Source organism: Nocardia sp. NBC_00508, from assembly GCF_036346875.1.
Taxonomy (GTDB): domain Bacteria; phylum Actinomycetota; class Actinomycetes; order Mycobacteriales; family Mycobacteriaceae; genus Nocardia.
The window spans coordinates 6649601-6707271 of record NZ_CP107852.1 but is presented as its reverse complement, the minus strand read 5'-3'; the positions used below and the strand labels follow the sequence as shown (position 1 = coordinate 6707271).

The following is a 57671-nucleotide window of genomic DNA, read 5'->3' as shown; positions in this document are numbered from 1 at the left end:
GCCGACCGCACGGATATCGCCGCCCGGCTCACCCGGCGCGGGCTGCCGCCGCTCTACGAGCGCGACGCGGCCACGGCGCTGGATCACCTTGTTCGGCTGGACAGCACCACACCCGGCGTCTTCGATTTCGTGCCGCAGCGGTGGTACACGAACCCGCGCCGGCTCGTGACGGCCAGCACCACGACGGTCCCGGCGACCTCGGCAGCTATCGCGCGCGGGATTTCACGGCAGCCGACCACAGTGCCGCAATCAAGAGCATCGAACGATTCCGCCGCATGGGAGACGATCGTGCAGCGTGTCGCGATGCGTGTACTCGACCGCGGGAGCGAGCTCGATCCCGATCTGCCGCTGCATGACACGGGCGTCGACTCGCTCACCGGGATGGAGTTGCGTGCCGCACTGGCCGCCGAAATCGGGATGCCGCTGCCTGCCGGACTCGTCTTCGACTATCCGACCGTGCGCGACATCGCTCGGTTCTTGCAGCGCAAAGGTGCACCGGCGCCGACTACCGGCGCCGAGGCGACCGGGCCCGGCGGTGTACCCGCGGTCGAGTCTGCCGTGGGGGAATCGACGGTGTCGGGCGCGCTGAAACCGCCGAGGCCGGCCACGCCGGGGTCGCTGATCTCGGCCACGACGGAACCAGTGTCCGCTGCGGCCGAGGCACCGATTTCAGCTACGGCATCGCCAATGCCAGCGGCTGCGGAACCCCCCGTGTGGGCCACGCCGGAACCACCGATCTCGGCCGCGCCGGAACGAACAATGTCGGCCGCGCCGGAACGAACAATCTCGGCTGCGCCGGAGCCATCAGTGTCGTTCGGCGCGGAAAACCCTGCGTGGGCAAGGGCTTCGGAGCCGGAGGCGATTGCCCGCGCAGTACCCACCGAAGTCGCGTCCGACGATAGCGACGAGCTCGAGACCGACGACCCGATCGTGATCGTCGGCATGAGCTGCCGCTTCCCCGGCGGCGTCCGTACGCCGGAGGAATTCTGGGAGCTGCTGTGGCAGGGTCGCGACGCGATCACCGAGGTGCCGTCGCAGCGCTGGGACATCGACGCTTATTACGATCCGGACCCTGCTGCGCTCGGCACGATGTACACCCGCTGGGGTGGGTTCGTCGACGGCGCCGACGAATTCGATCCGGCGTTCTTCGGCATCGGGGCGGCGGAGGCGCGGGCGATGGACCCGCAGCAACGCATGCTGCTGGAAACCAGCTGGGAGGCGTTGGAACGCTCCGGACGCGCGCCGGGCGGTCTGGCGGGCAGCAGCACCGGCGTGTTCGTCGGCCTGTGCTTCAGCGAGTATCCGGGAACACCGGCGCAGGCCACGGACCCAGCCACGATCGGCGCGTACTCGGTGATCGGCTCGGCACCGAGCGTGGCGGCCGGGCGACTGGCCTACGCGCTCGGGCTGCAGGGTCCGGCGGTGACACTGGATACGGCGTGTTCCTCCTCGCTGGTGGCACTGCAATCGGCCGCGGACGGGTTGCGCGCGGGCCGTTGTGATCTCGCGCTGGTGGGCGGCGTCAATCTGCAGTTGGCGCCGGAGACCACCATCGGCTTCTGCCGCCTCGCTTCGCTGTCGCCCGATGGCCGGTCGCGGGCGTTCGACGCCGACGCCAACGGCTATGTCCGCGCCGACGGTTGTGGCGTACTGGTGCTGACCCGGCTGTCGGAGGCCCGCCGCAATGGCGACCAGGTGCTCGCGGTCGTCCGCGGGGTCGCGGTGAATCACGACGGACGATCCAACGGTCTCACCGCGCCGAACGGTCCGGCCCAGCAACGTGTCATCGCCGACGCGCTGGCCCGCGCAGGCGTGCGGCCGGACGCGGTGGACTACGTCGAGACGCACGGCACCGGCACGCCGCTCGGTGACCCGATCGAGGCGACCGCGTTGGCCGAGGTGTACGGCGCGGGTCGCATGCGGCCGCTGCTCATCGGGTCGGTCAAGACCAATATCGGGCACACCGAAGGGGCGGCGGGTGTCGCCGGAGTCATCAAGGCCGTGCTCATGTTGCAGCACGGTCGGATCCCGCCGAGCCTGCACTTCCACACGCCGAACCCGCTGATCGATTGGGCCGGCATGCCGCTCGAGGTGGTGCGCGAGGCGCGAGAGTGGCCGCGGACCGGGAACGAGCCGACGATCGGTGTCAGCTCGTTCGGCATGAGCGGCACCAATGCGCACGTCATCCTGGCGCAGGGCGATCCGACACTCGTGCGGCAACCCGACACGCCGACTGCGCAGGTACTCGTGCTCTCGGCCCGCAACGAGGCCGCACTGACCGCCGCAGCGCAGCATTGGGCAGACGAAACCTCCTCGGCACGCGGCGATTTCGGCGACCTGGCCTACACTTCCGCCACCGCGCGGACACATTTCGAAGAGCGGCTGGCGGTGGTCGCCGAGACCGGAGCCGTTGCGGCGCGGCGCCTTCGGGACAAGCCGATGATTCGTGGGCGAGTGGAGCGGGCCGCGACACCGAAGGTGGCGCTGCTGTTCACCGGTCAGGGGGCGCAGTACCGGGGTATGGCGCGGGAGCTGTTCGACACCGAACCGGTCTTCCACGACGCGCTGCGACGGTGCGACGCGGTGCTGGGACCGATCGAGGACGGCATCGGGCTCCTCGACGCTCTCTATGGCGACCACGACGACGCGGACCTGTTGCGCCGCACAGTGTTCACCCAGCCCACGCTGTTCGCCGTCGAGTGGGCACTGTGGGAGCTGTGGCGGGCGTGGGGGATCACCCCGTACGCGGTGCTCGGGCACAGTGTCGGGGAGTACGTCGCCGCCTGCGCGGCGGGCGCCATGACGATGGAGGACGCGCTGCGGCTGATCGCGGTGCGCGGCAGGCTGATGCAGCGCCTTCCGGACGGTGGCGGGATGCTCGCCGTCGACGCCTCCGCCGAGCAGGTCGCGCCGCTGATGGCACGGTGTGGACCAGCGGTATCGATCGCCGGATACAACGGGCCGGCCCAGGTTGTCGTCGCCGGGCCGCGATCCGCGCTCGATCTTCTCCGGGATGATTTGTCCACCAGCGGCATTCGCGCTACCGCTCTCACGGTTTCGCATGCATTCCATTCCGCGGCGATGGACCCGATCCTCGACGATCTCGCCGCGGCGGCGGCCCGCACGCCGATGACCGATCCGGTGATCCCGCTCGTCTCGAACCTCACCGGTGCGCCGCTGCACGCGGGCGAGCTGACCCCCGACTACTGGATTCGCCACGCACGCCGGCCGGTGCGGTTCGCCCAGAGCATGCATGCCATGGCCGAACTCGGGATGGACACGTTCCTCGAGCTCGGTCCGCAGCCGACCTTGTCCACGCTCGGTGGTCGCGTACTGGGCGACTCGGCGCGGTTCGCCGCCTCGCTGCGCCGCGGACGCGGTGACCGCGAAACGCTGATGACGGCGCTCGCGCAGCTGTATGTCAGGGGCGTGCCGGTGGACTGGGAGCAGGTCCACCGGCCCCACAGCCGCCGCAAAGTGCTCGCGCCGACGTATCCCTTCCAGCGGCAACGGTATTGGGTCGAGCCCCGGGCGGATGCTCCGGCAGTGAGCGCTTCCACGCGGCGGGGACTTCCGGTTCGGAACGACCGATCGGGCGGGGCGATCGAATTCGATCTGACGCTCGGTCCGGACCGCCCGCGGTACCTGGCCGATCATGTCGTCGACCGGGATGTCGTCGTGCCGGGCGCCTGGTTCGTCGCCACGATCGCGGCCGCCGCGCACGAGGTTGCCGCCGGTGCGGTCGTCGCGATCGACGACCTCGTGATCACCAGCGGCCTCACGCTGACCGGCCCCCAGCCGGTGCGGGTGCGCTTCGAACCGAGCACCGAGGGGTTCGCTGTGCTGGTGACAGCCGAGACCGACGAGGGGCCGCGCACTCACGCGCGCGCCCGCGTGCTCGCCGGACAGCACCGGCTGCCTGCCGGGCCCGACCGGGCCGACATCCTCGGACGCTGTCCGGATCACCTTGCCGGAGCGGACTTCTACGCGCTGCTGGCCACCGCGGGTCTGCCTTACGGCCCCGCGTTCCGCCGGGTTGTCGACGTTCGCGTGGGTGCGCGGGAAGCGCTGGTCAGGCTGTCGGATCCCGACACCGATGCCGGTCCGGGCATGGTGCACCCGGCCCTGCTGGATGCCGCGTTCCAGGCCACCTACGCGGCGATGTCGCCGCGGGCCGGGGATCACACCTGGGTGCCGTTCGCCGTGGACCGGGTGCTCGTCCCGGCCGGTGCGGGCACCGTTCGATTCGGCCATGTGCGCGTCGTCGAGCAGACGCCACAGCTGTGTGTCGCCGATGTTCGACTGCTCGATGAGGAGGGCCGTCCAGTGCTGGTCGCGGAGGGATTACGAGTGATGCGGACACCCACGCCGGACCCGACCCAGCGGCCGCCCGGTCACACTGCACAAGATCGGTTCGCCTCGGACGTCTATCGAATCGCTTGGCGGGACGCCGAATCGGCGTTGTCCGGCGCAGCGGCGGGTCGATGGCTGGTCTTCGGGGCGGGCGGCTTCGCCGACACGCTTGCCGAGGCGCTGCGGGCGCGCGGCGCGGACTGCGTACTGGCCCGGCCAGGGCGCGGCTTCGCGTTCCGCGCCGAGGACGAATTCGAGGTCGATCTCGGTGTGCCCGCGGCGGTGCGTGCGCTGCTCGGCGCAGTGAGTGACGGCCGCACACCGTTGCGCGGGATCGTCTCCACGGTCGCGCTGTCGCCGGATGACGCGCCCGCGCCCGTGCGTGCGGAGAGTCTGTTGGTAGGCGCCCTGCACCTCGTGCAGGCGGCCGCGCTCGCGGGGGAGCCCGCGGTGTGGGTGCTCACGCGTGCGGGTCAGCGGGTCGATCCGTCGGATCGGGTGGCGCCGGAGCAGTCCGCGCTGTGGGGTTTCGCTCGTAGCGCGCAGCTCGAGCACCGCGAAATGGGCTGTCGCGTCATCGATCTGGATCAGCAGGCTACCGCGGACGCGGTGGTCGACACCCTTGTCGCGCCCTCGGGGCCGAGGCAGCTGGCGCTGCGCGCGGGACGCCGGTGGGTGCCGCGGCTCGTTCCGCTGGGTGCGCTGGGCGGCGGGGCCGCGACGCTGTCGGGTGTGGGTGGGACGGTGCTGATCACCGGCGGTCTGGGCGGTGTCGGGCTGCTGCTGGCCCGCTGGTTGGTCGACCGGGGTTGGCCGGAGCTGGTGCTCGCGGGACGTTCGGCACCCGACGCCCAGGCGGAGTCGGTCATCGCCGAACTGCGCGGACGTGGAGCCCGGATCAGCGTGCGGTCGCTCGACGTCTCCGATCGTGACGCGGTGGCAGCCACACTGGAGTGGATCGACCGCGCCCTGCCGCCGCTGGCCGGGGTAGTGCATCTGGCCGGTGTGCTCGATGACGGGGTTGTCGCCGAGCAGACGGCGGCACGCGTCGGGCGGGTCCTCGCGCCGAAGACGTTCGGCGCCTGGCACTTGCACGAACTGACCGCGTCCCGATCGCTGCGGTTCTTCGTGCTGTTCTCCTCGGCCGCGGGCGTGGTCGGCTTGCCCGGCCAGTCGAGCTACGGCGCCGCGAACGCCTTCCTCGACGGACTGGCCGAGCTGCGACATGCGGCGGGAGCGCCCGCGCTGTCGATCGCGTGGGGACCATGGGCGGACACCGGGATGATGGGACGCCTCACCAGCGGCGCGGTGCGGCGGCTGGCCGAGCGCGGCTACGGCCTGTCCGACCATGAGCGGGACTTCGAAACACTGTCCCACCTGCTCGATTCCGCGATGGCGGGGGCGGTCACCGCGCTTGCGCTCCTGCTGCCCGCGGTGCAGGAGGCGGGTCCGGACGCGCCGGACGTGCTGTTGGACGTGGTCGCGCCCGTCCCGCCGTCCATCGAAAACCATTCGGCCACAGCCGATGTCACCGGCCTCGCCGCCGAGATGGAAGCGCTGGTACGGCGCTGCCTCGGCCTCGGGTCCGACACCGATCTCGATCGCCCGCTGCACGAACTGGGGCTGGACTCGGTCGCGGCACTCGAGATCCGCGACGAGCTCTCGCGCAAGAGCGGCCACCGGTTGCCTGCGACGCTGGCCTTCGAGTACCCGACGCCGCGGGCGGTCCTCGATCTGCTGGTGCAGTTGGGGACGACGCGGGCGCCCGCTCCGCCGTCGACCGAGGTGCATGGCGATTCGCCTCTCCGCGCGGCGGCGCGGACGCCCGCTCCCGCAACGAACGGCGCGCCCAACCATCGCCAACTCCGGAACGAGCCCGCGACGAACGGTGCGGCGGGTCACCGCCGACTCGGGAACGAAGCAAGCCAACAGCGAACGCCGGAGCCGCCGTCGAACCAGCGACCTGCGGCTACCGACCGAGCATCGGCCGACTCAGCGACGTTCCACGCGGCACCTGGTTCGGTCACTGGTTCGGGCTCCGGCCACCACGTCGAAGCGGTGGGGGATATCGCGATCGTCGGTGTCAGCGGCCGCTATCCCGGTGCGGACGGGCTCGACGAGTACTGGCGGGTGCTGCTCGAAGGACGCGACTGCATCACCGAGATCCCGCTGGAACGCTGGGATCATTCGCGGTACTTCGTCCCGGATCGGCACAACCCGTACACCTCCTACACGAAATGGGGCGGGTTCCTCGACGACGTCGATTGTTTCGATCCGCTGTTCTTCGCCATCTCGCCGCGTGAGGCGGAAGTGCTCGACCCGCAGGAACGACTGTTCCTGCAAACCGCATGGGCGGCACTGGAAGACGCGGGGCACACCCGAGCCGACCTGGCCCGTGGCGGTCTGCGACCCGAGGAAGCCGGCGTGTTCGTCGGCGTCATGTGGGGCACCTACCAGATGTTCGGTGCCGAGGAGTCCCGGCTCGGGCGTGGCACGCTGCCGGGGTCGACGTTCTGGAGCATTCCGAACCGGGTATCGCACGCGCTCGATTTCCAGGGGCCGAGCATCGCGGTGGACACCGCGTGTTCGTCCTCGCTCACCGCATTGCATCTGGCCTGCCAGAGCTTGCGCACCGGCGAATGCCGACTGGCTGTGGTCGGCGGGGTCAATCTGTCGCTGCACCCGTACAAGTTCGTCGCGCTGAGTCAGGGCCAATTCGCCTCCACCGATGGCCGTTGCCGTTCCTTCGGCGTGGGCGGGGACGGATACGTGGCCGGTGAGGGCGTCGGCGCGATGGTGTTGCGGCCGCTGGCCGACGCCGAAGCCGATGGCGACACCATCTACGGCGTCATCAAAGGCACCGCGGTGAACCACGGCGGCCGGGTCAACGGTTTCACGGTGCCGAACCCGGCCGTGCAGGCGGCGGTGATCCGCTCGGCGCTGCGCGCAGGCGGTGTCGACCCGGCTTCGGTGTCCTATATCGAGGCGCACGGCACCGGTACCGCCCTGGGCGACCCCATCGAAATCGCGGGCCTGGCCAAGGTTTTCGGCGATACCGGCGTGGCCCAGCTGCCGATCGGTTCGGTGAAGTCCAATGTCGGCCATCTCGAGGCCGCGGCCGGTGTCGCGGCGTTGACCAAGGTGCTGTTGCAACTGCGCCACGAGACCATCGTGCCGTCGCTGCACGCCACACCAGCCAATCCGAACATCGACTTCGCGGCCACACCGTTCCGGATCCCGACCAGCCCGCTGCCGTGGCCGTCCGGTGATCCGGCCCGGCCGCGGCGGGCGACGGTCAGCTCGTTCGGCGCGGGCGGCGCCAACGCCAATGTGGTGATCGAAGAGTATGTGGATCGGCGACCGCAGACCCGGTTCAGCGGCGGCCAGGTGGTTCCGGTGTCGGCGCGAGACTCCGATCGACTCGTGGATTACGTTGCCGCACTGGACCGTTTCCTCGCCGGTCAACAGCCGAACCTCGCCGATCTGGCCTACACCATGCAGGTCGGCCGCCAGCCGGGCCGTGCTCGCGCCGCGTTCGTCGCGCGTGACATCGACCAATTGCGCGCCGCGGTTCGCGCTTGGGTCGATGATGTGCCCGGCGCGCGGGGCTGCCGGGACGCGGCCGAGGATTCGCGGCTCGCGCGCTGGCTCGGCGGCGGCGACATCGACTGGGGCGCCGTGCGCGATCCCGGGACCCGCCGACGCATTCCCGCGCCGACTTACCCATTCGCCCGTGAGCGGTACTGGATTCCGGATGTAGCGCCCGTGCCGGAATCCACTCCGGCACAGCTCGTGCACGCCACGCCGACTACGTCAGTGCAGGCGCAGCCTGTGCAGTCCACACCAGTGCACCCGTCTGCACCCGCCACGGAGTCCGCACCCGTCCGGCAGCCTGCACGACCCGCATCAATGCACCAGCCCACGCCGATCCCACTGCCGACGCTGACCGCGCAGTCCGCTACGGTGCAGCAGCCACCCTCGGCGCAGCCTGCTTTCACGGCGCAGCCTGCTCCCACAGCGGGACCTGCTCCCACAACGCAGCCTGCGGCATTGCAGCAGCCTGCGCCCGCCGCGGGCCCCGGAACGGCGCGGCAGCTCGCCTGGACGGACCGGCGGCTACTGGTTCCGGTTTGGCGGGAACTCCCGCTGCCCGCCGGTGATCTGCGTTCTCGGCGCACCCTCGTTGTCTACGACGCGAGGACATCGCACGCGCTGGTCGAGGCGCTGACTGCCGCGACCGGTGATCCAGGCCGTCTGATCCGGGTCTCGGAGGCGCCGGTCGAGTTGCATCGCGACGACTTCGACGCGGGCGCCCGGCTCGGCCGGGGATCGATGGCGCGCTACCCCGATACCGACTGTGTGATCGATCTGTGCGATCTGGCTCCCGCCCCTGGCGGCCTATTGACCGGCGACCTCGGGCGGATGGGTTTCTACCAGGGCGTCATCGAAGCGCGAGCGGATTCCCTCGCGCTCATACACCTCACCGCGGGGCACCCCGGCGCGGACGGTCCGGAATCGGCGCCGCTGGGTGGCCTGGCCGCCGCGCTCGCCGAGGAGATCCGCGGCGTGCGGACACGCAGCGTCCATCTGGTCGCCGAGCACGACGCGGCGGGTGCGGACGCGGCTCGGTTGTTGGAGATCCTCGGCGCGGAATGCGCGGCCGACGACGGCGCACCTCGGGTGCGGTATCGCGGTGGGGTGCGCGAGGCCGTCGAATTCGAGGACGCGATCGCGCGCGACGGTCTCGTCATCGATCCCGCGCGCACCTATGTGGTGACCGGCGGCACGCGCGGTTTGGGTGCGGAGTTCGCGGCGGCGCTGGTCGAGCGCGGCGCGCGCCGCCTGGCCATCCTCGGCCGGGAACCGCTTCCGCCCGAGACGGAATGGGACCGGGTAGCCGCTGGGTCCGGCCCGGAGGCGGACAAGGTGCGGCGGCTGGTCACGCTGCGTGATCGCGGCGTCGCGATGCGGACCTACTTCGGCAGTCTCGCCGACGAGGCGGCCCTGACCGGATTCTTCGGCCAGGTGCGGCGCGAACTCGGTCCGATCGGCGGCGTACTGCACTGCGCGGGAAGCGTATCGACCGAGAGTCCGGCGTTCGTCCGGAAAACCGGCCCCGCCGTCGCGACGGTGCTCGCGCCCAAACTGGCGGGCACGGCGGTCCTTGCGGACGTGCTCGCCGCCGACCGTCCGGATTTCTTCGTGTTGTTCTCGTCGGTGTCGGCGGTGCTGCCCGGTCTCGCGGTCGGCCTGTCGGACTACGCGATGGCGAACGCGCACCTGGATCGGTTCGCCGAGGCCCAGCACGCCGCGGGACGGACCTGGTTCCGGTCGATCAACTGGCCGTCGTTCCGCGACACCGGGTTCGGTGAGGTGACGAGCGCGGCCTACCGGGCCACCGGCCTGCCGGCGCTGACCGCCGCGGAGGGATTCGACCTGCTCGACGCCGTGCTGGGACTGCCGGGGACTCCGGTCGTGCTGCCGTATCACGGTGCGGCGCTGCATCTTTCGACACGGGCGAGCCAGTCGGCCGTAGCGGTCCGGCCCGCGGCGCCGACACCTGCTGCCCACCCCGCCCCGAACGGCTCCGGGCAGGCGTATGAGGAACTGCTGCGGATCTTCTCCGACGAGTTGAAGCTGGCACCGGCGCGGTTCGAGGGTGACAAGCGGTTCGAGGAGTACGGCGCGGACTCGGTGCTCATCGCCTCGGCTGTGCGCCGGATCGAGCAGGTCGTGGGTCAGCCGTTCGACCCGGCGCTGGTGCTGGAATTCCCCACTCTGGACGCGCTGGCCGGTCTGTTGATCGAGCAGTTCCCGGAACGCTTCGCCGCTGCACCGCAACCGGATTCGCCGCACCGGCCGAACGCCGCGACCACGCGAAGGGACGATCCCGTCCCGCCGCGCGCGGCGGCAACCACCTGGTCCGCCGACGCCCGGCGGGGCCGGGCAGCCGAACCCGTCGCCGTAGTCGGGATCGGCTGTCGCCTGCCCGGCGGCGACGATCCGGACTCGTTCTGGCGCATGCTCGCCGCGGGCCGATCCGGGATCCGCGAGGTGGATCCGGCACGCTGGGATCCCGCCCGGTTCTATCGGCCGACCGGCGGGCCGGGCCTCGCCAACAGCAAGTGGGGCGGGTTCGTCGACGGTATCGATCTGTTCGACCCGGACTATTTCGGGGTCAGCGACGAACTCGCCTGGCAGATGGACCCGTTGCAGCGGCTACTGCTCGAGACGTCGGTGCTGGCCACCGCCGACGCCGGATACCGCCGCGAGGAGCTGGCGGGCAAACGGGTCGGCGTCTACGCGGGCAGCCGCGCGGCCAACTACTTCAACCGGATTCCGGTCGCCGACCGGCACACCATCATCGGCATCGGCCAGAACTTCATCGCCGCCCGGATCTCCGACTACTTCGACTGGCACGCGGGCAATGTCGTGCTCGACAGCGCGTGCTCGTCGTCGCTGCTGTCGGTGCATCTGGCCTGCCAGGCGCTGCGCGCGGGCGAGGTGGACGCCGCGCTGGCGGGCGGCGTGGAGGTGCTGCTCGACGAGATGCCGTTCGTGACGCTGTCGGCGGCGGGCGTGCTCTCGCCGAACGGCCGGTGCGCGACGTTCTCCGAGGACGCCGACGGTTTCGTGCCGGGTGAGGGTGCGGCGCTGCTGCTGCTCAAGCGGTTCGACGACGCGCTCGCCGACGGCGATCGAATCTATGCGGTGCTGCGCGGGTCGGCCATCGGCAACGACGGACACACCATGGGCATCACCACACCCAACATGCGGGCGCAGATCGAGGTGGTCACCGCCGCGCTGGAGGCGGCGGGGATGTCGCCGGACGCGCTGTCCTACCTCGAGGCGCACGGCACCGGCACCATGATCGGCGACCCCATCGAATTGAAGGGGCTGGCGACGGTGCTGGGTGACCGGTCGCGCGGCCAGGAGCCGTGCGCGGTCGGCAGCGTCAAAACCAACATCGGCCATCTGCTGTCCGCGGCGGGCATCGCCGGGGCCGTCAAGACGATCCTGGCCGTGCACCATGCGGCGCTGCCGCCGTCACTGCACTGCGACAACCTCAATCCGCGCTTCCAGTTCGCCGGTTCGCCGCTGCAGGTCAACCGGGCACTGCGCCCGTGGCGGCCCGCCGACGGCAGGCCCCGCGCGGCGGGCGTCAGCTCGTTCGGGTTCGGCGGCACCAACGCCCACCTCATCGTCGAGCAGGCACCCGACGGGCACCGGCCGACACGTCGTCCCCTGGATCCCCCTGTCTTCCGCAAGAGGAGCTTCATGCTGCCGAAAACGGTTCCGAGCACACCGACGGAGCTCGCACCACGCTTCGTGGTCCCGATGACGCCGAGCGTGCCCGCGCCGTCGTTCCTACGCGTGGAGCCGCTGCGATGAGCAGTATCGACCTGGACAGCTTCGCCACCACCCTGCACGCCGACGACCCGGTGGTGCGCGATCACCGGGTGCACGGCGTGCGGATCCTGCCCGGCGTGGTGTATCTCGACATGATCCTGCGCGCGGCGATGGCGGCCGGATATCAGCCCGCCGACCTGACCATCCGGGAGGCGCTGTTCCAGCGCCCGGTCGCCCTCGCCGACGACGGCGCGGTGCGCATCGCGTTCCGGGTGGATCGCCCGACCGGGCGGATCGCCATCGATGTGCAGCGACTCGACCCCGCGGGCACTCCGTATGGTCCGGTCGATGTGGTCGCGGAATGTGTTGTGGTGCGGTCGAATTCGCTGGCCGAGCCGCCAGCGCCGGAGGCCGCGGCCGGGTCGGCGCAGGCGCGCGGCATGGCCGAGATGTACGCGCAGAGCGGTAGCCGTGGCATCGACCATCGCGACTTCATGCGCGCCACCGGGCATTTCACGCGCAGCGGCGAGCTCGTCACGGCGACGATGGGGCTCGGTCCCGAAGCGACCGCGCATCTGCCCGGCTTCCTGCTGCATCCCACGTTCCTGGACGCCTCGACGATCGTGCCGTTCGTCGATCCGCAACGGTTGGGTGCCGACGACGACAGCGCGTTCATCCCGATCTACTTCGGCGACGTGCACGCCTGGCGGGCAACGCCGGAGCAGGTCTTCGTGCGGGCGTCGGTCCGCGGCGGCGGGCACGGCGGCGACCTGCTCGAAGCCGACGTGGCCCTCTACGCCCCGGATGGGTCGCCGGTGGTGCGCTATCGGCTGACGTCCAAGCGGGTGCGCGGCAGCGCCGACATCCACCGTTTGCTGACATCGACGGAGGCACAGCCGGTATCGCACGGTCTCGCGCCTGCCGGCCCGACGGCTACGCAGTACGATCCGGCGGCTACCGGCCCGGCGCCCAAGTATGGTCCGTCGGCCACAAGCCCGGCTGCGTCGGCGGACGACCCGCGCGCACTGATCACCGCCGACCTGGCCGCTCTCGTCGCGGCCGAACTGGGCGCCGAAACTTCCGGTATCGCCACCGATGTGGGGTTCTACGAACTCGGCCTGGATTCCGGCCGCCTGCTGCGACTGACCGCCGAACTGGAAGGACGTGTCGGCGAGCCGCTGTATCCGACGCTGCTGTTCGAGTACCAGACGATCGATGCGCTCGCCGGTCACCTCGCCGACACGTTCGGCGGGAACTATCGGCCCGCTGATGCCGTGACGGCAGTCCCGGCAACGACCGTGCCGCACTTCGGCCCGAGTACGGGCGCGGCTGAATCTGCGACGAAACCAACCGAACTCGGGTGGGCGTCGCAAGCAGCCGCCCCGACGACAGAATCAGCCGAACTCGGTTCGGCGTCCCGAGCAGCCGCCCCGACGACAGGGTCAACCGAACTCGGTTCGGCGCCGCAGGCGTACACCCCGGCAGGATCAGCCGAATTCCATCCGACGTCCCGAGCGGCAACTCCGACAGCGGCACCCTCCGCACCAGCGACAACAGTCGGCCTCGCGGCGGCACCCGGACCGACCGGACACCCGGCACCTGGAGACGATCTGGTCATCTTCGGGTTCGACTGGGAACCCGACACCGGCGCCCATCCACGCCGCGAACCGGCCGGCTTGCTCGTCTTCGACACCACCGAGCACCCCTACCGCCACACTGGGGCCGCCTCCGTGGTCCGGGTTCGAACCGGTACCGAGTTCTTCTCCGGTACAGGCGATTTCGTTGTAGATCCGGACGATCCGCAGCACATGGGCCTGCTGGTCGAGCAGCTGACGGCCCGGGGGCTGCGCTTCGACGCCGCGCTCTATCTGTGGTCCGAATCGATCGGCGATGATGACCCGCAGGGATTGATCGAGCGCGTGTACTTGCCGCTGCGCGATCTCGTGCGTGCGACAGCCAGGGTGTCCGATCCGCCGGTTCGGCTGGTGCTCGCTGCCGCGCGTGCGACGCCCGCAGGTGAACTGAGCTGCGCTCTTCTGGGTGGTTTCGCACGCACGGTGCGGCTCGAGCAACCGCAGCCGATCCTGCGCGCCGTGCAGTACGAGCCGGGCGCGGTGCTCGATGACATCGTGGCCGCCGAACTGGGCGTCGAGGAACGCCACCCGGCCACCGAGATCCGCTATCGCGGCGGACGACGCGAGATCCGGCTGCCCCGCCTGCGCACCGACGCCGCGCACGCTTCCGGCGACGCGGTGCTGCGGACGGGATCGGTGGCCGTAGTGACCGGCGGGTTCGGCGGCCTCGCGCGGCATCTGGCGCGCCGGCTCGCCACGGAGTACGCCGCCCGCCTGGTGCTGGTGTCGCGTCGTCCCCTGGACGCGGCGGGTGCCCGTCTGCTCGCCGAACTCACCGAACTCGGCGCCGAAGCGGTGCATGTGCGCGCCGACGTGTCGATCGCCGAGGACGCCGAGCGCGTCGCCGCGATCGCCCACGCCACGTTCGGCCCGGTCGACGTGCTCTATCACGGTGCCGGACAGTTGCGCGACGGCCTGGTGTCCGGCACCGGCCGCGACGAAGCGGAATCGGTGTTGGCGCCGAAAGTGCGCGGTGTGCGGAACCTGACGCGCGCGGTGCCGGAGGCCCGGCTGACGGTGCTGTTCTCCTCGGTCTCGGCGGTGCTCGGCAATCCGGGGCAGGCGGACTACGCGGCGGCCAACCGCTATCTGGACGTCTTCGCCGAACAGTGTGACCAGGCCGGAACCAGGACGGTCAGCGTCAACTGGCCGCTGTGGGCCGAGGGCGGCATGCATCCGCCCGCCGAGCAGATCGCCGCGCTGCGGCGGGCCGGGATCGGACTGCTGCCCACCGCGACCGGACTCGACCTGTTGCTGTCGTGCGCGGCTCTGGATCGCGCGCAACTCGCGGCGGTGTGGGGCGACCCCGAGGTCGTGCGCGCCCGGCTGCGTCCAGCTGTCCCGCAGGAGACCGCTGTTGCCGAGCAGGTGTCCGCGAGCAAGCGCCCTGCCCAGGTGCGGCCGGTCGGCGTGGACGAGCCGATCGCGATCGTCGGTGTCAGCGGACGCTACCCGGACGCCGACGACCTCGACGAGTTCTGGCGCAATCTGCGCGACGGGCACGACGCGGTCGGCTCCGTCCCCGCGGAACGCTGGTGGCTCACCGCCGTCGAAGGCACGCCCGGCGCGCCGCAGATGGCCGGCGGCTTCCTGCACGACGTAGGCGGTTTCGACCCCCAGTTCTTCCGCATTCCTCCCGTGCAGGCGCCGCTGCTGGATCCACAGGAGCGGCTGTTCCTGCAACAGGCGTACGCGGCGCTGGAACATGCGGGCTACCAGCACACCGACCCCGCCGTGCGGGATCGACGCGTCGGCGTGTTCGTCGGCGCCACCTGGAGCGACTACCGGCTGCTCGGGGTGGCGGCCACCCGCGACGCCGACCCGGTCGCGGTGGCCTCGATCCCGTCATCGATCGCCAACCGCACCTCCTACACCCTCGGTCTGCGCGGACCGAGTCTCACCGTGGACACCGCGTGCTCGGCATCGCTGACCGCCCTGCACCTGGCGCGGCGCAGCATACTGGACGGCGAATGCGACGCCGCGATCGTCGGCGGCGTGAATCTGCTGCTGCACGAAGACAAATTCCGGCTGCTGAGCAGCCTGGGCATGATGTCCGACAGCGGCCGATGCAGGCCGTTCGCCGCGAGCGCCGACGGCTACGTCCCGGGCGAGGGCGTCGGCGCGCTGTATCTGAAGCCGCTGTCGGCCGCTCGCGCCGACGGCGACACCATTCACGGACTGATCCTTGGCAGCGCCGTCAACCACGGCGGCCAGACTTCCGGATACAGCGTTCCGCACCCTGGCGCGCAGGCGGAGGTGATCACCGAGGCGTTGCGCGCGGCGGGGATCGATCCGGCGGCGATCGACTACCTCGAGGCGCACGGCACCGGGACACCGCTCGGCGATCCGATCGAAATCGCCGGTTTGGCCGCGGCATTCGGCCGATCCGACAACACCGGCCGCTCCCGCGCGCTCGGCTCGACGAAATCGAACATCGGTCACCTGGAAGCGGCCGCGGGGGTCGCGGGCCTGACCCGCGTGCTGCTGCAGATGCGGCACGGACAGATCGCGCCGACACTGCATGCGGCACAGGTCAATCCGGCCATCGCGTTCAACTCGGTGCCGTTCCATCTACCGCGCGGGCTGGAGGACTGGCCGCGGCGCACAATCGACGGCGTCACGGTGCCGCGTCATGCCGGTATCAGCGCGTTCGGCGCGGGCGGCGCCAATGCCCATGTGGTGCTTGCGGAGTTCATCGATGACCGAGTTCCGTCCACGGCGCAGGCCGCGCCGGAGATCTTCGTATTGTCGGCACGCACACCGGCCCAGCTGCGCCGCTACGCCGAGATCATGACGCGGCATTTCCGCACCCTCGACCCCGCCGATTTCACCGATGCGGTGCGCACTGTGCAGGTGGGCAGGCCCGCGCTCGCGCACCGGCTCGCGGTGGTGGCGTCGTCACCGGTCGCGGTCGCCGACGCGCTCGACCAATTCTTGACCGACCAGCTCGGTCCGGTGGTGACCGGCAGCGTCGACGCGCAGACCCGGCCGCTGTTCGGTCCGGCGGCGAGCGATCAGGATCTGGCCCGCCAGTGGGTCGCGGGCGCAGACATCGACTGGCGCGAGCGCGGCGGCCCGCAGCGGCGAATCCCGTTGCCCGGCTACCCCTTCGATCGCACCGACTACTGGATCATCGCACCGGCACGCTCCGGGTTCGACGCCGCGGTGACGCGGTTCGAGGCGGCGACCCGGCCCGCGGGCGTCATCGAGCCCGGCAAGCCCGAGCTCGGTCGATACGCGGCGTTGCTGCTGTTCGCCACGCTCACCGGGATGGGTCTCACGCCAGGGGAGTGGACCGCCGAGTCGCTGGACGCGGCGCTGGGGGTGCGGCCCGAATTCGCGCGGCTGCGCACCAGTTGTCTGGAGATCCTGCTGCGGCACGGGCTCGTCCGGTCGCAGGATGGCCGAATCGAGGTCCCCGGCCCGCCTCCCGGCACCAGCGGCATGCGCGCCGATCTGCTCGCGCGCTTCCCGGAGACCGAGGCGTATGTGACGTTGCTCGATGCCTGTCTCGCCGCGTATCCGCGCGTGCTGCGCGGGGAGCTGTCCGCCACGGAGGTGCTCTTCCCCGGCGGCGACCTGGAGCTGGTCGGCGCGATCTATCGTGGCAACGCCGCCTACGATTTCACCAACGGCCTGCTCGCGGAGCTGGTCTCGGCCGTCGCGAAGCAGCGCGGCGGTGCGCGTCCGTTGCGGATCGTCGAGATCGGCGCAGGGACAGGCGGTTCCACGCACGCGGTGCTCGCTGCGCTCGCCGACCGCGGGATCGCGTTCGAGTACCACTACACCGACGTGTCGCACAGTTTGGTCGCCCACGGGCGACGCACCTTCGGCACGCACCCGAGCCTGAGTTTCGCCGTGCTGGACATCGAGACCGACCCGGTCGCGCAAGGGTTTCCCGCTGGCGACGCCGACGTCGTGGTGTGCGCCAACGTCCTGCACGCGACGCGCTCGATCGACTCGGTGCTGCGGAACGTGCGGCGACTGCTGACGCCCGGCGGCGTGCTCGCGTTCACCGAGGCGACCACCGATCTGGAGGTGCTCGCACTGACCTTCGGGCTGCTGGACGGCTGGCACGCCTACCGCGATCCCGCGGCGCGAATCGCCCACTCCCCGTTGCTGTCCGAACAACAGTGGCGCGCGGCCCTGAGCGCCGCGGGATTCTCCGGAATCCGAGCGTGGGGTCCCGGCCTGTCCGGTGACCCGGAACCGAGCTTCCGGCTGCTGGCCGCCGTCAGCGCCGCTGCGCCCGCCGATGGCCGGCCCGAACCCGATATCGCCCCGGAACCGGCTCGAGCTGCCGCAATCGGCGCATCCACGCAGGCCACCCATACCCCGGCGCGGGGCGCCCAACGCATCGGCCGGGAATCGCCCGTTGCGGTCCGCGCATCCACGCCGTTCGCCGACGATCCGGCGGTGGGCGCCGAGCGCCTCATCCCGGAATCGGAGCAGACCGTCGCGGCGACCGCGACCGCATCGTCCGCTGTCTCGGCGCTGGAAGCCGAACTCATCGACCTCGTGGCCGACGGACTCGGCGTGGCGCGCACCGAGGTGCGTGCCGAGTTGCCGCTGTCGGAGTACGGCGTCGATTCGATCCTCGCGGTGAAGATCATCGACCGCGTCAACGCCCGCTACGGCCTGGCGCTGCGGCCGACAGTGGTGTTCGACCATCCCTCCATGCGGCTGCTCAGCAGGCGTATGGCCGAAGACGGTGCGAAGGCGACCAGCACACCGACGACTCAACCGACCGACAGTGCCCTCAGCCGAACGTCTTCGGCGTCCCGCCCATCGGCATCAAGCGCCCAGACCGTCGGCGCGCCGAGCGAAAGGTCAGCATCCATGGACATCGCCATCATCGGCATGTCCGGCAAGTTCCCGGGCGCGGCGAATCTCGCCGAGTTCTGGCGCAATCTCGCCGCCGGACACGACTCCGTCACCGAGGTACCGGCTTCGCGCTGGCCGGTCGCCGACTACTTCCGGCCCGGACCGGCGACGCCGGGCAAGACCTACTCCAAGTGGGGCGGGTTCCTCGACGGCGTCGAGCAGTTCGATCCGGCGTTCTTCGACCTGGTGCCGGCCGAGGCCGACTACATGGACCCGCAGCAGCGATTATTCCTCGAACACAGCTGGCTCGCGCTGGAAGACGCCGCCATCGACCCGAAGTCGTTGCGGCGCAAACGGTGCGGCGTGTTCGCCGGGTCGCCGGGATCGGACTACGCGACCCTGCTGCGCAACCGCGGCACGGTCGGATCCCATCACATGTTCACCGGCAACAGCCCCGCTATCCTGCCCGCCCGGGTGGCCTACCAGCTGGATCTCACCGGCCCATGCCTCGGGCTGGACACCGCGTGCTCCTCGGCGCTGGTCGCGCTGCATCAGGCCTGCCGCAGCCTCGCCTCGGGCGAATCCGAGCTCGCGCTCGCCGGTGGCGTCGCGGTGTTCGTGACACCCGAATACCACCTGCTTGCCTCCTCGATGGGCATGCTGTCGCCGCGGGGCCGGTGCGCGAGCTTCGACGCCGACGCCGACGGTTTCGTCATCGCCGAGGGCGCCGGGGTGGTGGTGCTCAAGCCGCTGGTCGCCGCCGAACGCGACGGCGACCCGATCCACGGCGTGATCCGCGGCATCGGCGTGAACCACGACGGCCGCACGAACGGCATCACCGCGCCGAGCATGCGCTCGCAGACCGAACTGGAACTCGCGGTGTACCGCGATGGCGGGATCGATCCCGCCACCATCGGTTATGTCGAAACACACGGCACCGGAACGCGACTGGGCGACCCGATCGAGATCGAGGCGCTCACGGCGGCCTTCCGCCATTACACCGACGAGGTCGGCGCCATCCCGGTGGGCTCGGTGAAATCGAACATCGGGCACGCCTCGCACGCGGCGGGCATGGCGAGCCTGTTCAAGGTACTGCTGGCCATGCGCGCCGGACAGGTGCCGCCCTCGCTGCACGTCGCCGGGGTGAATCCGCTGCTCGGCCTGGACGAATCGCCATTCTTCGTCAACACCGCACTGCGTGAGTGGAGCGGACCACGCCGGGCCGCGATCAGTTCCTTCGGTTTCAGCGGCACCAATGCGCACATGGTGGTCGATGCCGCGCCGATCGCCGACGCCACCCGGCCGCACGTGCCCGGCGGTCCGCAGCTGATCGTGCTCTCCGCACGCAGCGCGACGAGCCTGACCCGGATGGCGCGGACACTGCGCAGGCATCTGGCCGCGAATCCGGACCTGGTGCCCGCGGACATCGCGCGGACGCTGGCGCACGGGCGCAGCGGATTCGAGCACCGGCTCGCGATCGTCGCGGACTCCGTGGACGCGATCGCCGCCCGGCTTGCCGCGTTCGCCGAAGGCGACCGGCCCGCAGGCATTTTCACCGGCGTTACCGACAGCTCGGCGGATCGCAGCGGCGCGGCGGTGCTGGATGATCCGGTGGCGGCGGCACGGCAGTGGGTCGAGGGCGCGCACGTCGAATACGCGGGCTGGGTCGACCCGGCGGCGCGACGTATCCACCTGCCCGGCTACGAGTTCGACCGGGAACGGTGCTGGGTGCCGGACGAGAGCACGGCGCCTTCGCCCACGCAGGCAACCGGCCTGCCGCAAGGGTCTTCCGAGGCGCAGGCGGCCGCACCGCCCCGAACAGTCGCGGCATCCCAGGGGGTCGCAGTATTCGGCACCGCCGACGCGCCGACTGTCCCCACAGCAAGCCGGGATGCAGCCGTCCACGAGAATGTGCCGAACCGAGCAACACTCGCGGCTCTAGTCGTCGCTTCACCTGACGGTGTCATCACGCCACCAGACGCCGAGTCCGCATCGCTCATGCCCGCGACGCCACCCACGGCGCCCGCATCCACCACACCGTTGTGGCGCATAGCGGAGACCTATCTGAAGGGTCTGCTCGCCGAGTACTGTCGACTGGCCCCGGAGCGGATCAGGACCCGTATCCCGTTGCAGGACTATGGCATCGACTCGGTGCTGATCAGCAAGATGAACGACCGGCTGGAAACCGACTTCGGCCCGCTGCCGAGCACCCTGTTCTTCGAGTACCAGACCGTCCGCGACCTCGCGGGCTATCTCGCCGACGAACACGCGCCACGGCTGACCGCGCTCACCTTCGACTCCGCGGCCGCGCCGGCGTTCAACGGCGCGCCGGCCCCGACGCACGTCATGGCCGGCGCAGCGCACGTGGACGCGGCCCACGGCACACCGAACACGGGCCATGCGGTGCCCGCCGATCCGGCAGCCGCGGCGTTGCACAGCGCACCGGCCCCAGCGCAGATGATGGCCGCCGAACCCGCAGGTGGGGGCGCGGCCCGCAGCGCACCGCACCTGACGCGTGTGGTGACCAACGGCCCGGCGGATACTGACGTGTCCCACGGAGAGCCGAGTCCGGCCCGTACGGTGGCAGCCGAGCGCGTGGGACTCGACCCGACGCCCGCTTCGGCGACTGCCTCCGCCCAGCGGCCCGCCGCCGACGATTCCGACGACATCGCCGTCATCGGCATGGCGGGGCGGTTCCCGATGGCGGGCGACATCGAGGAGTTCTGGGCAAACCTGGTCGCGGGAAGGGACTGCATCGTCGAGGTGCCGCAGCAGCGGTGGGACCATCGCGAATACCTTTCCGACGACCCCGACGAGCCGGGCACCACGTATGCGCGCTGGGGCGGATTCCTCGACGACGTCGACAAATTCGACGCCCGCTTCTTCGGCATCACGCCCAAGGACGCCGAGGAGATGGATCCGCAGCAACGCTTGTTCCTCGAAACATCCTGGGCGGCACTGGAAGACGCCGGCTACACGCCGGATCGCGTGCGTGCCAGCGCCGCATCCCGCGGTCTGCTCGATGCCGGAGTGTTCGCCGGTGTGGGCTATGCCGAGTACCAGGCGTTCGTCGGCGTGCCGATCTCCGGCTATTTCGCGGTAGCGAACCGGGTTTCGTACCACCTCGGTTTCAGCGGTCCCAGCCTGGCGGTGGATACGGCATGCTCGGCGTCGCTGACCGCGCTGCACCTGGCATGTGAGAGTCTGCGCCGCGGCGAGTCGGCCTATGCACTGGCCGGCGGCGTCAACGTCTCGATCCACCCCGGGAAGTATCTGTTGCTCGGCTATGGCCGCTGGGCCTCGACCGACGGACGCTGCCGGTCGTTCGGAGCGGGCGGCGACGGCTATGTGCCGGGCGAGGGCGTGGTCACCCTGGTGCTCAAACCGTTGCGGCATGCGCGCGCCGACGGCGACCGCGTCTACGGTGTGATCCGGGGTAGTGCGATCAATCACGGTGGCCGCACCAACGGATTCACGGTGCCCAATCCCGCGGCCCAAGCCGACCTGATCGGCAGGGCGCTGATCACCGCGCGCATCGACGCGAGCGACATCGGCTACGTGGAGGCGCACGGTACCGGCACCGCGCTGGGCGATCCCATCGAGATCGCGGCGCTGAGCAAGGCCTATCGCCGCTCGACCGCCGAACGCGGTTACTGCGGCATCGGTTCGGCGAAATCCAGTGTCGGGCACTTGGAGGCGGCCGCGGGTGCGGCGGGCGTGGTGAAAGCGCTGCTGCAACTGCGACACGACACCATGGCGCCGAACCTGCACAGCGATCCGCCGAACCCGGGTATCGACTTCGCGGCCACACCGTTCCGGATCATCGATAAGCCCACGGCATGGCACCGTTCCGACGATGGGCAGCCACGCATCACCGCCGTCAGCTCGTTCGGGGCAGGTGGCTCGAACGCTCACGTCATCCTCGCCGACGCCGAGCCGATCGCAGCGACTCCCGAGGACGGGCAGCCCAGAATCGTCGTGTTGTCGGCCCGCGACGCCGACCGGCTGACCGAACTGGCCACCCGGGTGGCCCGGCGGCTGCGCGAGCAGCCCTTGTCGCTGCCGGACGTGGCGTGGACGCTGGCCGTCGGCCGGACCGCGTTCCCCCATCGGCTCGCGGTGGTGGCCGCCTCCACCGCGGAACTCACGCAATTGCTCTACAGCGCAACAGCTTCGGACACGCCCGCACCGGCCGAAGGGTTGCTGATCTTCCGCGGAGTGGCAGGCACCCACCGCGAACTCGACGAGCTGCCCGGCGAATCGGACGCCGACCGCGCGGAGGTTCACGCACTGCTGCGCTCCGGAAATCTGCCTCGGGTCGCCGAGCTGTGGGCGAGCGGATGGACCGTGGACTGGGAACAGGGCTACGAGCGGGCGTTCGGCCGGATCGTCAGCCTGCCCGGCTACCCGTTCGCGCGGCGCAGGTACTGGATCGTCCCGGAGGACTACCGTCGACGCAGTCAACCGGCGGTACCGCAGCTGCTCGCGAAGACAGTGGTCGGGCACGATGCCGACCACTCCGATGCCGGGAAACGCAACGGTCACGCCACGAATGGTGCTGCGCCCCACGATGTCCTGCATGCCGATCGGACTGCTGAGGAACCTGTCGAACCGGCGACCGCCACCACACCGAGCACGATCACGGAACCGATCGGGCTCACCCCATCGACCGAGGTCACGGAATCAGCCGGGACCTCCGTGCCGCCTCCGGTCGCCGCCGAGCCACCCGGCGACGGCTTCGACACCGGACTGCGCGATCAGCTCAGCGAAGAGATCCGCGACATCTTCGCCGATCTCACCAAGACCGACCCCGAAGAACTCGACGTCGACGCGGAGTTCGCCGACTTCGGATTCGACTCCGTGGCCACCGTCCGGATGCTCAACCGGCTGATGAAGCACTACGACGTCAAGATTCCGGCGGAATCGACCGAGCTGTATCCGACCATCGCGTCGCTCTCGGAATACCTGGTGTCCGAACGCATCATCACCGCAGGAGCGCAGGCCGACGGCCCACGCGCCACCGAAACCGTGGCCACCGCCGGAACACAGCAGCACATCCCGCCCGTGACCATGGACGCGCCGATCCCGGTGCGATCGGTCTTCATCACCGGCGTGACCGGCGTGCTCGGCGGCAAACTGCTGCACGACCTGCTCGCGAACACCGACGTCCGGGTGACCTGCCTGGTGCGCGGCAAGGCCGTGGACGTGGCCGAACGCAGGATCAAGCACTTCCTCAGCACCTACGATCCGGACGGCACCCTCGACGAGGCCTTCGCGGACCGGGTGACGGCGGTGCTCGGCGACGTCTCCAGCGAACGTCTGGGTCTCGACGAGGTGATGTGGCGACGGCTCGCCGACGACGTGGACCTGACCATCCACGCAGCGGGCCGCACCACGCTGGTCACCTTCTACGACGCGCTGGCCCCGATCAACGTCGAAGGCACCCGGCGCGCGGTGGAATTCGCCCTGCACTCGCGCGGCAAGTACCTGGTGTACGTGTCGAGCTTCAGCGCGCTGGGCGATCGGCTCAACTTCAACAACCCCCCGTTCACCGAACGCGATCTGGAACTGGGGCAGGGCTACGACCATCTGCCCTATCAGCAGACGAAATACGAGTCCGAGAAGCTGATCCGGGCGGCAGGCGAGCGCGGCCTGCTCTGGGACATCGTGCGGCCGGGCAACATCATGGGCGACAGCCGCACCGGCCGGTACCCGTTCTCCGAGGTCAGCGTCAAAGGCGCGTACTACGACATCCTCAAGACGATGATCGAGTCCGGCGAGACGATGCTGACGCCGGTGCACTGGGACATCAGCCCGGTCGACTACGTCAGCGCCGCGATCGTGCACATCGCCCTGCGCCGGGCCACCTACCGGGAGACCTACCACCTCACCAACCCGGATATCCGCCGCTACTACGACGTGGTCGGCTACGTGCAGCGCGCCGGGTACCAGGTGAGCCTGGTCCCGCTGGAGGAATTCCACCGCAGAGCCACCGACCGGCAGATCTACCGGCTCGGCACCGACGAGGTCTACGACAGCCAGACCCTGGAGATGTTCAAGTACGGCATCGAACTGTTCGGCACCATCCACTACGAGGAGAGCTCCTACGCCGACTGCGCGTATACCCGGCGCGTGTTGGGTGCGGCAGGCATCGACTGCCCGCCGACGGAGGACCTGGTGCGGGTCTACCTGGCGCACTGCGCCGAGATCGGTTACATCCCCGCGCCACGCACGGCCGAGTCGACGGTGGAGGCGCTGCGATGACCACGGAACCCTCTTTCGGCATGGGCGCGGTCACGCGTGGTCACGCTCCGCTGGGCATGGCCGCTCATGCCGAGTGCACCATCGTCTTCCCCGGGCAGGGCGCTCAGCGAACCGGGATGGGCGCGGACTTCTGCGCCGAATTCCCGCTCGCGCGAGACACCTTCGCCGAGGCCGGTGCCGCGGTGGGTGCGGATCTGCTGCGGATCTGCGCCGAGCGCGATCCGCGGCTGCACCGCACGGAGTACACCCAGCCGTGCGTGCTGACCATGGAGATCGCCGCCTACCGGGTACTGGTGGCCGAATGCGGTGTGCGGCCGGTCGCCTTCGGTGGGCACAGCCTCGGAGAGTACGCCGCGCTCGTCGCGGCGGGCGTCTTCGACCTCGCCGACGGGGTGCGGCTGGTGCGCACCCGCGGGGCGCTGATGCAGCGCGCGGTGCCGGAGGGCGAGGGGGCGATGGCCGCGCTGATTCTGCCCGACATCGCCGACTCCGAGGTCGCCGAGCTGGTGGCCGCGGCGGGCGCCGAAGTGGCCAACGACAATTCGACCGATCAGCTCGTCATCAGTGGCGCCGCCGATGTCGTCGCCGGCGCCCGCGCGATCCTCGCCGAGCGTCTTCCGGACCTGCGATTCGTCCCGCTGCGGGTGAGCGCGCCGTTCCATTCCCGGTGGATGCGGGGGATCGAGGCCGAGTTCGCCGAGCATCTCGCCGCCTGCGCGCAGCGCACGCGCGCCGACCGCGCCGTGGCGGTGACCTCGAACTACACCGGAGAGTTCCATCGGCCCGAGACGCTCACCGAGAATCTGGTCCGCCAGATCGCCGCTCCGGTGCGCTGGACCGACAATATGCGCGCGCTATTGCGCTCCGGCACCCGCCGTTATGAGATCGGTCCGTCGGCGCCGCTGTCGAAGTTCTTCGCGACCCTGAATGCTCCGGTGACCCGGATCGCGACGGTGGGCGATCTGCGCGCGCTCCCGATCGAGGACACCAGCCCGATTGTCCAAGCGAAACACATTGCGGCGCCTGCTATTTCGGCACCGACGACGCGGACGGCAGCCGAACCGGCGCGAGCCACGCTGCCCTCAGGCGAGACGGGCGTGCTGACCATTCACCGCCGGAGCGCGGGAACGCCGATCCTGCGGTTGTTCTGCTGGCCGTTCGCGGGCGGCAAGGCCGCCGCCTACACGCCGTGGCGTCGCCGGCTGCCCGACTGGGTGGAGCTGTGTGTCATCGAGCTGCCCGCCCGGCAGCGGCATCTGGCGCAGACGCCGATCCGTCGCTTCACCGATCTGGTCGACGCCGCGCTGACCCAGGTCCTGCCGCTGACCGATCTGCCGTTCGCCTTCTTCGGTCACAGCCTCGGCGCGCTGACCGCCTACGAGGTCGCGCGCGGGCTGCCCGCCGGGATCGCGCCGCGGGCGCTGTTCCTCGGCGGGGCGGCGGCGCCGCATCTGCCGCGGCCCGGGCGTCTGTCGGGTCTTCCGGATCACGAATTCATCTCCGCGGTCGGCCATTACGGCGGCATTCCGCCGGAGGTGCGCGACACCCCGGAGGTGATGGCGCTGTTCCTGCCCGCGCTGCGCAGCGACTTCGAGATATTCGACGACTACCGATTCGCGCCCGCCGCCGCGCCGTCGTGCCCGGCCCACCTGTTCGGCGGCCGCGACGACCGCCAGGTGGCAACCACCCAGCTGGAGGCATGGCGCGACGTCCTGCCGGGACTGCGCTCCACCGAGCTGCTGCCCGGCGGTCACTTCTTCCTCGTCGAGCACCGCGCCGCGCTGCTCGACTCCCTCGCGGACAAGCTCACTGCCGTCCGCCCCGACGTGGTACCCGCCTGATGAAGGGATGCAGTAATGAAGGTCGAAGTTCTCACTCCGTCGTGCAATCTCGACACCGTCCGCGACGGGCGCGGCGGCATATTCACGTGGGTCCCACCGGAACCCCTGCTCGAGTTCAACCTGATCTACATGCACCCGGGCAAGGTGCGCGGCTTGCACTACCACCCGCACTTCGTCGAGTACCTGCTGTTCGTCGAGGGCAACGGCGTGCTGGTGACCAAGGACGATCACGAGGATCCGAACTGCCCGGAGGAGTTCATCCACGTGTCCAAGGGCATCTGCACGCGCACCCCGATCGGGGTGATGCACACGGTGTACTCCATCACGCCGCTGACCTTCATCGCGATGCTGACCAAGCCATGGGACGAGTGCGATCCGCCGATCGTCCAGGTGGCGCCGCTACCACACACCTTGGAAGGCAAGCAGCCATGAGCGGGCACGCCCGGAGACAACAGCGCCGCACCCCGCAGGGCTGCGCGCCTGCCCGAGAGGACACGGCATGAGCAGGCTGCACGTGGCCGTCGTCGGCGCCGCGGGATACGTCGGCGCCGCACTGGTCGAGGCGCTCGGGAAACAAACGCGATGGCAGGTGGTGCCGGTGGTGCGCGCCGATCACGAACGCCACCGCACCGCGGGCGGCTACGACGTGCTGATCAATGCCGCCTGCCCGTCGAAACGGTTCTGGGCCGAGCACAATCCGGAGGCCGACCACGCGGAGACCGTGGACAAGACGCGTCTGCTGCGTGAGGGCTGGCGCTGGGACCGGTTCGTGCAGATCAGCAGCATCTCCGCGCGCACCCAGCTGGACACCGTGTACGGGCGCCATCGCGCGGAGGCCGAGCAATTGTGTTCCGGCGGGGATACTTTCGTCGTCCGGCTCGGGCCGATGTACGGCGGCGACTACCGCAAGGGCGTGCTGGCCGACATGGCCGCCGACCGTCCGGTGTTCGCCAGTGGCCGTTCGCGGCAGAGCTTCGCGCCGGTGGACTGGTGCGCGGACTGGGTCGCCGAGCATCTCGACGACACCGGCCTGCGTGAGGTGGGCGCGCGCACCACGGTGACGCTGGCCGAGGTGCGCGATGCCGTGGGCTCGCGCTCGGAGTTCGCCAAAGACTATGTGGACGACCAGTTCCCGGTCACCGCCACCGGCTCCGATTGGCCGGAGGCGGCGGCGGCGATCGACTGGCTGGCCGGGAGGGTCACCGGTGTGCGAGCGAACTGATGCGATGGCGGCTGGGCCGGAAGTACTTCTCCGCGCACAGCACCAACAGGAAACGCACACTGGTCGCCACGTCGCGGGTACGCATCTTCGACGCGCCCGCGGTGCGGTTGAGCACGTGAATAGGTATCTGTTCGATCCGGAAACCGTTGGCGTTGAGGATGTAGAGGCTTTCGAAGAAGAACGAGTATCCGGTCGAGCGGACCTTATCGAAAGCAGTGACCGGAACAGCGTCCAGACGGTAGTATCGGAACGCACCGGTGGCATCGTAGGGCATCCGCAGCAATGTCACGGTGAGAAAATGCCCGACCCGGGTGAGGACCTTGCGGAAGGGAGTCCAGTCGGCCAGGCTGTCCTCTTTCAGATATCGCGAGCCGACGACGATGTCGAAACCGTCGGCGGCGGCGCGCAACGCCGGAAGATACGACGGCGGATGCGCGAAATCGGAATCCATCGTGATGATGTGCTGATACCCCTGCGCGTAAGCCCAGCGGATACCGGCCTGATGCGCGGAGCCGACGCCTTGGCGACCGGCCCTGTGCAGCACGTGGATTCGGGGCGAGTGCTGTCGTGCCAGCTCATCGAGCATGTCACCGGTGCCGTCGGGCGAGTTGTCGTCGACGAACAGGACATCGAAATCGGTGCCCTGTTCCAGGATCTGAGCGAGCAACGGCCCGACGTTGCGACGCTCGTTGTATGTCGGAATCATGACCAGAGTTTTTTCGGAGGCCGCGCTCATGCGATCGAATTTTAGTACCGGCGGCGACCGAAAGATAGGTGTTGCCGCCATTTTCGAGACCCGTTAGTCTCAGGGTTGGAGGTTTGATGAGAAAAGCTTTGATAACCGGCATCACCGGCCAGGACGGGTCTTATCTGACGGAATTCCTGTTGCAGCAAGGATACGAGGTGCACGGGATTATCAGGCGTGCGTCGAATTTCAATACCGACCGCATTGACCACCTGTATTCCGATACGCATTCACAACGCCGGTTATTCCTGCACTACGGGGATCTCATGGACTCCAGCAGCCTCAACCGCATTCTGGAGGACGTGCGACCGGCGGAGATCTACAACCTGGGTGCGCAATCGCACGTGCACATCTCGTTCCAGATCCCGGAGTTCACCGCCGAGACCAACGCGATCGGCACGCTGCGCATCCTGGACGCGATCCGCAAGACCGGCATCGCGACCAAGTTCTACCAGGCCTCGTCCTCGGAGCTGTACGGCGGCCTGCACGATGTCGTGCTGAGTGAGGACACACCGTTCCATCCGCGCTCGCCGTATGCGGTGGCGAAGCTGTACGCATACTGGATCACGGTGAACCACCGCGAGGCCTACGGGATGTATACCGTCAACGGAACCCTGTTCAACCACGAATCACCCAGGCGCGGAGAGGTTTTCGTCACCCGCAAGGTGACCCGCGGCGCGGTGCGCATCGCGCAGGGCAAACAGGACAAGCTCTATATCGGCAACCTGGACGCCCGCCGCGACTGGGGATACGCCAAAGAGTACGTCGAGGCGATGTGGCTGATGCTGCAGCAGCCCGAACCCGACGACTACGTGATCGCGACCGGCGAGACGCACAGCGTGCGCGAGCTCTGTGAGACCGCGTTCTCCGCCACCGGCGTCGAATTAGTCTGGGAAGGAACAGGTCTCGACGAGAAAGGGATCGACCGGCGCACCTCCCGGGTGCTGGTCGAGGTGGATCCGACCTACTTCCGGCCCGCCGAGGTGCATCATCTCACCGGTGACCCGACCAAGGCGAAAAAGAAGCTCGGGTGGGAACCCCGCACGAGCTTCACCGAACTTGTCGAGCTCATGGTCGCCCACGATATGGAGAACGCGTGACACAAGCAGTGGCGGTGGATTGCTGCCGGGTGTGCGGGAACACCCGGCTCGAGACGGTCGTCGATCTCGGCACGATGGCGTTGACCGGGGTGTTCCCGGCCACCGACCCGACCGCGGTGCCGCGATACCCCTTGGAGCTGGTGCGCTGTGTGCCCACCGGCGCCGAGGAATGCGGTCTGGTGCAGCTGCGCCATACCGCCGACTTCGACGAGATGTATTCCCCCGGTTACGGATACCGTTCCGGCCTGAATCGATCGATGATCGATCACCTGGCCCACCGCGTGAGCAGGATCCGGGAGCGAGTGGCTTTGACGCCGCAGGACCTGGTGATCGACGTGGGCAGCAACGACGCGACGTTGCTGCGGTCCTACCCCGAGGGGTCGGCGACCATCGTGGGGATCGACCCGCTGGGGGAGAAGTTCCGCCGGTTCTATCCGCCGCACGTGCGGCTGGTGACCGGATACTTCACCGGCGAACTGGTCGAATCGGTGCTGGAGGGGCGGCGAGCCAAGGTGATCACCTCGATCGCCATGTTCTACGACGTGCCCAGCCCGTTGGAGTTCATGCGCGCGGTGTACGACAGCCTCACCGACGACGGCATCTGGGTACTCGAGCAGAGCTACCTGCCCGCAATGCTGGCCACCACCTCCTACGACACGATCTGTCACGAACACCTCGAGTACTACACCCTCGACCAGATCGAATGGATGGCGCGGCGGTGCGGATTCGTGGTGCTCGAGGTGGAGCGCAACACCGTCAACGGCGGCAGTTTCGCTCTCACGCTGGGCAAGCGGGGCGCCCCGTCCGCCGCCGACACCGCCGCGCTGGATCGGATGCGTCAGGAGGAATCCGCGCTCGGGCTGCACACCCCGCAGCCCTACGCCGATTTCGCCAAACGCGTGGAGGAGCATCGCGAGCAGGTCCGTGACTTCTTCGACCGCTCCCGCAAGGCCGGTCTGCGCACCCTCGGCTACGGCGCCTCCACCAAGGGCAATGTGGTGTTGCAGCACTGCGGCATCGGGCCGGAGGACCTGCCCTGCATCGCGGAGGTCAACGACGACAAGTTCGGCAAGTTCACCCCCGGCAGCGCCATCCCGATCGTGTCCGAAGCGCAGGCGCGCGAGCTGGCTCCCGACCAGTTCTTCGTGCTGCCCTGGCACTTCCGCGCCATGATGCTCGAGCGGGAAAGCGCCTTCCGCGCCGCCGGGGGGCGGCTGGTGTTCCCGCTGCCGGAACTGGACGTGGTGTGAGATGACCGTCGTCGTCACGGGCGCGGCAGGGCAGGACGGCACACTGTTGTCGGACCTGCTCGCCGCGCGCGGTGAGCAGGTGCTGCGGATCGGCCGCGGCGGCCCCGTCGACATCACCGACGCGGCAGCCGTCGATCAGTTGATCGCGGCCGAACGCCCCCGGCAGGTGTATCTGCTGGCGGCGGTGCAGCACTCCTCGCAAGACGACCACGGCGACCCGCACGAGCTGGCGCGCGCCTCGCACCGGGTGAACACGCTGCCGGTGCAGCATTTCGCGGAAGCGATCGAGCGCCACCGCACCCGCACCCGCCTGTTCTACGCGGCCTCCTCGCACGTCTACGGACCCGGCAGCGCGGTGGTGTGCGACGAGAACAGCGGACTGCGACCGGACTCGATCTACGGCGTGACCAAAGCGGCGGGCCTGCTGGCCTGCCGCGCTTACCGTGCCCGTGGCGTATTCGCGGCCGCAGGAATCATGTTCAACCACGAATCGTCCTTGCGCGCCCAGAAGTTCGTCACCCGCAAGATCGTGCGTGCCGTCGCGCGAATCCAGCGGGGCGAGACCGACGTACTCGAGGTGGGCAGCCTCGACACCGGGGCCGACTGGGGATACGCGCCGGACTACGTCGAGGCGATGACCAGGATTCTGGCCCTCGACGAGCCGGACGAGTTCGTCGTCGCCACCGGCGAACACCATACGGTCGCGCAGTTCTGCGCGGCCGCGTTCGGCATGGCCGGACTGGATTGGAAAGACCATGTCCGCGAACGCACCTCGGTGCTCACCCGCAGCAGGCAACCGCTGGTGGGCGATGCGACGAGGCTGCGCGAGCGGACCGGGTGGCGTCCATCGGTGGATTTCCGCGGCATGGTCCGGGCCATGCTCGTGGCCGAGGGCGTGCGCCTGGTGGAGGAATCGAGGCCGGTGCGCACCGGCGGAACGGATGGATGACCACGTGAACCTGAACGACGAGAATGTCCTTGCCGCCCACCTGATCGCCATTGCCGACGGCGTCTACGAGGACACCGCCGCACGCATCGGCGAGATCGGCACCGAGACCGTCGCCGACGCGGTGCTCAAGGAGATCGCCTGGCGCGCCCGCCACGGCACCCCTCCCGGGCAGCCGGTCACCGCGGTGTTCGAGCTGACTCACGAGGGCAAACAGCTGGACTACCTGATCACCTTCGGCGCCGACGACCCGGCGATCGGCCCCGGCACTCTGGAAGATCCATGGCTGGTGGTACGCCAGGATCTCGTGGAGCTGCTGCGCGCGGTCTACGGCCCGCCCGACGCCGCCATCGGCACTCGCGCCGTCGCGATCAAGGACGAGCCCGGGCCGGGTAGCTTCGCGCCCGACGATCCGTGGCGGCTGGCCCGCGACGCCGCCGCGATGGCCGCCGACCGCATCGTCACCGCCTGCCGCCCGCACCACTACGACCTCAACGCGCTGTCGCTGCAGTTCGGTTCGGACAAGTGGGGCGGGCACTGGTACACCGAGCACTACGAGCAGCATTTCGCCGCGCTACGCGACAGCCGGGTGCGGGTGCTGGAACTGGGCATCGGCGGATACACCGCACCCGATGTCGGGGGCGCGTCGCTGCGGATGTGGAAACAGTACTTCCGCCGCGGCATGGTCTACGGCGTCGACTTCTTCGACAAGTCCGGTATCGCCGAGCCACGGCTGCAACCACTGCAAGGCGACCAGGGCGATCCGGTGTTCCTGGACGAACTCGGCCGCTCGCTCGGCCCGTTCGACATCATCATCGACGACGGCAGCCACATCAGCGGCGACGTCATCGCCTCGTTCCGGGCCCTGTTCGCCCATCTGCGGCCCGGCGGGCTGTACGTGGTGGAGGACACCCAGACCTCCTACTGGTCCGGCTGGGGCGGAAGCAGCATCGACACCGACGATCCGGCGACCACCGTCGGATACCTGAAAACCCTGGTGGACGCCCTGCACCACCAGGAATTCGAAAAGGATTCCGGCCGCGCGGCGGGCGACTTCGACGACTGGATCGGAGCGCTGCACTTCTACCACAACATCGTCGTCGTCGAAAAACGCCGCAACGCCGAGCAATCGGCTCCATCATGGGTGCCCCGGCACACCAATCCGATGGAGTGGATGAAGCCGAAGGAGTGAATCGGATGAAATTTCTTGTCGTGCCGGTGCCCTCGTCCGGGCACCTGCTTGCGATGGTGCCGTTCTGCTGGGCGCTGCGACTGGCCGGTCACGAGGTGCTGGTCGCCTCACGCAACGACGTGACGGCGACGGCGCTGCGCTCGGGGCTGAACGCCGTCGAGCTCACCGCGCTGAACGTCCCGATGGACGAACTGCGTACCAGAGTGAACGCGGGCATGTTCCCGCTGCCGCTGTTCGCCGACCGCGATCAGCCCAGCGGGCAGGGCCTGTGGCAGATCGCCGCCCAGAACTGGCACAACCACGCCGGCCAGTACCTCGAGACGTTCGCCGCGGTGGCCAAGGACTGGGGCGCGGACGTGATCCTCACCGACCCGCTGGCCACCATCGGCCGCGCGCTGGGCGCGGAATTGGATCTGCCGGTCCTGGTGCACCGCTGGGGCATCGACCCCACCGGCGGCCCCTTCACCGAACGCACCGCCGTGCTGGCCGAAGAGTCGGGCACCCGCTTGGCCGACCCGGTCGCCGTACTCGACATCTGCCCGCCGCGGTTGCAGGCGCCGGACGCCGCGCCCGGCACCGTGGTGGGTTATGTCCCGTTCAACGGCACCGGCGCGCTGCCGTCATGGCACCGAAGCGAGGACGGCCGCAAGCGGATCGCCGTCTGCATGGGCGGGAGCACGTTGAGCCTTACCGGTCCACGGCCGCTGGAGTCGGTGCTGTCGGCGCTGGGCGAAGTAGCCGACGCCGAGGTGATCGTCGCGCTGTCCGCACCCGACCGCGCCACCGTCGGCGAATTGCCCGAGCACGTGCGAGTCGTCGAAGAAGTGCCGCTGAACCTGTTCCTGCCCGGCTGCGATCTGCTCGTGCACCACGGCGGCTCCACCACCGGCCTGACCGCGGGCTGGTTCGGTCTGCCGCAGCTGGTGCTTCCGCAAATGTTCGACCAGTTCGACTACGCCCGCGGCCTGGTGCGTACCGGCGCCGGGCTGGCCGCCGAGACCCCGGCCGACCAGGGTGATGTGGAAGCACTCGCCGGCTCGATCCGCACGCTGCTGCACGAGCCCCGCTTCCGTGCCGCCGCCGAGCAGATCGGCGCCGACCTGCGCACCGCGCCCCCCGCGCACGAGGTGGTGGCGCAAGTGATTCCGCTGCTGGCCGCCGGGGCAGCGACCAGATGAGACCAGCCGCGCTGCCCGAGCCGGGTGACGCGAGAACCGAAAACCGTAGGTTGCAGATGATATCCAGGACATGGACCCGCTTCCGGGGTTCGCTCGACTACTACGCCGCGATGTACGCGGTGTTCGTCGTCGGCATTCTCGTCCCCGTCGTGATGATCGTGCTCGCGCTCACCGGCCTGCCAGGACCGGTCACCGCGGTACTCGGCATTGTCTGCGCCGCAGTACTTTTCGTGCTGTTCGCGCCGACGGTCCCAGCCGAGTGGCGGGACGTGGTGCGCAGCAAGCCGATCGTGGTGCGTGTGCTGTGGAGTGTGGTCATCCTGCTCGTCGTCGCGGTGCTGGCCCGGCTGACGCAGTTCATCCTCGACGCGGACAACGTCGAGGCCTCCCTGTCGGCCGAGGACGACTTCCTGGTCGAGAAGTCCCACCTGTCCGGTTACATCAGCGGGGCGCTGATGGCCGAGCACGAGCCCGCGAGCCTCTATGACCGGCACCGGTACGAATCGCCGCAGGCGGATTCGGTGCTGCCCAGCGTGGCTCCGCAGGATCGCGACGCCTACCTGTACCCGCCGCCGTTCCTGCTGCTGCCGCGGTTGCTGCTGTTGTTCAGCCACGATTTCGCCACGCTGCGGGCGCTGTGGTACTCGCTGTACGTCGCGATCGTGCTGGTGGCGATGTTCGCCATCGCCCGCTGGATCGGCGGCAGGCAGGGCGCCGTGCTGGCGGCGCTCACCCCGGTGGTGTGGATCAGCCTGCCGACGCTGGCGACCCTGCAGATCGGCAACATCCACGTGCTGGTGCTCTACGTGGGCGCGGCGGGCGCCATGGTGTTGTTCCAGTTGCGGCGCAATATCCTCGGCGGTGCGGCGCTGGCATTCGCGATCATCGCCAAGGTCTCCCCGGCGATCCTGCTGGTCTATCTGCTCGTGCAGCGACGCTGGCGGCCCGCGGTGTGGACCGCGGCGTTCTGCGGCTTGTATTCGGCGGCGACGCTGGCGATCTTCGGCTGGGAGCCGTGGCGGAACTTCCTGTCCGACGGCACCTGGCAGCGGCTGGCCAGCGGCGAGTTCCATGAGTTCGTGCTCGTGGAACGGGCCAACCAGCTGGTCAACTACTCGCCGTTCGGGCTGCCGTACAAGGCGGAGATCATGGGCTTGGACCTCGGCGATCCGACCGGTCCCGCCCGCGTGATCACCAACATCTACACGCTGTTGCTGCTGATCCTGGTGGCCGTCACCGCGATTCGCATCCACCGCCGTGTGGCCGCGGGTGCGCAGGGTCCGCGGTTGCGCGCCGAGCAGATCGCCATCTGGCTGGCGGTGCTGACGCTGGCGTCGTTCCGAGCCCCGTTCGGGCCGTGGGTGTACATCGCCGTGGGCGCGGTGTGGATGCTCGCCGTGTACGCCGGGCTCATGCGCGGCGGCGCACGCACCGTCGCACTGCTGACCGTGGCCTGGATGGTCTCCGCGGTCTACAACGAGAACGTCTACTTCACGCTGGTGGGGCAGACGGTCATTTACGCCGCCTGCTTCGTGGTGGCATGGCGCGCGAGCGCGGGAACCGAACCGGACCCGGCGCCCCGCACCGCCGAGCCCCGGTCCGAACGGGTGGGTGCGGCATGAGCAGTTACTGTGTGATCGGCGCGGGCGCGGCGGGATTGGCGACCGCCCGCGGATTCGCCGCGCGCGGCCTGGACTTCGAGATACTCGAGGCCGCCGACGGAATCGGCGGGATCTGGGATGCGCGGCGGGCGGACTCGCCGGTCAGCCACAACACGCATGTCATCGCTTCCAAAGGGGTGCAGGCGTTTTCGGGATTCCCGATGCCCGAGGACTATCCCGACTATCCCGGGCACGAGCTCGTGCTGCGGTATCTGCACTCCTACGCCGACACGTTCGATCTATGGCCGCGCATCCGGTTGAACACCGCGGTGCAACGGATCGAACCCGCGGACGAGGGATGGACGGTGAGGCTGGCCGACGGCTCCGAGCGCTCCTACGCGGGGGTCGTCATCGCCACCGGGCACGACCGCACCCCGCGCAGCATCGACATTCCCGGTACCGGCACGGTGCCGGTACTGCACTCGAGCGAATACCGGCATCCCGAACAGGTACTGGGAAAGCGTGTGCTGGTGATCGGCGCCGGACAGTCGGCCGCCGACATCCTGTCCGACTGCGCGGTGAACGCGTCACTGACCCTGCACAGCAGCAGACGCGGGTTCTACTGCATGCCCAAATACCTGCTCGGCCGCCCGACCGACACCATGTTGCAGGGCCGGATGTGGCGGCCGCTGCGCAAACGGGCCTTCGAGCGGTTGTTCGGGTATCTGCGCGGCCGGTCGCGCTCGTTCGGGCTTCCCGTGCCCGACTTCGACCGGGGCATCGTCATCCCGATGCTGGGTGACCAACTGCACCACCACTACACCCACGGCGACATCACGCCGAAACCCGACGTCACCGCGATCGACGACGACCGGGTCACCTTCGCCGACGGCACCGAGGAGAAGGTCGATCTGGTGGTGCTGGCCACCGGATTCGTGCCGAACTATCCCGTCGTCGACCGCGCCCACCTCAACTGGGCCGAGGGCAGTCTGCGACCGGGCTTGTATCTCAACATCTTTCCACCGCACACCCGCGACCTGTTCGTGGTGGGGATGGTGCGGCCGATCGGCTCGCACTGGGATGTGTACGAGAAACAGGCCGAGCTGGTCACCGAGTATCTGCGCGCGAAAGCGGCTGATCCGCAGCGGGTCGCGCGCTTCGACCGCGCCACCCAGGGCCGCCAACCCGACCTGTACGCCGGGCTGCGGCTCTATCACGCCGACCAGTACCCGCTGGTGGTGGAGAAACAGGACTACGTGAACCAGCTGCGCAAGCACGCCAAGCTCTTGAAGTGAAAGGTCGGACCATGAAAGCACCCGGGCCAGGTCTGGTGGAAACCGGACGCATGCTGCCGAAATTGGCGAAGAACCCGCTCGCCACAGTGGGCGAGCTGCTGGACGGTTACGGCGACGTCGTGCGGGTCAAGGCGGGCCCGATGCTGGTCTACCTCGTCGCGGACCCGGCGATGACCGAGTACGTGCTCAAGGACAACTACACCAACTACCGCAAGAGCCCGATCTACGACGAGTTCAGCATCCTGCTCGGCGACGGCCAGCTGACCACCAACAACCTGGAATACTGGCGCAAGCAGCGCAAACTCATCTCCCCGGCGTTCTCCCACTCGCACGTCAAGGGTTTCGCCGACGACATCACCGACAGCGCCGCGGCGATGCTCGACGGCTGGGACGCCGCGGCCGGGGAGTTCCGCGACATCTACGACGACTACGTCAAGCTGTTGCTCGCCGTGACCGGCCGGATCCTGTTCAGCATCGACCTGTCCACTGGCACCACCCAGGTGACCGACGCGATGCGGGCGGCATTCGCGCTCATCATGAAGCGGGTGAACGCGCCGGTGAAGCTGCCGCAGTCCTTCCCGACTCCCGAGGCGCGCCGGGTCGCGCGCAAGGTCGACGAACTCGACGACGTGGTGCGTCATCTCATCGACGAACGCCGTCGAGGCGCCGACACCATCGACGTGCTCACCGCGCTGGTGCGCGCCCGTGACGAGGGCGGCCAAGGCATGCGCGAGGAGGACCTGCTCAACGAGATCAAGACCCTCCTGGTCGCGGGCCACGAGTCCCCGGCGAACGCGCTCTCGTGGGCGTGCTACCTGCTGGCCACCCATCCCGAGATTCAGGAGCGGTTGGCCGAGGAGGTGCGCGCGGCGATCGGCGACCGCACGCCGAGCTTCGCCGATCTCGGGCAGCTCGGCTACTGCCGCATGGTCATCGAGGAGACCATGCGGCTGTATCCGCCCGCCTGGATCGTGGAGCGCACGCCGATCGCCGACGACGAGATCGGCGGCTACCACGTTCCCGCCGGAGCGCGAGTCACCTTGTGCATGTACTACATTCACCGCGACAAGCGACTGTGGGACGACCCGGAGCAGTTCCGTCCGGAGCGTTTCACCGACCAAGAGGTGGCCGAGCGGCACAAGTTCGCGTTCTTCCCGTTCTCCGGCGGTCCACGCATCTGCCTGGGCAAGGACATGTCGATGACGGAGATGGTGCTGATCCTGGCGATGACGGTGCAGCGTTTCCGGCTCGAACTCGACGACGCCCACCCGGTGGTGCCGCTGGCCTCGGTGAATCTGCGACCGGAATTCGGCATCCGCATTCGGCCGGTCCGCCGCGTCACCCAGTCGGCGACCACCTGACCGAGTCCGGGTACGACCGGGTCGCGTCCGGCTGGCCGGACGCCTGCATGCCGGCCACGATGCCGCGACTCGATCGCTGGCCTGGGTCGCCCAGTGCGGGTGGGTGGTGACGTAGAGGCGATCGGTCTCGACGGCCGACAGGATGATCTCCGCGGCACGGGCGGCGGGCATGACCTCCTCCGCCAACTGGGTGACAGTGCCGTGCGCGGGCGCGAACCGCTCCCATTGTTCGCGGCGCGAATCCCGCGTCAGCCCAGGAGTTCTCGGCTCAGTGCGAGGAGCTCGGCGGTGGAGAGGGCTTCCTCGTCCAGCGTCGGTTCGAGAACCGCCGCCCGGGAAGGCGGCCTGGCGACGGATTCCGCTGCATGGCTCACGGGGACGAGGCGGGTCCCCAGTTCAGCGGCCAGCAGCTCGACAGTGGGGCACCCCCAGATGATGGCGGCCGGGACGTCGATGCCGAGCCGGGCGCTGAGGCGCGCGCTGAGCTCCACCGCATGCACCGAGCCGATTCCGAGCTGGTCGAAGTTCTGGCGCACGTCGACGCGATCAGCCGGGATGCCGACGACCTCGGCCAGCTCATTCGTGACCATGGCGGCAAGCGCCGCGACGTCGGACTCGACGGTACTTCCCGGCTCCCCGGAATCGGTGAGCCGATCGATCGATGCCGAATCACGAGCGGGCGCAGCGGGTTCGATCGCAGCGGAATCGATCGCCGACGATTCGCTCGGCGCGGTATCCGACTCGGTGCGCCGCTTGGTCACGGCGGGACTCGAACTACCAACGACAGCAGGGGATTCGACCAGCGCGGCATAGTCCGACGACTCGATGTCAGGCTCGACGCGCTCGGTCGCCGTACGCCGCGGGGTCGATCGACCAATGGAGGCAGTGAATTCGGCTGACGCGGAATAGGTCCCCGAGGACTCGGGCCGGTCGACACCAGGCTCTTCACCGGGGGCCTCCGGGGCAGCCCAATGCCGTTGCCGCTGAAACGGATAGGTGGGCAGCGAGATCGGACGGCCCGTTGGGTTGACTGCCACCCAGTCGGGCTCGACGCCACGCCGGAACAGCGTGCCCGCCGCTTCCAGCAGCTCACGCCGGCCCACCGTGCCCGGCCGCAGAGCCGCGGACAGCAGTCGGCTCAGCACCTCGTTTTCCCTGTCAGCGGCGCTGTCCGCATCGTCGGCCCCGGTCGCGTCGAGGTAGCTGTCGAGGAACTCGACAACGTGGTCCACATTCTCGGCCACCACTGACAGCCGATAGCGCAACGGCGTTCTCGTGGCGAGCGTATGCGCGAGGTCACCGAGGAGGATACCGGGTTCGCTCCGGAGATGGTCGCGCAGACGACGGGCGTGCGCCCGTAACGCGGCCTCGGTGCGCGAGGACAGCACCACCAGCCGTTCCGGGGCATCGGACGCGGTCACCGGTGCGGTTCGGGGCGCCGCTTCGGCGATCACGTGGGCGTTGGAGCCGCCGAAACCGAACGCGCTCACCGCGGCACGTGCCGGACCATCGTGCCGGGGCCACGGCAACGCGGTGTCAGCGACCCGCAGTCCCACCGCCGCCAACTCGAAATCGGATGGCGCACGGTCGAAATGGAGGCTGCGCGGCATGCGGCGGTGCGACAGGGCGAGGGCGACCTTCACCAGACCCGCCATTCCCGCGGCCGCCTCGGTGTGACCGATATTGGTTTTGAGGGAGCCGACCGTCAACGGGTCATCGGCGGCGCGGCCGGTTCCATAGACTTCGGCCAGCGCGGACAGTTCCGCGCGGTCACCGACGGCGGTGCCCGTGCCGTGCGCCTCGACGTAGTCGATCGTCACCGGGTCGACACCCGCTCGCGTGCACGCCCGCCGCAGTAGCTGCCGCTGCCCCTCGGCGCTGCTGGCGGGCATGGAGCGGTGGCTGCCGTTGTTGTTGGTGGCGCTGCCCAGCAGGGTGCAATAGACGCGGTCGCCGTCACGCAGCGCCTGCGTCAGCGGTTTGAGCACAACCACCGCGCCACCCTCGCCGCGCGCGTAGCCGTCCGCGGAGGCGTCGAAGGTGCGGGAGCGGCCGTGTGCGGACAGCACGCCCAGCGCGGACAGACCGATCGCGGTCTCGGGAATCAGGTTCAACTGCACGCCACCGGCGATCGCGAGCACGCTCTCACCCGCCCGCAGCGCTTGGCAGGCCAGATGCACCGCGACCAGCGATCCCGCGCAGGAGGCGTTCACGGTCATGCTCGGTCCGTCGAAACCCAGGAAGTACGACACCCGGTTGGCGATGACGCCCTCGACGTCGCCGGTACTGGTGAACGGCGTGATCGCGGTGGCGCCCCGAGCGAGTTTGACGGCGCGATAGTCGTTGAACTTGTTGGCGAAATACACGCCGGTCTCCGGAACCCGGTCGGGCCGGATGCCCGCGTCCTCGAACGCTTCCCAGGCCAATTCCAGCGCCAAGCGCTGCTGCGGATCCATATCCGCCGCCTCGCGCGGGGTGATCCCGAAGAACTCGGCGTCGAACCCGGCGACATCCGGCAGATAGCCCCCGGCGACCGACACCGTCTTGCCCGCGGCGGCGCGGTCGGAATCGCGATAGTCACCGGACCACCGGCCCGGCGGCGGCGCGTCGGCGACCGCGTCGGTCTCCTCGATCAGCAAGCGCCACAACGCTTCCGGTGAATCCGCACCTCCGGCGAAGCGGCAGCTCATCCCGACCACGGCGATGGGCTCTGCGGCCCGCACCGGCGTGTCGCGCTCTGCCTGCTGGTGACGGGTGCGCCGCTTGGACTTCTTCACGCTGTCTTCTCACCTGCCCGCGATGCACCGACCGTACGTCCGCGGAATATGCGGTGCGGTGAATCTGCCGATCTTGTTGTGGGGTCGGGACATGTGCCGGAGACTTTACCTGTGCTATTTTCCGAACGCCCCGTTTTCGCTCGGGTGACGTCCGCGCTGGGGGGCCAGGCACGGCGTCGAGAACTGATCCGATTCGCTTCCGTCGGCGTCGCCGCGTTCACGCTGGACACCGCGGTCTTCCTGACCCTGAAGAGCACTGTGCTCGAGTCGCATCCGGTCACCGCCAAAGTCCTCGCGGTGCTCGCGGCGATCACGCTGTCGTATGTGCTGAACAAGCAATGGTCCTTCAGCGCGCGCGGCGGGCGGCGCGGCCATCACGAGGCCGCGCTGTTCTACCTGGTCAGTTTCCTGGCCGTCGCGATCAATACCGCGCCGTTGTGGGTTTCACGGTATGTGCTGCACCTGGAGGTGCCCGAGGTCTCCCGGTTCACCCAGAACCTGGCCGATTTCGTGGCCGCGCAGCTGATCGGCACCGCTTTGGGCATGGTGTTCCGATTCTGGGCGTTCGTACGAGTGGTGTTCCCCGATGAGGTCGACCCCACCGGCACCGAGTTGCGATCACCCTGATGACAATCCCGCCGCGGGTGATCACGCACGATGCGGGCCGCGTGGCTCCGACGCGACACCCCGGCGGCGCGCCCGCACTGTTGTCCGGGTGGTAGGAAAGGGGACGTGTCCGCAACTGGCGAAGGAATCGACCCGAACAAAAGCACCCGCGCGGTGTCGGAAGTGGTGGAGCTGGTCAGCACGCTGATCCGCTTCGACACCTCCAACACCGGCGACCTTGCCACCACCAAGGGGGAGCGCGAGTGCGCACAGTGGGTGGCCGACCAGCTGCACCAGGCGGGTTATGTCACCGAGTACGTGGAGTCCGGCGCCCCGGGACGCGGCAATGTCTTCGCCCGGCTGGAAGGCGCGGATCGCAATCGTGGCGCGCTGATGATCCACGGGCACCTGGACGTGGTGCCGGCCGAGGCCGCCGACTGGAGTGTGCACCCGTTCTCCGGTGCCGTCCGCGACGGCTACGTGTGGGGTCGCGGCGCGATCGACATGAAGGACATGGTCGGGATGGCGCTGGCGGTGGCCCGCCAGTTCAAGCTCGAGGGCACGGTACCTCCGCGCGATCTGGTCTTCGCCTTCCTCGCCGACGAGGAGAACGGCGGCAAGTGGGGCTCGCAGTGGCTGGTGGACAACCGGCCCGACCTGTTCGCCGGCGTCACCGAGGCGGTGGGGGAGGTCGGCGGCTTCTCGCTGACCGTGCCGCGCCCCGACGGCACCGAACGCAGGCTATATCTGGTGGAGACCGCCGAGAAGGGGCTGGGCTGGATGCGGTTGCGCGCCAAGGCCCGCGCGGGACACGGCTCGTTCCTGCACGAAGACAACGCGGTGACCGTCCTCGCCGACGCGGTAGCACGATTGGGCAAACACACCTTCCCCCTTGTGCTTTCGGATTCGGTGGCCGCGTTCCTGGCCGCCGTCGCCGAAGAGACCGGCCTCGAGTTCGACCCGTCGAGCCCCGATATCGAAGGCCAGCTGGCGAAGCTGGGCACGATCTCGCGCATCATCGGCGCGACGCTGCGCGACACCGCGAACCCGACCATGCTGCAGGCGGGATACAAGGCCAACGTGATCCCGCAGACCGCCGAGGCGGTGGTGGACTGCCGCGTGGTCCCGGGGCGGCAGGCGGCGTTCGAACGCGAGGTGGACGAGCTGATCGGCCCCTATGTCGAACGCGAGTGGATCACCAAACTCGACTCCTACGAGACGACTTTCGACGGCGATCTGGTCGACGCGATGAACAACGCCGTGCTCGCCCACGATGCCCGGGGCCGCACGGTGCCCTACATGCTCTCCGGCGGCACAGACGCGAAAGCGTTCGCCCGCCTGGGGATTCGCTGCTTCGGTTTCGCCCCGCTGCAGCTGCCCCCTGAGCTGGACTTCACCGCTCTGTTCCACGGCGTCGACGAGCGGGTACCGGTGGAGGCCCTCGAATTCGGCACCCGCGTGCTGGAACACTTCCTACTGCACAGCTGAACCGACCCGGAAAAGAGGCTTCATGACCCACAACCCGTACGACGCACTGCCTCAGGTACCGTCGTTCACCCTCACTTCCACCGACGTGACCGACGGCCAGCCGTTGCACAACGATCAGGTCAGTGGCGTGTTCGGCGCGGGCGGCAAAGACATCTCCCCGCAGCTGTCCTGGTCGGGCTTTCCCGCGGAAACCAAGAGCTTCGCGGTCACCGTCTACGACCCCGACGCGCCCACCGCCTCCGGCTTCTGGCACTGGGCTGTCGCCGATATCCCGGGCACCGTGACCTCCCTGCCCAGCGGCGCGGGCAGCGGCGAGGAAGGCGGCGCCCTCCCGACCGGCGCCATCACGCTCCGCAACGACGGCGGCTTCCACGGCTTCGTCGGGTCCGCCCCGCCGCCCGGGCACGGCCCGCACCGCTACTTCATCGTCGTCCACGCCGTCGACGTCGAAAGCCTCGGTATCGACGAGAACGCCACCCCCGCCTACCTCGGCTTCAACCTGTTCTCCCACACCCTGGCCCGCGCCACCCTGATCGGCACCTACGAGCAGAAGTAGGCTCCCCTGGCGCACCAGACATCGGCGTCGCGGCCGATGTCCAGCCGAGCGACCCGGCCGTCAGTCCGCCGTCGTCACTGCGGATCGCAAGAGTTCCTGGACGCCGTGGGTGGTCGTCTACCCGATCACACCGAGACCGCGTCGTCCACCCCTGTCGGTGGCATAGGTGGTGTCGGATGATCGTGACGTTGACGTTGCCGTTCACGGTGTCCGTGACCGGGCCGGGGGCCATGCGGACCGGGGCCAGGCCGACCGGGATCGTGACGGTACGCGACGGCGCGTCGGTCACCGGCACCATGCCGTCCCTCGTGTTGCTGACGTTGACGGTGCCGGTGACCGGGCCGGGGGCCAGGCCGACCGGGGCCGGGCCGACCGGGATGGTGACGATGTGCTCCGACAGCCTGGGTGACGGCGGTCGGCGCGGCATCTGGAGTCCGGTCGCCTGTGTCGAGTGTCCAATAGGCGATGCCCCCACCGGCAACCGCGACGAGGATCGCGAGCAAGGCAGCCAGGATCGGAACCCTGCGGCGCCGGACCGAAGTATCCGTCTTCGCCGCCTCCCGTGGCGTCGTAGGGCACACCGGACCGCTGGGGGCACTCGGAGCATCAGGGGAGAAGTCGATCGAATCCGAGGTGAAGGGCTCACCGGCCGGACGACGCGCTGAAGACGAGTGTCTCTGGCGGTTGGGTGACAATAGAAGCCTCCATGGTTGGCAGGTTGCTGTACTGGCTCCTCAATGGTCATGGATGGACGGCGGTCGGGGATACGACCACACGGGGGGTTTCGGCCGTCCCCTCGGGTCTGAATTGCTCCCCCTTGGGTGGGTTGATCCGGCCGAGAATCGACAACGCACGATCGCTGGTCGGTTTCGATAGGCAGCCGCGCGTGCCTCGACCTGGAGTACAAGCCGACGGCCCGCGTCAGAAGGCGTAGCGGTGGTACTGGGCGATCATCCGCATTGCCGGAACCAGCGACATCACCCTTCCCATCAACCGATAGCCGCCGGAGACTCCCCGCTGGAACGACTCGGAGTCGAATACCGATATCGCGGCGAGCTGCCGAACTCCGGGCACAGCGGAGACGATGTCGTCGGGACCATTGATCGCCCAGTACAGCGTCGCACCGGAGCGCCGAACGACCGGGTTGATTTTCTGCGACCTGATCCCGAGGGCGTTGAATGCGTCGAATTGCAGTTCACCGGAGGGAAAGTGCTCGACCACTGCGCGCAGTAGGGCGACGCCGGTGTCTTCGGTGAGGTACATGGTCAAGCCCTCGGCGATCATCAGCACCGGCCGGTCGGCGGGGATCGCTTGCAGCCACGCCGGATCCGTCACGGAGGCGGCGACACGGTGATGGTGCTCGCGGGCGGGGTAGAGCTGCTCGTGCAGCGTGATCACCTCGGGGTAATCGACGTCATACCACTCGACTTCGGGGCCGGGATCCAGCCGGAACGCCCGGCTGTCCAGCCCGCAACCGAGGTGCAATACCGCGGCACGGTCATGCAGGGCGAGGAACTCGCGGGCCCAGTTGTCGAAGTGGACCGTGCGAACTGTCACTCCGGATTGGTTGCGTCTCGTGATTCTCGTGCTTCGCCAGTCGTAGTCGATCCGGCGTACCGCATCCCTGGCCCAGGTGTCGCCCAGAAGCGGGTTTTCGGCCTCGGCGTCCAGCGCCTTGGCATACAGCGTTGCGAGCATCGTCTGCGGTGCTCCGGTGAGGTCGACGTGGATCTTCTCGGCTTCGGGCAGCTCATCATCCTTTGAACGCATGTTCAATATATTAAACGCGCGTTCAATCGACAGTCAAAGACCGCGCCAGGCGGTGTCGGCCCGGCATTCAGGCGCCGGCGAGTCTGTCGTCGCCATAGTTGTGCACAAAGCCACTGACGGAGGCGAGAGCGCGGTCGTCGGTGTGTGTCAGCGCCGGTCGCAGCACAAGGGCACAGAACGCGTCCGTCCCGTAGATGACGCCGGTCGCCAATACGGCGACGGCGGTGAGGACCGCATGGACGGTGGTCACGACAGCTCCTCCAGCAGGCTCGGCCGGGTCGGTTGCCAACCGAGTTCGGCCCGCGCCCGAGTGCTGGTGGCGACCTGGTCGAGCAGGAACGCCTCGACCATCACCCCCATGCCCGCATCGCGTCGGCCGGATCCCAAGGCTCCACTCGGGCACCCGCCCGGTCGGCGACCGCGGACGCGACATCGGTGACCCGCACCGAGTCGTCCAGGTCAACACTCGCCTGGTCGCCGACCGCGTCGGCTATCGCGCACCGGTTGTCTACGAATACTTCGCAAGCAGGTACGCGCTCCTGCTCGCCGTCGTCGACCAGGGGTTCGGAGAACTCGCTCATCGCCTGGCCGCTGCGCAAACCGAGACCGACCAGCGTGACCGGCTGCTGGCGGCGGCGAATGCCTACTGGGACTTCGCCTTCGAGCAGCCGCATCCGTATCGGCTCATGCACAACCTGCTGAACGTGCCGTTCCGCACAGCCGACGCGCCACCGGCCGCGGTCGCGTGCTTCGACGTGCTTGCCGGGATCGCGGCGGCCGACCAGCCCGAGCACCCCGCGACGGCCCTCGACTCGGACGCCCCCGCCGACCTGTTCTGGGCGCACCTGCACGGACTGGTGATCCTCGCCCTCGACGGACGCATCAAGGGTGGCGCCGACCGAGCGCGCGCATTGCTGCCATATGTCGTGACGCGACTGTAGAACCGGCAGACCGAGGTGATGTTGGTGGAGCGACACTATTGAGACCCGGGACTATTGGCCCGGTTGGCGGTGGTATTGCACCCAGGTGCTGGCGGACAAAGGCGGAGACTCCCCTGCGTGCGGGGGCCCGCCCCGGCGACCAACGCACCTCGGAAAACATGGGTGGCAACCAAGAAATTCGGCCCCACCTCGTGTTTTGTGGCTACTGACAGCGGGAAGCCGCTGACTCCGGTGATGCCACCGGCTGGGCCAGTACAACGAGCTCTCTATCGAACAAACGTTCCCATCCCGGCTAAGCTTTGTCAGTGACCAACGAGAACCCCACCGAGGGCGCCATCCATCGCTACTTCGATGCACTCCAGACCGGGACCCCGACGCTCCTGAAGGAGTGCTTCACCGATGACGCGCGATGGTTCGCACCAGGCCGTCTGCCCAACTCCGGAATCTGGCACGGGCCGAACGCCATCGTTGAGGAGTTCTTTCCGATCGCGATGGCCAGGATGCAGCCGGGGTCGTTCACCACTGAACTGCTCAGCCTGACCATCGGCGACTCGAACGCCGTCGTCGAGTGGCGATCGAGGGCGACCACGATATCGGGCCACGAGTACGACAACGCCTACATCGCGAACTTCATCGTCACGGACGGCAAGATCTCCGAGGTGCGCGAGTACTTCGACACCCACCGCGGCGAGACGCTGTACCAGTAGGACGGCTTCAGTAGCGATGCACCGGGCGAAGCGGCAAGACGGCTCCGGAGCCGTTCGCTATCACGAGGCGGGGCGCCGCTCGGGCCAGCCCGCGTAGTCGTCGAGATGCGCGGTGGTGTTCCGCTCGTGGCAGACCACCTACGTGACCTGGAAGCTGTCGCAATATTTGCGATGGCGCGGGATGCAAGAAGGTCGTTCGTGGATTCGCGTTTACTGCTCGTCGTCCGCCTCTCCACGTCGAGCCGCCTCTACCGCGGCGGCCAACTCCGCACGCAGACGCTGGGCGGTCGCGTCGTCGCCGGCGTCCTCGGCGGTGGTGACGTCCTGGCGGAGCTGGGCGATCATGTCTCGGGAAACCATGCGTCCTCCTTGATTCTCGTGTTCGACCGCGCGCCATGGGAGACATGGCCACGGACGGAGCCGGATTCGCTCCGCGCGTGCAGCATGACCGGTATCGCCATGCCGAAACACCAGCTGCGCTTCCGCATGGTGTGGGGACGAAGACCGAGTGGACGGTTTCGCAACGGGAGGCATGCAGAAGTCCGCCGCGACGCTTCATGACTGTGGCCCTGGACGGAATGTCCAGGGCCACAGCGCTTTCCGGTGGATTCTACTTGACGTTGACGACCCGGTCGGAGGCGTTCTCGGCATACAGCGCCTGGATCTCGGCCTGGTACTTGGTCGCGATCGGGACGCGCTTGAGCGACATCTTGGGCGTCAGCTCGTCGCCGCCGGGTTCCCAGACCGCGCCGAGGATGGTGAAACGCTTGATCTGTTCGACGCGCGAGAGTTTCGCATTGCCCGCCTGCACCGCGGCGAGCACTTCCTCGACGATCTCCCGGCGGGTGGCCAGGGTGGTGATGTCGTCGGCGGTGGCGTCGAGTTCCTTGGCGCGCAGCGCGGCGACGTCGGCGTCGAGCACGATCAGCGCGGCGATGTAAGGCTTGGCGTCGCCGATCGCGACCGCCTGACCGATCAGCGAGGACGCGGCCTTGGCGGCGTTTTCGATGTTGCTGGGCGCGATGTTCTTGCCCGCCTCGTTGATGATCAGTTCCTTCTTGCGGTCCACGATCCGCAGGTAGCCGTCGGCGTCGAGGGTGCCGATATCGCCGGTGTGCAGCCAGCCGTCGGAGTCGATCGCCTCGGCGGTCTTGTCCGGCATGTTGCGGTAGCCGCGGGTGACGATCGGACCGCGCACCAGGACCTCGCCGTCGGCGTCGAGCCGCAGCTCCATGCCGTCCACCGGGCGCCCGACCGAACCGGGACGCGGCTTGGCCAGTTCGGTGTAGGTGCCCACGCCGCTGGTCTCGGACATACCCCACACCTCGCTGACGGTGAAGCCGAGGCCAAGGAAGTATTCCAAGGTCTCCGGCGGGATGGGGGCCGCGCCGGAGGAGGCGACCTTCAGCTGATCCAAACCGAGTGCGTGGCGCAGCTTGGACAGCACCAGGGTTTCGGCGATCGTGTGCTGCACCGACAGCAGCGGACCGCGACCTTTACCGGCCAGATCCGCCCGTGCGGCGGCGATGCCGGTGCCGATCGCCCAGTTGGCCAGTGCCTTCTTCACCGGGCTCGGTTCGGCGGCGAGCCTGCCCTCGACACCCGCCTTGATCTTCTGCCACACCCGTGGCACGCCGAAGAAGATGGTCGGGCGCGCGTCGGGCAGGGCGGCGGCGACCTCGCGTGGGTCGGGGACGGTGGTGATCTGGATGCCGGTGAGCAGGTTGATCGCGTGTCCGGAGATCCGGTCGGCGACGTGCGCGGCGGGCAGGTAGGACACGGCGCGGTCATCGAGCCCGACCTGCAGTGGGCCGTTGACCAGCGCGATGATCTGGGCGAGCACGTTGCGGTGGGTGATCTCCACGCCCTTGGACGGGCCGGTGGTGCCGGAGGTGTAGATCAGGGTGGCCAGGTCGTCGGCTCGAACCGCTTGCCAGGCGGCGTCGAAATCGAATTCCGCGGCGGGCGCGGCCTCGACCTGCTCGAGGGTGATGGTGTCCGCGGCGGGGCCGTCGACCATGACGATGTGCTCGAGCGGCACGCCGGCGGCGGTGATCCGGTCGAGGAAAACCTGTTCGGTCACCACGACTTTATTGCCCGCGTTGGTGAACAGGTGGGTGATCTGCTCGGGGGAGCTGGTGTTGTAGATCGAGAACGGGGTCGCGCCCACGTGCAGCGCCGCGGTGTCGACCAGGTTGAATTCGGGCCGGTTGGTGAGCATGATGCCGACGGTGTCGCCGTGCCGGACGCCGAGGCCTGCCAGGCCCGCCGCGATGGAACGCACCCGTTCGGCGTAATCGCGCCAGGTGTACTCCTGGGTGCCGCCCACCTTGCGCAGGGCGATCTGGTCGGGGCGCAGTCGCGCGGTCTCCTGGAATGCCGCGGGCACGGTGTAGACCGTTTTGCCCGATTCGTGCGCGTATCCGATGTCTGTTGTCGTCATATCCCTGTTCCCGCTATCTCTGGCGTGGACCGAACTCCGGTGTTCGCCGACGCCCGATCCGAGACTCGCACGCTCGAGTCGGCGCGCGCCACGTGTGGCGCGGCTCACTCATGGTAGCGAGACACAGGGATTGTCGTGGCTCTTACATCGAGGAACCTCTATGCACCGATCAGATCGGCCGCGGAGGCGGAGCCGGGACGGGGGCGGGCGGCTTCGCCGGGTGTAATGACCACCGGATCGGCGGCCGATGCTTCGTCGTTCTGAGCGGCACCGCAGGGCTCCTCGACCGCCCACGGCACGGAATCGGTCGGAATCCAGTGCTTGCGCCGAATGCGCTTGGCTTCGAGGTACTCGCGGGCCCGCTCACTGAGCGCCCGTGTCCGCAACGGCACCGCGGTCACCTGCAAACCTCCCTGCCGCAGCGCGTCGACCTTGGCAGGATTGTTGGTGAGCAGCTGCACCGAGCGCAATCCCAGCTCAGCCAGTGCGCGGGCGGTCGCGGAGTAGGTGCGGGCGTCGGCAGGATAACCGAGGTTCTCGTAGCTGGTGAAGGTGTCGGCGCCGGAGCGCTCGCTTTCGCGGTATCCCAGAGCCTTCGCGATCAGCCCCGCGCCGCGCCCTTCCTGCTCCAGGTACACCAGCACCCCCGACCCCGCGGCCTGGATGAGATCCAGCGCCGTGTCGAGTTCAGGCCCGCAGTCGCAGTCCTGGGACTGCAGCGCCTCCCCGTACAAGCAGCGCGAGTGCACCCGCACCAGGCACCCGTCGGCCACCTCGCCGAACAGCAGCAAGTGCCCCTGTTCGTTGTCGCCGTGCAGCTCCACCACCCGAACTCGCAGATCATGCCCCTTGCGACGGAACCGATGGTCGGTATCGGCAAGGTCCACAATTCTGGTCAATGCTCCTCCGTAGCGAGTCTGAAAATCCGTTCGACTTCACTCACCAGCGGCATCGCTCCCGGGACGTCCCCGACCGATTGCGTCGCCACCATCGCGGCGGTCGCCCAGACGTAGTCGTTGCGTGCGGCGGGGCGGCGCGATGAGACGAGACGATAGGCCAAGGCGGCGGAGAAGGCAGCGTAAGCGCCGACCGAATGCTCCAGTGCCGTCGGGAACGGATGAAACCGGTCGCTGACCTCGTCCGACCACACCGCGCAGCGGAAATCCTGGAGCGCGCACACCGCCCGCACACCGAGCGCGCGCAACAACGTCGCGGTTGTCTCCCCGGTCGCACCCTCGGAGACCATCGCCAGCGCGTCCAGGTCCTTGTCGCCGCCGACGAGGTAATCCACCACGCCGAGGTACTGGTAGAGGTACTGCGGGCGATCCAGCGGCGGCGCCGGATGCACGACCACCAGCGGCCGGGATCGCAGCCCGCGCAGATCCGCCATGATCTGCTCGATCACCCCGGTGGGCTGCTCGAAGGTCAGCAGCAGCGCGTCGGAGGTGGCGATCGCGGAGCGGATCGCGTCGCTGCGTAAATCCTGGGCGCTCAACCTGATTCGCTCGTCTTTACAGCCGATCGTGCTCGCCGCGCCGGTGCCTGCGACGATCACCGCGGTGACCGGCGTCGGCGCGTAGGGCACCACCTTCACCAGTTCGGTGTCGACTCGCTCGCTGCGCAGGTATTCCAGGATGCGGCCGCCCGCGTCGTCGTCGCCGACCGCCGAGATCAGCCGCACCCGCAGACCGAGCCGCGCCGCGGCGACCGCACGGGTGAGGCCTTTGCCACCGGGATGTTCCTCGTAACCGCCGCGGGTGGTGCCCCCGGCGCCGGGGATCCGGTCGACCAGGTACATGTGGTCGATGACCGCATCGCCGATCACGGTCACCACACCGCGGTGCGTCGCCGAATTCGATTCGGCCACAGCATTGTTCAATGCCGTCGCGGCGTCGATCACGTGCGCTCCGTCGAACACCGAGGCCGTGGCCAGCTGCGCGGCCAGCGCGGTGAACGCACGGCGCTCGGGCGCCCCGCGCAGGGACCGCACCGTCGGCGCGACGAGGATCGGTTGCGCCCCAACGGCTTCGTGCAGCACCTGCCAGTACGCGGTGAGGTATTCGCGCCGCACCCCCAGATCCGCGGCGTAGAGCCGGCCGGGATCGATGTCGGCGGGCGGATTTTCGCGCAGCAGCCCCAACGACAGTTCCGCGTCGACGATGAGCCGGTCGGTGGGCTCCAATCGCCCCGCGAGGTCGCGCACCAGCGGCAGCACCGCTTCTTCCCGGTCGATGCCCGCGCGCCGCGCGTACTGGCGTACGGCCAGCAGGTCGAGCAGCGGCAATACGTCGATTTCGGTGCTGCGCAACCGATCCGAGCTCAGGCCGGACCGCTTGCACAGCCGGGTGAGGATATTGCGAACGGCAACCATTCCCGAGTCCTGCGGGACCATGGGCGACCCTCCTCGATCGGCGCGACACCGGAGCGTCGAGCGCACATAGGCCACGCAAATCGGGTTTAGCCGGCGGGCAAATTGTCAATTACCAAATTACAACGGCAATTGCGCTCGGGGAACGGCAAATGCCACACTGGATGTGGCGATCCCCATCGCACCACCAGGCACGGGAGGGCTGGTGATGAGAATGATTCACCGAATACGGCAGATTCGACGGCGACACCGCACCGCCGGACCGGATAGCGATCTGGCGCCGAAGTCGGTGGTGGACTAAACGAGCCGCCGGACAACCCCGCACCACCGCATCCCGACCAGCCACGCGTCAGCGCGAAGGCATTCCCCACCCGCCACGCCCCGCACCGGGGCCGGGCTCACCATGCACCCGGCCGGTACGCGGCGACAACTCCTCGGGCACGACGACCGGCCTGGCGATCCACGCCGCCACTCGCGCACCCAACAGCCAACGCGCACCGACACGGGCGAGCATGCCTGCCGCGAGGGAACGATGCGGCCGGTACGCCCACCGGCACACCAGAGCCGCCGCGCCACCGAGCGCCCCACTCGGCCGCCCGGCTCGGCCACCCGACCCATCGGCCAGGCACACGCTGCCGCACTCGCCGACACCGCGGAAATCACGGTGCAGCGCATCCACCGCGCTGTACCAGCGGATGCACGACTGGAGGCATTCGTGATCATCGAACTCAGCACCCTGGAGCCGGCCTCACTCCACCTGTTGCACCGGAGACGACGATGACCATTCACGCCACCGAATGGACAATGACCAGCGACATCACCCCGGAAGCCGCCTACCGGGACACCGACACCACCGATGGCTGGCGGCTGAGCTGGCTGCCGGATCGGCGGCTGACCCGCACCCAGGCGCTGGCGGGCATGCGCTTGGACGAACTGCTCAGCGACCCGCGCATGGTGCACGACCGGATGGCCCAGGCCCGCGTCGAGGTCTACGCCGATGAACTGGGCATCCTGCGCGATCACGCGGTGATCCTGCTGGCCAAGCGGATGGCGGCGCGGCTGGAGCAGGAAGTGCGACCCAACGGGGACCCGACGCCGCCGGGGCGCGGGCCGCGGCGCAGCCACACGATCGAACCTCCGTTGGTCCACGGCTGAACCTGCGCCGGAGTTCAGGCGTGGGCTGTGTGCTCCGCGCCCACGGCCTCGGCGACGCTCCGGTATCCACCGGCACGCAACCGCTGCGCCAGACCACGGTGGATCCTGCGCATCCAGAACGGGCCGCCGTAGATGAAGCCGGTATAGCCCTGCAGCAGCGTCGCCCCGGCGAGGACACGTTCCCACGCCTGGTCGACCGTTTCGATACCGCCGACCGAGATCAGTACCAGCCGGTCACCGACCCGCCGGTACAGCCGGCGCAACACCTCGAGGGAACGGTCCGCGACCGGCGGCCCGGACAGACCGCCCGCGCCCATGGCGTCGACCGCGTCCGGATCGCTGCGCAGACCGTCGCGGCGAATGGTGGTGTTGGTGGCCACGATGCCCGCCAACCCCAGCTCGACGGCCAGATCGGCGACCGCGTCGATGTCCTCGTCGGACAGATCCGGTGCGATCTTCACCAGCACCGGCACCTGCACACTGTCCAGCACGGCCCGCAACAGCGGCCGCAGCGATTCGACCGCCTGCAGATCCCGCAGGCCGGGCGTGTTGGGGGAGCTGACGTTGACCACGACGAAATCGGCCAGCGGCCCCAGCAGCGCGGCGCTGGTGGCGTAGTCGGCGGCGGCATGATCGGGTTCGACGATCTTCGTCTTGCCGATATTGGCTCCGATCGGCACTCCGCCGCGCCGCGCGCGCAGCCGTTCGGCGGCCGCGGCGGCGCCGTGGTTGTTGAACCCCATCCGGTTGATCAGGGCACGGTCGGCGGGCAGCCGGAACAGCCGCGGTGCGGGATTGCCGGGCTGTGGCTGGGCGGTGACGGTGCCGATCTCGGCGAAACCGAACCCCAGCGGCGCCCAGGCGTCGACACCGTCGGCGTTCTTGTCGAATCCGGCGGCCAAACCCAGCGGCGCGGGGAATTCGACCCCGAACGCGGTGGTACGCAGAATCGGGTCGTCGGTGGCGAGAATATTGCTCATCGCCCAGCGCAGCGGCGCACACCAGGCGGCGAACCGCATGGCGGTGAAGACGAGGTGGTGGATGCGTTCCGGCGCGACCAGGAACATCAGTCGGAGCAGCAGGGCGTACATCGGCTCACATTCCGGGCTCGGGCTGGGGTAGTAGTGCGGATTTTCGCCGCCGCAGCAGGACCCGCCTGCTGCCGTCGGTGTAGGCCCGCACCCGCGAGAGCTCCCAGCCACCGAACTCGGCTTGGATCGCCAACCGCATGGACGCGGTCACCCGCGTGACATCCGGCGGCAGGCGCAGCGGCACGTACTCGTAGTCGTCGCTGGTGGTCTCCCAGCCCGCGGGCAGCGCGCGCCCGCGCCGCCGATGTGCCGTGGGATCAGAGGATGCCGCGGAATCTTCACCCGCGCGCGGTGTCCGAGCCATCAGTGCCCTCTCTTCCGATCGTCCGCAGCGATCCGTTGCAGACCGTCGCCGGTCGCGGATCCCACGAACAAGTCCCCGGTGCGTTGCTCGATGGTCACCGAGTTCGGTTGCCGGACGGTGGCGTAGCGTCCCACTTCCTTCGGTATACCCGTCGACAGGTCGAACCCGACGACCTCGTTGCGCTGCGTGCACGTCACCCACACGGTGTCCGACCGCTGATCGTAGGCAACTGCGTAAGGCGAAGATCCTACCGGGAAACGCTGGCGCAGCACGAGCGGTCCCGCCGTGTAGACCAGCAGTTCGCCCCCGGCGGAGTCGGTGACCACGAACCGGCCGCGCGCGTCGGCGATCATCTCCGTGGCACCGTCGCCTGCCCGCAGCGCCAGCCCGAGCCGGTCGCGGCCGAGGTCGACTTCGAAGATCGCGGTTTGGTGACGGTCGAGCACGGCGAGCTTGCCGTCGGCTTCGGCGAGCTCGTCGGCCGATACCAGCCCGGACACGGTCCTGGTCACCGCTCCACCCGGCGCCACCTCGAGCACCCGGCCGTCGGCCGTGCCGACCAGCAGCCCGCCGTCCGGGCGCGGGCGAACCGACCGCACGTCGCCGTCGACGGCCACCTCGCCGATTCCGCCGCCGGCGAGATCGACCCGCAGCACCCGCCCGGGCGCGGTCGCCAGCACCTCGCCGGGCCTACCCGCCGCGAGACCGCTCGCGCGATCCGGCAGCGTCACGGTGCGCACCGCGGGCACAGCGGCGTCGGGGTCGATGACAGTGAGCGCGGTGCCCTCGAGCGCGGCCAGCAGCCCGGTGCCGGGATCGGATTCCAGCGCGGCGACCGGTCCGGTAAACAGGACCCGGCCCGCCGGCGGCGCGGTCACCGCGGGCGCGGCCGCCGCGGTGGCCGGCTCCCTGGTCGGCAGGTCCGCACCACCGGTGCGGGAGGAGCATCCGGTCAGCAACACCAGCATCGCCGCACCCGCGAGTGCCGAGAGGACCGAGCCGCGAGGGCGCATGCACCGAACTCCTAACTACCGACGAATCTTCCGCAATCTCACCATCTGACCATGATGACGCACTGAACCGACCGACCGGGGTGTCGGCTCGAGCACGATGTCGGTGATCAGAGTTACGGTGGAGCCACACGCTGTCCGATTCAGGGAGATCCGGTTGAAAGCCGACCATCCGTCGGGGTTTGCCGTCGATGACGTCACCGTCGGTCCGTACGCACACGGCTTTGGGACGACCGGCGACGGCCACCCCTTCGCGTTCCGGACCGTGCGCGCGACCCTCACACTGGAGGTCTACCGCCGCGACCTCGACACCGCCGTACCCGGCCCGGAAGACGTGCTCGCGGTCGCCGAAGCCACCGTCGCCGACATCGACCTCGACGACGAGCGCAGTGTCGTCGCCCTGGTGCACGATATGATCCCCGACACCGCGACGATCGACACCGCCGCAGACCGGGATGTCACCACCGTGCGGGCCCTGCTGGGACGGATCAGCTCCGTCATCGACGGTATGTAGGACGTGATGACCCACACACGATTCGCCCGGACCGCGCTCGCCGCCGCGGGCCTGCTGCTGGCGGCGCCGGTCGCGGCCTGCAGCACCGGACCGGACGAGGCCGCCGTAGCGGCCGCCCGCTCCTCGGCCAACGCGTCGCTGTCGTCCTCGATCGCCACCTCCTCCAGCGCCGCGCACCCGCCGCTGCCGACGGCCGCCGACCTGGACATCCAGATCAAGCGGGCGCTGGACCCGGCACTGCCCGACAGCGAACGCACCGCCCTCATCGAGGACGGCGAAGCGTTCCGCCAAGCCATCCCCGACATGTACCGGGCACTGCAGGACAATCCACGCGCCGTCTACGGCGTGACCGATCCGGTGTTCGACAACCACGACGGCACGCTGACCGCCACCATGCGGCTGGACAAGGACGGCACCGGCACCGCCGTCCGCACCACGGTGGTGCACTTCGTGCTTATCGACGGCAAGTGGCGGATCTCGCGCACCGATCTGTGCGGCATCCTGCGCTCGGCCGACTACCGCACACCGGCCTGCGGCTGAACCGGGCCGCCACTCGATGCGCAGGCCCGGATCGCTGCGGTGGGGACGGTTCGTCCACCGCAATCGCTTCCTCGTGCTGGGCTCGTTCGTGCTGTTGGTGCTGGTGTCGGGCTGGTACGGCCGCGACCTGTCCGGACGGTTGACCCAGGAGGGCTGGTTCGACGAGAGCAGCGAATCGGTCGCCGCCGCCGAACTGGCCGACCGCACCTTCGGCCGCGACACCGACAGCGACCTGATCCTGCTCTACACCGCCCCCGACGGCGCGACCGTCGACGACCCTGCCGTCCGCGGCCCGGTCACCGCCCAGCTCGCCGCCCTGCTGGCCACCTACCCCGATCGCATCCTGAAGATCGACAGCTACTGGGACAGCCCGTTCGCCGCGCAGGCCACCGACGCCGCCCACACCCACGCGTTCGCCAGCGTCGGACTCCGCGGCTCCGGCACCGCCACCGTCGAGAACTACGCGGCCATCAAGGACCACCTCGGCGCCGGACGCCCCGGCGGCGGCCCGGGCGGCACGACCGTACAGCTGGCCGGGTTGCAGCCGATCGTCGAAGGCATCAACACCGGCATGCAGCGCGACATCGAACGCGCCGAACTGATCGCCCTGCCGATCGTGGCGATCCTGCTGTATTTCGTGTTCGGCGGCGTGATCGGGGCGCTGCTGCCGGTGCTGATCGGCGGCATGACGATTCTGGGCACCCAGGGCGGGCTGCGGCTGCTCACCGACCACATCGACGTCAACGTCTTCGCCAACGCCGTCATGACCCTGGTCAGCCTGGGGCTGGCGATCGACTACGGATTGTTCACCGTCACCCGATTCCGGGAGGAACTCGCCGCAGGCCGCACGGTCGAAGAAGCCACCGCCCGCACGGTCGCGACCGCCGGACGCACGGTGCTGTTCTCGGCGGCGATCATCGCGGTCAGCCTCGGTGCGCTGTTCATCTTCCCGAACGGAGTGCTGCGCTCGGTGCCGCTGGGCGGCGTCAGTTCGGTGCTGTTCGCGGCGCTGCTGTCGGTGACCGCGCTGCCCGCGGCGTTGAGCATCATCGGGCGCCACATCGACTTCCTGGGCTGGAAACGGTTCTCCCGCAGCAAAACCGAAGCGCAAATCGACGCCGGATTCTTCTCCCGCCTAGCCGTATGGGCGATGCGCCGGCCGCTGGCGGTGGCCGTGCCGATCGTGCTCGCACTGCTCGCGCTCAGCATCCCGCTGCGGCACATCGAGTTCGGCGGACTCAGCGA

General features: G+C 69.0%; 35 protein-coding genes (2 of these 35 running past the window's edge). 22 read left to right on the top strand and 13 right to left on the bottom strand.

What is annotated here, in order from left to right; all coding sequences use genetic code 11:
• The 5 genes from OHA40_RS30165 to OHA40_RS30145 form a co-directional block, all read left to right on the top strand.
• A protein-coding gene (locus OHA40_RS30165; protein WP_330230225.1) for an SDR family NAD(P)-dependent oxidoreductase crosses the window boundary here: on the top strand, positions 1–11745 show its 3' portion. The gene continues 9813 nt to the left of window position 1, outside the view; 11745 of the gene's 21558 nt are visible here — the last part of the coding sequence; its start codon lies off the left edge, out of view; the stop codon is at positions 11743–11745.
• Positions 11742–24425 carry a thioester reductase domain-containing protein gene (locus OHA40_RS30160; protein WP_330230224.1) on the top strand — a complete coding sequence of 4228 codons (12684 nt, stop codon included), beginning with the start codon at positions 11742–11744 and terminating at the stop codon, positions 24423–24425. The genes OHA40_RS30165 and OHA40_RS30160 overlap by 4 nt, the downstream gene beginning before the upstream one ends.
• On the top strand, positions 24422–26266 hold the full coding sequence (locus OHA40_RS30155) for a thioesterase domain-containing protein (protein ID WP_330230223.1): 1845 nt from the start codon (positions 24422–24424) through the stop codon (positions 26264–26266). Before OHA40_RS30160 ends, OHA40_RS30155 begins: the two co-directional genes overlap by 4 nt.
• Before the next feature lie 15 nt (positions 26267–26281).
• Positions 26282–26698 carry a cupin domain-containing protein gene (locus tag OHA40_RS30150; protein ID WP_330230222.1) on the top strand — a complete coding sequence of 139 codons (417 nt, stop codon included), beginning with the start codon at positions 26282–26284 and terminating at the stop codon, positions 26696–26698.
• A 67-nt stretch (positions 26699–26765) separates the two neighbouring features.
• A complete protein-coding gene (locus OHA40_RS30145; RefSeq protein WP_330230221.1) occupies positions 26766–27488 on the top strand; it encodes a hypothetical protein in 723 nt (240 codons plus the stop codon).
• On the opposite strand, the gene OHA40_RS30140 is transcribed toward OHA40_RS30145, so the two are convergent.
• On the bottom strand, positions 27466–28224 hold the full coding sequence (locus tag OHA40_RS30140; protein WP_330230220.1) for a polyprenol monophosphomannose synthase: 759 nt from the start codon (positions 28222–28224) through the stop codon (positions 27466–27468). The genes OHA40_RS30145 and OHA40_RS30140 overlap by 23 nt on opposite strands.
• Positions 28225–28262: 38 nt before the next feature.
• Here OHA40_RS30140 and gmd point away from each other — a divergent pair, with 38 nt between their 5' ends.
• The 8 genes from gmd to OHA40_RS30100 are packed head-to-tail and all read left to right on the top strand — an operon-like array spanning position 28263 to position 38156.
• Complete coding sequence (gene gmd / locus OHA40_RS30135; RefSeq protein ID WP_442943846.1) at positions 28263–29333, top strand: GDP-mannose 4,6-dehydratase; 1071 nt, start codon at positions 28263–28265, stop codon at positions 29331–29333.
• The gene (locus tag OHA40_RS30130; RefSeq protein WP_330230219.1) at positions 29330–30583 is read left to right on the top strand and encodes a class I SAM-dependent methyltransferase; all 1254 of its coding nucleotides are present in this window, start codon (positions 29330–29332) and stop codon (positions 30581–30583) included. Before gmd ends, OHA40_RS30130 begins: the two co-directional genes overlap by 4 nt.
• 1 nt (position 30584) lies before the next feature.
• The gene (locus OHA40_RS30125) at positions 30585–31532 is read left to right on the top strand and encodes a GDP-mannose 4,6-dehydratase (protein WP_330230218.1); all 948 of its coding nucleotides are present in this window, start codon (positions 30585–30587) and stop codon (positions 31530–31532) included.
• A gap of 4 nt (positions 31533–31536) precedes the next feature.
• Positions 31537–32721: a class I SAM-dependent methyltransferase gene (locus OHA40_RS30120; protein WP_330230217.1), complete on the top strand. Its 1185-nt coding sequence runs from the start codon at positions 31537–31539 to the stop codon at positions 32719–32721.
• Between the two features lie 5 nt (positions 32722–32726).
• A complete protein-coding gene (locus OHA40_RS30115) occupies positions 32727–33899 on the top strand; it encodes a nucleotide disphospho-sugar-binding domain-containing protein (RefSeq protein WP_330230216.1) in 1173 nt (390 codons plus the stop codon).
• A 56-nt stretch (positions 33900–33955) separates the two neighbouring features.
• Entirely contained in the window at positions 33956–35521 is a 1566-nt protein-coding gene (locus tag OHA40_RS30110; protein WP_330230215.1) for a glycosyltransferase family 87 protein, read from the top strand.
• A complete protein-coding gene (locus OHA40_RS30105) occupies positions 35518–36795 on the top strand; it encodes a flavin-containing monooxygenase (protein WP_330230214.1) in 1278 nt (425 codons plus the stop codon). The genes OHA40_RS30110 and OHA40_RS30105 overlap by 4 nt, the downstream gene beginning before the upstream one ends.
• 11 nt (positions 36796–36806) lie before the next feature.
• On the top strand, positions 36807–38156 hold the full coding sequence (locus OHA40_RS30100; protein WP_330230213.1) for a cytochrome P450: 1350 nt from the start codon (positions 36807–36809) through the stop codon (positions 38154–38156).
• Positions 38157–38404: 248 nt separating this feature from the next.
• Here the strand turns inward: OHA40_RS30100 and OHA40_RS30095 are convergent, their stop codons facing one another.
• Positions 38405–40933 carry a beta-ketoacyl synthase N-terminal-like domain-containing protein gene (locus OHA40_RS30095; RefSeq protein WP_330230212.1) on the bottom strand — a complete coding sequence of 843 codons (2529 nt, stop codon included), beginning with the start codon at positions 40931–40933 and terminating at the stop codon, positions 38405–38407.
• A 144-nt stretch (positions 40934–41077) separates the two neighbouring features.
• Here OHA40_RS30095 and OHA40_RS30090 point away from each other — a divergent pair, with 144 nt between their 5' ends.
• The 3 genes from OHA40_RS30090 (at position 41078) to OHA40_RS30080 (ending at position 43583) form a co-directional block, all read left to right on the top strand.
• Positions 41078–41560, top strand: a complete 483-nt coding sequence (locus OHA40_RS30090; RefSeq protein WP_330230211.1) for a GtrA family protein — start codon at positions 41078–41080, stop codon at positions 41558–41560.
• A 105-nt stretch (positions 41561–41665) separates the two neighbouring features.
• Positions 41666–43027 carry a M20/M25/M40 family metallo-hydrolase gene (locus OHA40_RS30085; protein WP_330230210.1) on the top strand — a complete coding sequence of 454 codons (1362 nt, stop codon included), beginning with the start codon at positions 41666–41668 and terminating at the stop codon, positions 43025–43027.
• A 22-nt stretch (positions 43028–43049) separates the two neighbouring features.
• On the top strand, positions 43050–43583 hold the full coding sequence (locus OHA40_RS30080; protein WP_330230209.1) for a YbhB/YbcL family Raf kinase inhibitor-like protein: 534 nt from the start codon (positions 43050–43052) through the stop codon (positions 43581–43583).
• Between the two features lie 921 nt (positions 43584–44504).
• On the opposite strand, the gene OHA40_RS30075 is transcribed toward OHA40_RS30080, so the two are convergent.
• From OHA40_RS30075 to OHA40_RS30065, 3 genes are all read right to left on the bottom strand, one after another.
• Positions 44505–45332, bottom strand: coding sequence for a class I SAM-dependent methyltransferase (locus tag OHA40_RS30075; protein ID WP_330234434.1), 828 nt, complete (start codon positions 45330–45332; stop codon positions 44505–44507).
• A gap of 88 nt (positions 45333–45420) precedes the next feature.
• The gene (locus OHA40_RS30070; RefSeq protein WP_330230208.1) at positions 45421–45603 is read right to left on the bottom strand and encodes a hypothetical protein; all 183 of its coding nucleotides are present in this window, start codon (positions 45601–45603) and stop codon (positions 45421–45423) included.
• A 100-nt stretch (positions 45604–45703) separates the two neighbouring features.
• Positions 45704–46027, bottom strand: coding sequence for a hypothetical protein (locus tag OHA40_RS30065; RefSeq protein ID WP_330234500.1), 324 nt, complete (start codon positions 46025–46027; stop codon positions 45704–45706).
• Here OHA40_RS30065 and OHA40_RS30060 point away from each other — a divergent pair.
• Together OHA40_RS30060 and OHA40_RS30055 are read left to right on the top strand one after the other, a co-directional pair.
• A complete protein-coding gene (locus tag OHA40_RS30060; RefSeq protein ID WP_330234433.1) occupies positions 45938–46294 on the top strand; it encodes a TetR-like C-terminal domain-containing protein in 357 nt (118 codons plus the stop codon). The genes OHA40_RS30065 and OHA40_RS30060 overlap by 90 nt on opposite strands.
• Positions 46295–46599: 305 nt before the next feature.
• Entirely contained in the window at positions 46600–47001 is a 402-nt protein-coding gene (locus OHA40_RS30055; protein WP_330230207.1) for a nuclear transport factor 2 family protein, read from the top strand.
• Between the two features lie 210 nt (positions 47002–47211).
• Here OHA40_RS30055 and OHA40_RS30050 read toward each other — a convergent pair whose 3' ends face one another.
• The 5 genes from OHA40_RS30050 to OHA40_RS30030 all read right to left on the bottom strand — a co-directional run bounded on the left by OHA40_RS30050 (position 47212) and on the right by OHA40_RS30030 (position 52491).
• The gene (locus OHA40_RS30050) at positions 47212–47361 is read right to left on the bottom strand and encodes a hypothetical protein (protein WP_330230206.1); all 150 of its coding nucleotides are present in this window, start codon (positions 47359–47361) and stop codon (positions 47212–47214) included.
• Between the two features lie 250 nt (positions 47362–47611).
• Positions 47612–49444 carry an AMP-dependent synthetase/ligase gene (locus tag OHA40_RS30045; protein ID WP_330230205.1) on the bottom strand — a complete coding sequence of 611 codons (1833 nt, stop codon included), beginning with the start codon at positions 49442–49444 and terminating at the stop codon, positions 47612–47614.
• Between the two features lie 158 nt (positions 49445–49602).
• The gene (locus tag OHA40_RS30040; protein ID WP_330230204.1) at positions 49603–50343 is read right to left on the bottom strand and encodes a GTP cyclohydrolase II; all 741 of its coding nucleotides are present in this window, start codon (positions 50341–50343) and stop codon (positions 49603–49605) included.
• Complete coding sequence (locus OHA40_RS30035; RefSeq protein ID WP_330230203.1) at positions 50340–51836, bottom strand: PfkB family carbohydrate kinase; 1497 nt, start codon at positions 51834–51836, stop codon at positions 50340–50342. Before OHA40_RS30035 ends, OHA40_RS30040 begins: the two co-directional genes overlap by 4 nt.
• Positions 51837–52161: 325 nt before the next feature.
• Complete coding sequence (locus tag OHA40_RS30030) at positions 52162–52491, bottom strand: hypothetical protein (protein ID WP_330230202.1); 330 nt, start codon at positions 52489–52491, stop codon at positions 52162–52164.
• A gap of 98 nt (positions 52492–52589) precedes the next feature.
• Here OHA40_RS30030 and OHA40_RS30025 point away from each other — a divergent pair, with 98 nt between their 5' ends.
• Entirely contained in the window at positions 52590–52967 is a 378-nt protein-coding gene (locus OHA40_RS30025; protein WP_330230201.1) for a hypothetical protein, read from the top strand.
• A 14-nt stretch (positions 52968–52981) separates the two neighbouring features.
• Here OHA40_RS30025 and OHA40_RS30020 read toward each other — a convergent pair whose 3' ends face one another.
• Genes OHA40_RS30020 through OHA40_RS30010 form a run of 3 tightly spaced genes read right to left on the bottom strand, consistent with a single transcriptional unit; the run spans position 52982 to position 55375 of the window.
• Entirely contained in the window at positions 52982–54058 is a 1077-nt protein-coding gene (locus tag OHA40_RS30020) for a quinone-dependent dihydroorotate dehydrogenase (RefSeq protein ID WP_330230200.1), read from the bottom strand.
• A 4-nt stretch (positions 54059–54062) separates the two neighbouring features.
• The gene (locus tag OHA40_RS30015) at positions 54063–54362 is read right to left on the bottom strand and encodes a DUF5703 family protein (RefSeq protein WP_330230199.1); all 300 of its coding nucleotides are present in this window, start codon (positions 54360–54362) and stop codon (positions 54063–54065) included.
• Positions 54362–55375, bottom strand: coding sequence for a hypothetical protein (locus OHA40_RS30010; protein WP_330230198.1), 1014 nt, complete (start codon positions 55373–55375; stop codon positions 54362–54364). Before OHA40_RS30010 ends, OHA40_RS30015 begins: the two co-directional genes overlap by 1 nt.
• 154 nt (positions 55376–55529) lie before the next feature.
• Between OHA40_RS30010 and OHA40_RS30005 the strand changes: the two genes are divergently transcribed.
• The 3 genes in view from OHA40_RS30005 to OHA40_RS29995 are tightly spaced (at most 16 nt apart) and all read left to right on the top strand, a layout consistent with a single transcriptional unit that may run on beyond the window.
• Entirely contained in the window at positions 55530–55886 is a 357-nt protein-coding gene (locus OHA40_RS30005) for a hypothetical protein (protein ID WP_330230197.1), read from the top strand.
• Positions 55887–55892: 6 nt separating this feature from the next.
• On the top strand, positions 55893–56426 hold the full coding sequence (locus tag OHA40_RS30000) for a hypothetical protein (RefSeq protein ID WP_330230196.1): 534 nt from the start codon (positions 55893–55895) through the stop codon (positions 56424–56426).
• A gap of 16 nt (positions 56427–56442) precedes the next feature.
• On the top strand, positions 56443–57671 hold the 5' portion of the coding sequence (locus tag OHA40_RS29995; protein WP_330230195.1) for an MMPL family transporter. It continues 865 nt past the right edge of the window; only the first 1229 of its 2094 coding nucleotides appear in the window; the start codon lies at positions 56443–56445; its stop codon lies beyond the right edge, outside the window.

Excerpts from the sequence above, each read along its gene's own strand:
- OHA40_RS30025 (WP_330230201.1), top strand. The coding sequence starts at position 52,590 with ATGACCATTCACGCCACCGAATGGACAATGACCAGCGACATCACCCCG.
- OHA40_RS30080 (WP_330230209.1), top strand. The coding sequence starts at position 43,050 with ATGACCCACAACCCGTACGACGCACTGCCTCAGGTACCGTCGTTCACC.
- OHA40_RS30125 (WP_330230218.1), top strand. The coding sequence starts at position 30,585 with ATGACCGTCGTCGTCACGGGCGCGGCAGGGCAGGACGGCACACTGTTG.
- OHA40_RS30020 (WP_330230200.1), bottom strand. The coding sequence starts at position 54,058 with ATGTACGCCCTGCTGCTCCGACTGATGTTCCTGGTCGCGCCGGAACGC.
- OHA40_RS30105 (WP_330230214.1), top strand. The coding sequence starts at position 35,518 with ATGAGCAGTTACTGTGTGATCGGCGCGGGCGCGGCGGGATTGGCGACC.
- OHA40_RS30115 (WP_330230216.1), top strand. The coding sequence starts at position 32,727 with ATGAAATTTCTTGTCGTGCCGGTGCCCTCGTCCGGGCACCTGCTTGCG.
- OHA40_RS30155 (WP_330230223.1), top strand. The coding sequence starts at position 24,422 with ATGACCACGGAACCCTCTTTCGGCATGGGCGCGGTCACGCGTGGTCAC.
- OHA40_RS30015 (WP_330230199.1), bottom strand. The coding sequence starts at position 54,362 with ATGGCTCGGACACCGCGCGCGGGTGAAGATTCCGCGGCATCCTCTGAT.
- OHA40_RS30110 (WP_330230215.1), top strand. The coding sequence starts at position 33,956 with ATGATATCCAGGACATGGACCCGCTTCCGGGGTTCGCTCGACTACTAC.
- OHA40_RS30150 (WP_330230222.1), top strand. The coding sequence starts at position 26,282 with ATGAAGGTCGAAGTTCTCACTCCGTCGTGCAATCTCGACACCGTCCGC.
- OHA40_RS30160 (WP_330230224.1), top strand. The coding sequence starts at position 11,742 with ATGAGCAGTATCGACCTGGACAGCTTCGCCACCACCCTGCACGCCGAC.
- OHA40_RS30065 (WP_330234500.1), bottom strand. The coding sequence starts at position 46,027 with ATGCGGCTGCTCGAAGGCGAAGTCCCAGTAGGCATTCGCCGCCGCCAG.
- OHA40_RS30010 (WP_330230198.1), bottom strand. The coding sequence starts at position 55,375 with ATGCGCCCTCGCGGCTCGGTCCTCTCGGCACTCGCGGGTGCGGCGATG.
- OHA40_RS30035 (WP_330230203.1), bottom strand. The coding sequence starts at position 51,836 with ATGGTCCCGCAGGACTCGGGAATGGTTGCCGTTCGCAATATCCTCACC.
- OHA40_RS30050 (WP_330230206.1), bottom strand. The coding sequence starts at position 47,361 with ATGGTTTCCCGAGACATGATCGCCCAGCTCCGCCAGGACGTCACCACC.
- OHA40_RS30045 (WP_330230205.1), bottom strand. The coding sequence starts at position 49,444 with ATGACGACAACAGACATCGGATACGCGCACGAATCGGGCAAAACGGTC.
- OHA40_RS30100 (WP_330230213.1), top strand. The coding sequence starts at position 36,807 with ATGAAAGCACCCGGGCCAGGTCTGGTGGAAACCGGACGCATGCTGCCG.
- OHA40_RS30145 (WP_330230221.1), top strand. The coding sequence starts at position 26,766 with ATGAGCAGGCTGCACGTGGCCGTCGTCGGCGCCGCGGGATACGTCGGC.
- OHA40_RS30000 (WP_330230196.1), top strand. The coding sequence starts at position 55,893 with ATGACCCACACACGATTCGCCCGGACCGCGCTCGCCGCCGCGGGCCTG.
- OHA40_RS30140 (WP_330230220.1), bottom strand. The coding sequence starts at position 28,224 with ATGAGCGCGGCCTCCGAAAAAACTCTGGTCATGATTCCGACATACAAC.